Origin of the sequence: Vibrio ostreicida, from assembly GCF_013074385.2 — a bacterium.
Classification (GTDB): domain Bacteria; phylum Pseudomonadota; class Gammaproteobacteria; order Enterobacterales; family Vibrionaceae; genus Vibrio; species Vibrio ostreicida.
Window position 1 is genome coordinate 196,938 of sequence record NZ_JABEYA020000004.1, and the last position, 41,062, is coordinate 237,999.

The 41,062-nt window shown below is 46.9% G+C and carries 37 protein-coding genes and 2 pseudogenes (1 of these 39 running past the window's edge); 15 read left to right on the forward strand and 24 right to left on the reverse strand.

Going from position 1 to position 41,062, the window contains the following annotated elements:
• Nucleotides 1–621, reverse strand: partial view of an ATP-binding protein gene (locus tag HLM86_RS08950; protein WP_170882628.1) — the start only. It extends 1,317 nt beyond the left edge of the window; the window shows 621 of its 1,938 coding nt (coding positions 1–621); it begins with the start codon at nucleotides 619–621; its stop codon lies beyond the left edge, outside the window.
• 199 nt (nucleotides 622–820) lie between these two features.
• Here HLM86_RS08950 and HLM86_RS08955 point away from each other — a divergent pair, with 199 nt between their 5' ends.
• Nucleotides 821–1,753: an endonuclease/exonuclease/phosphatase family protein gene (locus HLM86_RS08955; RefSeq protein ID WP_076590161.1), complete on the forward strand. Its 933-nt coding sequence runs from the start codon at nucleotides 821–823 to the stop codon at nucleotides 1,751–1,753.
• Nucleotides 1,754–2,158: 405 nt separating this feature from the next.
• Here HLM86_RS08955 and HLM86_RS08960 read toward each other — a convergent pair whose 3' ends face one another.
• The 5 genes from HLM86_RS08960 to HLM86_RS08980 all read right to left on the reverse strand — a co-directional run bounded on the left by HLM86_RS08960 (nucleotide 2,159) and on the right by HLM86_RS08980 (nucleotide 7,363).
• Entirely contained in the window at nucleotides 2,159–3,574 is a 1,416-nt protein-coding gene (locus HLM86_RS08960; RefSeq protein ID WP_076590160.1) for a class II fumarate hydratase, read from the reverse strand.
• Between the two features lie 18 nt (nucleotides 3,575–3,592).
• On the reverse strand, nucleotides 3,593–3,973 hold the full coding sequence (locus tag HLM86_RS08965) for a hypothetical protein (RefSeq protein ID WP_076590159.1): 381 nt from the start codon (nucleotides 3,971–3,973) through the stop codon (nucleotides 3,593–3,595).
• Nucleotides 3,974–4,152: 179 nt separating this feature from the next.
• A complete protein-coding gene (gene yghU / locus HLM86_RS08970) occupies nucleotides 4,153–5,010 on the reverse strand; it encodes a glutathione-dependent disulfide-bond oxidoreductase (RefSeq protein ID WP_076590158.1) in 858 nt (285 codons plus the stop codon).
• 163 nt (nucleotides 5,011–5,173) lie between these two features.
• Nucleotides 5,174–5,833 carry an HAD family hydrolase gene (locus HLM86_RS08975; RefSeq protein WP_170882629.1) on the reverse strand — a complete coding sequence of 220 codons (660 nt, stop codon included), beginning with the start codon at nucleotides 5,831–5,833 and terminating at the stop codon, nucleotides 5,174–5,176.
• A 132-nt stretch (nucleotides 5,834–5,965) separates the two neighbouring features.
• Nucleotides 5,966–7,363, reverse strand: a complete 1,398-nt coding sequence (locus HLM86_RS08980; RefSeq protein WP_170882630.1) for an alpha-amylase family protein — start codon at nucleotides 7,361–7,363, stop codon at nucleotides 5,966–5,968.
• A 240-nt stretch (nucleotides 7,364–7,603) separates the two neighbouring features.
• Here HLM86_RS08980 and HLM86_RS20310 point away from each other — a divergent pair, with 240 nt between their 5' ends.
• The gene (locus HLM86_RS20310; protein ID WP_281249534.1) at nucleotides 7,604–7,735 is read left to right on the forward strand and encodes a hypothetical protein; all 132 of its coding nucleotides are present in this window, start codon (nucleotides 7,604–7,606) and stop codon (nucleotides 7,733–7,735) included.
• 233 nt (nucleotides 7,736–7,968) lie between these two features.
• On the opposite strand, the gene katG is transcribed toward HLM86_RS20310, so the two are convergent.
• From katG to HLM86_RS09000, 4 genes are all read right to left on the reverse strand, one after another.
• Nucleotides 7,969–10,146, reverse strand: a complete 2,178-nt coding sequence (gene katG / locus HLM86_RS08985) for a catalase/peroxidase HPI (RefSeq protein WP_076590155.1) — start codon at nucleotides 10,144–10,146, stop codon at nucleotides 7,969–7,971.
• A 305-nt stretch (nucleotides 10,147–10,451) separates the two neighbouring features.
• Entirely contained in the window at nucleotides 10,452–11,069 is a 618-nt protein-coding gene (locus HLM86_RS08990; RefSeq protein ID WP_076590154.1) for a glutathione S-transferase family protein, read from the reverse strand.
• Complete coding sequence (curA, locus tag HLM86_RS08995) at nucleotides 11,062–12,105, reverse strand: NADPH-dependent curcumin/dihydrocurcumin reductase (RefSeq protein ID WP_076590153.1); 1,044 nt, start codon at nucleotides 12,103–12,105, stop codon at nucleotides 11,062–11,064. The genes HLM86_RS08990 and curA overlap by 8 nt, the downstream gene beginning before the upstream one ends.
• A gap of 81 nt (nucleotides 12,106–12,186) precedes the next feature.
• Nucleotides 12,187–12,771, reverse strand: a complete 585-nt coding sequence (locus tag HLM86_RS09000; protein WP_076590152.1) for a TetR/AcrR family transcriptional regulator — start codon at nucleotides 12,769–12,771, stop codon at nucleotides 12,187–12,189.
• A gap of 227 nt (nucleotides 12,772–12,998) precedes the next feature.
• Here HLM86_RS09000 and HLM86_RS09005 point away from each other — a divergent pair, with 227 nt between their 5' ends.
• The gene (locus HLM86_RS09005; RefSeq protein ID WP_170882631.1) at nucleotides 12,999–13,796 is read left to right on the forward strand and encodes a substrate-binding periplasmic protein; all 798 of its coding nucleotides are present in this window, start codon (nucleotides 12,999–13,001) and stop codon (nucleotides 13,794–13,796) included.
• A gap of 9 nt (nucleotides 13,797–13,805) precedes the next feature.
• Here HLM86_RS09005 and HLM86_RS09010 read toward each other — a convergent pair.
• From HLM86_RS09010 to HLM86_RS09025, 4 genes and pseudogenes are all read right to left on the reverse strand, one after another.
• A pseudogene (locus HLM86_RS09010) lies at nucleotides 13,806–14,266 on the reverse strand (GNAT family N-acetyltransferase).
• On the reverse strand, nucleotides 14,263–14,583 hold the full coding sequence (gene yqfB / locus HLM86_RS09015) for a N(4)-acetylcytidine aminohydrolase (protein ID WP_076590150.1): 321 nt from the start codon (nucleotides 14,581–14,583) through the stop codon (nucleotides 14,263–14,265). Before yqfB ends, HLM86_RS09010 begins: the two are co-directional and overlap by 4 nt.
• A gap of 443 nt (nucleotides 14,584–15,026) precedes the next feature.
• A complete protein-coding gene (locus HLM86_RS09020; RefSeq protein WP_170882632.1) occupies nucleotides 15,027–16,193 on the reverse strand; it encodes a DEAD/DEAH box helicase in 1,167 nt (388 codons plus the stop codon).
• A gap of 88 nt (nucleotides 16,194–16,281) precedes the next feature.
• On the reverse strand, nucleotides 16,282–16,788 hold the full coding sequence (locus HLM86_RS09025) for an OsmC family protein (protein WP_170882633.1): 507 nt from the start codon (nucleotides 16,786–16,788) through the stop codon (nucleotides 16,282–16,284).
• Between the two features lie 214 nt (nucleotides 16,789–17,002).
• On the opposite strand from HLM86_RS09025, the gene HLM86_RS09030 reads away from it, so the two are divergent.
• Nucleotides 17,003–18,679 (forward strand): amidohydrolase, encoded by a 1,677-nt coding sequence (locus HLM86_RS09030; RefSeq protein ID WP_170882634.1) that lies wholly within the window; start codon nucleotides 17,003–17,005, stop codon nucleotides 18,677–18,679.
• Between the two features lie 36 nt (nucleotides 18,680–18,715).
• On the forward strand, nucleotides 18,716–19,120 hold the full coding sequence (locus tag HLM86_RS09035; RefSeq protein WP_245798251.1) for a hypothetical protein: 405 nt from the start codon (nucleotides 18,716–18,718) through the stop codon (nucleotides 19,118–19,120).
• On the opposite strand, the gene HLM86_RS09040 is transcribed toward HLM86_RS09035, so the two are convergent.
• From HLM86_RS09040 to HLM86_RS09050, 3 genes are all read right to left on the reverse strand, one after another.
• Entirely contained in the window at nucleotides 19,121–19,996 is an 876-nt protein-coding gene (locus tag HLM86_RS09040; RefSeq protein ID WP_076590145.1) for a LysR family transcriptional regulator, read from the reverse strand.
• A gap of 139 nt (nucleotides 19,997–20,135) precedes the next feature.
• Complete coding sequence (locus HLM86_RS09045; RefSeq protein ID WP_076590144.1) at nucleotides 20,136–20,846, reverse strand: substrate-binding periplasmic protein; 711 nt, start codon at nucleotides 20,844–20,846, stop codon at nucleotides 20,136–20,138.
• A 170-nt stretch (nucleotides 20,847–21,016) separates the two neighbouring features.
• Nucleotides 21,017–21,559: an outer membrane beta-barrel protein gene (locus tag HLM86_RS09050; protein ID WP_076590143.1), complete on the reverse strand. Its 543-nt coding sequence runs from the start codon at nucleotides 21,557–21,559 to the stop codon at nucleotides 21,017–21,019.
• A 380-nt stretch (nucleotides 21,560–21,939) separates the two neighbouring features.
• On the opposite strand from HLM86_RS09050, the pseudogene HLM86_RS09055 reads away from it, so the two are divergent.
• A pseudogene (locus HLM86_RS09055) lies at nucleotides 21,940–23,046 on the forward strand (HNH endonuclease signature motif containing protein); the annotation flags it as partial.
• A gap of 54 nt (nucleotides 23,047–23,100) precedes the next feature.
• Here the strand turns inward: HLM86_RS09055 and HLM86_RS09060 are convergent.
• From HLM86_RS09060 to HLM86_RS09075, 4 genes are all read right to left on the reverse strand, one after another.
• Nucleotides 23,101–23,853 carry a substrate-binding periplasmic protein gene (locus HLM86_RS09060; protein ID WP_076590141.1) on the reverse strand — a complete coding sequence of 251 codons (753 nt, stop codon included), beginning with the start codon at nucleotides 23,851–23,853 and terminating at the stop codon, nucleotides 23,101–23,103.
• Between the two features lie 118 nt (nucleotides 23,854–23,971).
• Nucleotides 23,972–25,651, reverse strand: coding sequence for an RluA family pseudouridine synthase (locus HLM86_RS09065; RefSeq protein WP_170882635.1), 1,680 nt, complete (start codon nucleotides 25,649–25,651; stop codon nucleotides 23,972–23,974).
• A gap of 130 nt (nucleotides 25,652–25,781) precedes the next feature.
• Entirely contained in the window at nucleotides 25,782–26,624 is an 843-nt protein-coding gene (gene fghA, locus HLM86_RS09070) for an S-formylglutathione hydrolase (RefSeq protein ID WP_076590139.1), read from the reverse strand.
• A 69-nt stretch (nucleotides 26,625–26,693) separates the two neighbouring features.
• Nucleotides 26,694–27,842: an S-(hydroxymethyl)glutathione dehydrogenase/class III alcohol dehydrogenase gene (locus HLM86_RS09075; protein ID WP_076590138.1), complete on the reverse strand. Its 1,149-nt coding sequence runs from the start codon at nucleotides 27,840–27,842 to the stop codon at nucleotides 26,694–26,696.
• Between the two features lie 193 nt (nucleotides 27,843–28,035).
• Here HLM86_RS09075 and HLM86_RS09080 point away from each other — a divergent pair, with 193 nt between their 5' ends.
• On the forward strand, nucleotides 28,036–28,905 hold the full coding sequence (locus tag HLM86_RS09080; protein ID WP_170882636.1) for a LysR family transcriptional regulator: 870 nt from the start codon (nucleotides 28,036–28,038) through the stop codon (nucleotides 28,903–28,905).
• On the opposite strand, the gene HLM86_RS09085 is transcribed toward HLM86_RS09080, so the two are convergent.
• Nucleotides 28,897–30,723 carry an MFS transporter gene (locus HLM86_RS09085; protein ID WP_170882637.1) on the reverse strand — a complete coding sequence of 609 codons (1,827 nt, stop codon included), beginning with the start codon at nucleotides 30,721–30,723 and terminating at the stop codon, nucleotides 28,897–28,899. The genes HLM86_RS09080 and HLM86_RS09085 overlap by 9 nt on opposite strands.
• A 304-nt stretch (nucleotides 30,724–31,027) precedes the next feature.
• Here HLM86_RS09085 and HLM86_RS09090 point away from each other — a divergent pair, with 304 nt between their 5' ends.
• A complete protein-coding gene (locus HLM86_RS09090; RefSeq protein WP_076590135.1) occupies nucleotides 31,028–32,140 on the forward strand; it encodes a DUF481 domain-containing protein in 1,113 nt (370 codons plus the stop codon).
• A 31-nt stretch (nucleotides 32,141–32,171) separates the two neighbouring features.
• Here the strand turns inward: HLM86_RS09090 and HLM86_RS09095 are convergent, their stop codons facing one another.
• Entirely contained in the window at nucleotides 32,172–32,942 is a 771-nt protein-coding gene (locus tag HLM86_RS09095) for a siderophore-interacting protein (protein WP_076590134.1), read from the reverse strand.
• A gap of 94 nt (nucleotides 32,943–33,036) precedes the next feature.
• A complete protein-coding gene (locus tag HLM86_RS09100) occupies nucleotides 33,037–33,618 on the reverse strand; it encodes a LysE family translocator (RefSeq protein ID WP_076590133.1) in 582 nt (193 codons plus the stop codon).
• A 153-nt stretch (nucleotides 33,619–33,771) separates the two neighbouring features.
• On the opposite strand from HLM86_RS09100, the gene HLM86_RS09105 reads away from it, so the two are divergent.
• The 7 genes from HLM86_RS09105 to rplT all read left to right on the forward strand — a co-directional run bounded on the left by HLM86_RS09105 (nucleotide 33,772) and on the right by rplT (nucleotide 40,904).
• A complete protein-coding gene (locus HLM86_RS09105; RefSeq protein ID WP_076590132.1) occupies nucleotides 33,772–34,212 on the forward strand; it encodes an Lrp/AsnC family transcriptional regulator in 441 nt (146 codons plus the stop codon).
• A 219-nt stretch (nucleotides 34,213–34,431) separates the two neighbouring features.
• Nucleotides 34,432–36,060 carry a methyl-accepting chemotaxis protein gene (locus HLM86_RS09110; protein ID WP_170882638.1) on the forward strand — a complete coding sequence of 543 codons (1,629 nt, stop codon included), beginning with the start codon at nucleotides 34,432–34,434 and terminating at the stop codon, nucleotides 36,058–36,060.
• Between the two features lie 246 nt (nucleotides 36,061–36,306).
• Complete coding sequence (locus HLM86_RS09115; RefSeq protein ID WP_076590130.1) at nucleotides 36,307–37,500, forward strand: hypothetical protein; 1,194 nt, start codon at nucleotides 36,307–36,309, stop codon at nucleotides 37,498–37,500.
• A gap of 227 nt (nucleotides 37,501–37,727) precedes the next feature.
• Entirely contained in the window at nucleotides 37,728–39,656 is a 1,929-nt protein-coding gene (thrS, locus tag HLM86_RS09120; protein WP_170882639.1) for a threonine--tRNA ligase, read from the forward strand.
• Between the two features lie 3 nt (nucleotides 39,657–39,659).
• On the forward strand, nucleotides 39,660–40,211 hold the full coding sequence (gene infC / locus HLM86_RS09125) for a translation initiation factor IF-3 (RefSeq protein WP_076590128.1): 552 nt from the start codon (nucleotides 39,660–39,662) through the stop codon (nucleotides 40,209–40,211).
• A 103-nt stretch (nucleotides 40,212–40,314) separates the two neighbouring features.
• Entirely contained in the window at nucleotides 40,315–40,509 is a 195-nt protein-coding gene (rpmI, locus tag HLM86_RS09130) for a 50S ribosomal protein L35 (protein ID WP_076590127.1), read from the forward strand.
• Nucleotides 40,510–40,550: 41 nt separating this feature from the next.
• Nucleotides 40,551–40,904, forward strand: coding sequence for a 50S ribosomal protein L20 (gene rplT / locus HLM86_RS09135; RefSeq protein ID WP_076590126.1), 354 nt, complete (start codon nucleotides 40,551–40,553; stop codon nucleotides 40,902–40,904).
• The last annotated feature ends 158 nt before the right edge of the window (nucleotides 40,905–41,062 follow it).

Sequence of the window (41,062 nt, forward strand, 5' to 3'; positions counted from 1 at the left end):
AGCACTGATTTCATCATGAAATAAACGTTTGGGCTGTGGAATTTTACTCGGGGTGGGGCCGTTATCAAAATTCGCCATCGCGCTGGAGAGTGTGGCAATCGGGCGCAGAATAAGTTGAAGAGTAACCAGCAGTAAACTGATGACGATGAAGAATGTTTGAGCAAAAGTTAACATGAGTGACAGTATAAACTGGTGCCACAGCTGCTCATATAAGGGGGTTAACTCGGTTTCTACCTTCAGCTGACCTAGAGTGTAGCTCTTGTTCCCAGCCTGATAGGTGAGATCCCATATGTTGATGACCTTACGGCCTAAAATATCAACCCCTAGATTTACAATGGTCTTTTCACTATCAATGATGGTGAGTTGGTCGACGGAATTCAGCTGATATATCCCATAGGCATGGGCAAGCAATTGCTTTGTATCCTCTTCCCACATGCTATTTTGGAGGTTGGCCAAGTAATTCTCCTCGATTTTGAGCATCTGTTTATCGAGGTTGTTGGTTTCTCGAGTGAAATCAAGGTAGAAACTGATGCCTGCACTGACAAAAGCCAGCGTAATACTGATCGCAAGGGTCACGATGACGAGCTGTTTGTCGATGCCTAAATGACGTTTAGTTTTCATAATTGTTATGCTACTGGTTACTTATTTAGAGCGTAGTAGAAAGTTCATGTTTTAGAAACTCTCGATTCTTGTCATATCGCAATCGCCAATTTAAACCGTATATTGTGCACAAAAAATCAATGGGTTGGTCTTGAAACCGTCCTATTTCTGTTGAGATGGTACATACTTAGACCAACATCCTCTATGAAAAGGAGTTTTGGTGAGGCGTTGGATAGTATGGTTTATCGTTTACAGCCCCGCGTTGATATGGGCTGGGCTGGCTCTAAACGAGTCAACTTGGTGGGTGGAAAGTATTGCAGCCTACCCCAGTGTATTTTTATTCATTTACGCCTTTTTTGCGTTTATGCTCGTTCTTATGCAGCGATGGGCGCCAAGTGCTATCTCTATTGTATTAGGGGGGGCTTTCATGTTGATGACACCCAAGGCGCATCAGCAGCTGGTGGCTGATTGCGATAATTCGGTGTCTGTGATTCAGTTTAATCTGTTTTATGACAATGCGGATGTTGCACCGTTTATTAATTACTTGATCTCCCAACCTGCAGATCTCATTGTCTTGCAGGAAGTCTTGCCAGAGATTAGTAAAAAGTTGCATGGGTTGAGTAATATTTACCCTTACATTTATAACGGTCAGGAAGACGTCGGCTATCCCTCAAGCCAAATGATTTTGAGCGTCTCACCGTTGAAAAATATGTCGGTTTTTGTGACACCGGATGAACAGCATATTATTCGGGGGACTTGGTCTCCGAATAAACAAGCCGCCGTTACCTTGATCGTAGCCCACCCACCTTCTCCTAGAACGGAAGTGTTATGGTATAGACGCAATGCCGTGATCAGAACGGTCGAATCCTTAATTGATTTGTACCCTAGTGATGAGGTATTGGTGGTCGGCGATTTTAACCTGTCTTCGGTCAGTTTGCGTTTTGCTAAAGTGTTGCCGACCTTTCAGAAAGCACCGGTGGCAAGTTGGCCCGATTGGGCTCAGGCGTTTGATACCCCGCCTTTCTCGATGATTGCGGTCGATCACCTCTGGTTACAGTCAGTGGGGGGCGGCCGAAAAATATGTCAAAGAAGCAGCGCATCGATACCTTCCGGTTCTGACCATTGGCTAGTGAAAACAACAATAGGCTATTAAATAAAGTGGCCAAGGGTGGGGGTAGTGGCAAAAAAAAACGCCCATCCAGTGGGCGAAAATGAAGTAAGTCATGGTTGTGTTCAAGTTCTAGCGAAGGAAGTCAGCACCTGACACAGTACTGATACTAGTACACCGGTGCGTATGTTCTAGTACTCGTTGCCGTCTTTGTCGGACGAACGCTCTATTTTCTATGCAATTATTGCAACGATTGAGGATTTAAGTAGGGTGTGTTGGCAACAGTATTGTCTTTTAAGAATGAGGGATCATAGGTTTACTGACCCAGTCCCGCGAGCGATACCAGACACACTCATATTGCACGGTATGGAGGTCATTAGAAAAATGGCGCCGACGGTCACGCCACTTTCTCGGTTGTCTTTGAAACTCAATTCTTTTACTTACCCGTGTTTAGTCTGCCAGACCGCCTTGAGTGAGAGTGGCGGGATCAAGCAGGCGTTCGAGAGTTGCTCGGTCAAGTTCCGTCGACTCCTCTGCCACGTCAATGATTGCTCGCCCTTCCCGATAAGCTTGTTTGGCCACCTCGGCGGCTTTAAGGTAACCAATCACTGGATTGAGCGCCGTCACGAGAATGGGGTTTTTGGCCAATGCCACTTGCACATTGTCTTCACGGACTGTGAAAGTGGCAATGGCTTTGTCGGCCAGCGCTATCGAGCTGTTGGCAAGCAGTGAAATACTCTCAAGTAGGTTGTGAGCAATCACGGGCAACATCACATTGAGTTGGAAGTTGCCTGACTGACCACCTAAAGTAATGGTCGTATCATTGCCGATGACTTGGGCCGCCGCCATCGCTGCGGCTTCGGGAATGACAGGGTTAACCTTTCCGGGCATAATCGATGACCCGGGTTGCAGGGCTTGCAACTCAATCTCGCCCAAGCCTGCGAGTGGCCCAGAGTTCATCCACCTTAGATCATTGGCGATCTTCATGATCGTGACAGCGGTGGTTTTTAACTGCCCAGAAAGCGCTACGATGGCATCTTGACTGCCGAGGTTATAGAAGAAGTTGCTGCTGGACGTAAATGTGCTGTGCGTCGCTTGTGATAAGTTGTCAGCAAAAGCCTTTGCAAAACGTGGGTCCGCATTGATGCCTGTGCCTACTGCGGTTCCGCCCTGAGCGAGTGCTTTGACATTCTTCATGCTCTGTTGCAGAGCTTCTTTCGCTTGTTCCAGTTGGTATTGCCAACCACCCAGTTCCTGATCAAAGGTCACGGGCATGGCATCCATTAGGTGGGTACGGCCGGTTTTTACGCTCGCTCCGACTTCCTGACGTTTGGTTTGCAAGCTGGCGATAAAATGATTCAGTGCTGGGATCAGCTGTTGTTCGACGTTGAGAGCAGCACTGATCTGAATCGCTGTTGGGACCACATCATTACTACTTTGTCCCATATTAACGTGATCGTTTGGACTAACATCCCCACCAAGAAGGCGGCTGGCTAGAGTCGCAATGACTTCATTGGCATTCATATTGGAGCTGGTCCCAGAACCTGTCTGAAAGACGTCAATGGGGAAGTGCTCTCTATGCTGACCATCGATGATAGATTGCGCTGCATCAGCAATGGCATTCGCAATATCACCTTCTATCAGACCAAGTTGAGCATGGGTAATTGCGGCGGTCTGCTTTATGTAGGCAAGCGCTTGAATGAAAGCCTGTGGCATGGTGTGACGACTGAACTGAAAATTATCGACAGCACGCTGAGTTTGCGCTTGGTATAAGGCATCGGTCGGCACCTTGACCTCACCCATGCTGTCTTTTTCGATACGGTATTGACCGTCTTTGGAGTCTGGCAATTGAGAAGTTAGCGTCATTGGAAATGTCCTTTATCATTAGTCGAGCGGTGTTCGTAACCGCTGCAATTGATGTTGTAGTTCAATAAATTTGATATCACCGTTTTCCCATTGGTCGTAGTAGCGCTTGAGGCTGAACAAAGGGGTGTGCACGGCGTCAAGGCAAACTCGTCTGAAGGTGCGACTCCTTAGGGCGTCTTGAATGGCATCGAGTAGGTGAAAATAGACCTGACGTAAATAAAATTCGCACAGTAGGGGGTTCTCATTCTCCTCACCGCGTTCATAAACGGATGACAACGTGAGCGCCCAGTGGATGTAATCGTGGATCACATCGGGTTCAAATCCACAGGGTGTATGCTGTTCAAGAAATCGATCCTGAGCTTTGAAATAGCCATTGTAGAGTGCTTGCTGGTTGTCCATTATTACCTCCAACCTTATTGTAATGATAATTATTATCGTTTTAAGGTCGAGAATCAAGCTTGTTTAGCCAATGGCTATCATAGGGTGCGCTAGCGCACAGTCGTTATTGGGAAAGACCAACGATGGTGGGGAGGAGTGACCCTCGATACGAATGCGAATAGAGGGTCAACGAGGGCGAGTTAGCGTTTTAATTTAAGTGCTTTGTCGATGTCTTGGGCGCTATGGCGTTCAGCGACTTGTTCCCACTCTTCTCCCCACGTACGGTTTACAATGCGTCCACGTTGGACTGCCGAACGGGCCTCGACGGCAAGTGCCCAGCGTTTTAGGTGCTGATAGCTGTCTACATCCAGAAATTCTTTGGCGTCGTAAATGTTTCCTAAAACCAGATTTCCGTACCAAGGCCATATTGCGATGTCAGCAATGCTGTATTCATCCCCAGCAAAAAACGCGTTATTGGCTAACTGCTTATCTAAGACGTCGAGTTGACGTTTGGTTTCCATAGCAAAACGATTGATAGGGTACTCAAACTTTTCAGGTGCGTAAGCATAAAAGTGACCAAAGCCGCCCCCCAGGTAGGGTGCTGATCCTTGCAGCCAGAAAAGCCAGTTCATGGCTTGCGTTTTTGCCGCGAACGCTTTGGGCAAGAAATGGCCAAACTTCTCAGCGAGGTACAATAAAATATTACCTGATTCAAACACATGGGTTGGCGTATTGTCCGAATGGTCGACTAAGGCTGGGATTTTTGAATTAGGGTTCACAGCAACAAACCCTGATCCAAACTGGTCTCCATCACCAATTTTAATCAGGTGAGCGTCATAGTCGGCTTGAGTGATACCTAGAGCGAGTAACTCCTCAAGCATAATGGTCACTTTTTGACCATTTGGCGTGCCCATGGAATAAAGCTGGATTGGGTGTGATCCGACCGGCAATACTTGCTCGTGACGTGCGCCAGAGTCGGGGCGATTGATGCTCGCCCATTGACCGCCATTTTCGTCATCCATTGTCCAAACTTTCGGTGGTATGTATTGATGCGTCATTGTCATTCCTTATCCAAAATGAAGTTAAGTACCTAGATGATATGGAGGGGGAGACTTGAGATAAAAACCCCCTATGATCAGATTATTAGAACCTTTGGTTATTGCAAATGGACAATGTTTATAAGGCTTGGCGAATGGGGGAGCGTAGGTCGCTAAATACGGGTTATAAACCCGTATGGTGTTGTTTGAGGTGATCGAGGACTGTATGCAGGGATGGAACAATTTGGTGGCCAAGTGCTTTTATTTGGCGACAGGGTTGGACCAAATCGGGGATCTGGAATGTGGTCATCTTAGCAGAAACGGCACTGCGAACCCCGTTATTTGAATCTTCGAGCGCGAGGCAGTTGACAGGGTTGATGTTTAACCGTTTTGCGGCAAGGAGGTAAATTTCAGGGTCTGGTTTTCCCTTGGTGACTTCACAACCACAGGTTAATTCATCAATATATTGGTCAAGCCCGGCGAGCCTTAGTTTTATCTGCGCGGTGGCGCGGTGTGTGGACGTCGCGACAGCAATAGGCAGCTGCTGCTGTTTTAACCAAGTCAGTAACTCGATAGCCCCTTGCTTTATGGGAATAGCTTGATGCTCAACAATGGCATCATAGTGTTTTTTCCAGTCAGCATGGAGTGCGTCTAGATCCTCGCCGTACACGGTTCTTAGTACCTCATCGATGCCCGCCGCATTGCGGCCAATCATAGACAGATAGGTTTGCTCAAAAAAGGGGAGGTTGAGATGAGTACAGGATTGTCTGAAAACTTGCATGCACACTCGCTCGGTGTCGAGCAAGAGGCCATCCATATCAAAGATAGCGGCGTGTATTTTCATAGAGCAACTCAAGTGATAACAGTATGGTGAGTATTTTTGCACATTTGTGACGTCGAGTAAAAGTCGCTATAAGATACCCTCAACGATAGGTCTGATCATCACCAGACCCTACAGATTAATCCGCTGTTTTTGTTAGAGCATCCACATTCTTGCGGTGCGTGCTGGAATACTCACGGTATGGTAGCGACTGCGGATGGTGGTAGACAGGCCGGTTAAGGTATCAGTATAAGGGACGTACCAGTTCAGTTCATAGTGATCTGTGTCGAGTGTCAATGAACGGGGTTCACCACATTTATTAATGGCAACCACCCCTTGCTTGCCGCGTTTAAACATCAGAGTACATTGATCGCTGTGAATCATGGTCATGGTGTGTCCTTGCATCCTATTGTGGAATCTAAGCATCTTAACCATGGTCGGGTTTTTCCAGACATCAGCCCAGCGCCCATTGTCCTGATCCTCATCATCAGGGAGCTCATCACTATAAATAAGCGGTGTACCCCCTTCTTTGCCGAGAATATAAGCATAAGCGAGATGTTCATCGATGGGGTCCATGATCTGATAACGAAATCCGTTGTTAGTGGGAATATCATGGGTAATGGTGAAGGTGATGGCACGTGCGTCTTCAAGTGCTTGCCCATAAGCTTTAGGGTCATGCAGTTGGTTTAAGCGACCGCCAAAAGAGAATGCGCTGCGGATAGAAGCAAACAGAGGAAAATCGTAAGCAGAGTGGTCGGTATTGTTTAAATAGGGCGCCAAAAAGGTGTCATATTCTGGGTTTCCAGCCCCGCCACCTGTGATAACTTCACCAAAAACCCGCATGCCTGAAAGGATGTTTGGTGTAAAGATTTGGTCTATCTGATACTGACTCATATGTTTGACCGCATCAACACGAAACCCCTTCACACCCATGGTTTTTAATGCACTCAGATAGGCTCTCTGTTGCGTGATGACCCATTGGTTTTCATCGAGATCAGGTAAGCCGGTATCACCATGATCACCACATAGCCGCCAATACTGAACGTGACCGGGATCTTGCCAGTTGGTAATGCAGCCAGAAGGGTGAAAGTCAGCAGAAGAAAACAAATCTTGGCTTGTGTCACCAAACAACGTTTGGTTTGCGTAGTAAGACGCGTTAGTCACATAGTCTGCAAGGACAAGGCTGCCTGGGTAATTGAGGTCACTGCGTTGCGTCGCTTCGTTAGCCATATGGTTAAGCACGACATCGGCATAGACATCGACACCATGCAAAGAGAGGGCAGAAATCATGGCGTCAAGATCCTGCTTGTTGCCAAGTGGAGAATCAATCACCCTGTAGTCTTGAGGCTGATAACGAGCCCACCATTTCGCTCCGCTTGACTTCATTGCGGGTGAAATCAGGACGCTTTTATAGCCCGAGGCCGCAATGTTGTGCGCCTGAGCGGTGATTTGCGAATACTTCCAGTTGAAGGCATGCAATATCGCCTCTGCATGGCTGTATTGAGGTAGGGTAACCGCGGCGATGACCGCGAAGACGGTCGTTATTTTTCTCATAGCACTTTCTCGTTAATGACAATCTTAACTAGATTATTGAGTGCGAATTTAATTAGTAGTAGCAGACTTAAAAGTCGCTACTGCAGTCACGTTATGTAGGGGGAGGAGTTAACAAAAATGCAACATGTTTGTGACTTTGTGACTTTGTGATGGTCGGGTTGATGTATGGTCTTTGTGCCTGATTTTTGAACATTCTGGTCTCAAATTAAGGGACCTTGAGAATATAGAAAGGGGCTAGGAATGAACAGGGGTGGACGTGTCATCGCTTTGCCTTTGTATTCTGATATTATCAATCGCCGACCGACAGCGATGAGCTTCGGTCGTATATCAGATCAACGATTATCGGTAGGCAGAGTGATCAGTAAAAAATGAACAGCTCTCTGGTGTCAAATAACTTAAAGAATTCGAAACGTTTCATCGCCAACTCTCCTCACTTAACGCATTGGGGTAAGGGGTTTTAATATGCACCCTGACTCTTAATTGGTTGTGCCTCTTAAATCTAGTTCAAGCTCACGATTTTTTCCATATTACCCAAGCTTTTCGTCATTAGTGTTCACGTTATCCATCTCCCCCACGCCGTGGCGGGGGAGAGTTTAGATCAACCGTCAGAGGTTTAAATCGAAGCGATCAGCGTCCATGATCTTGCACCAGACACTCACAAAATCGTTGATCAGCTTATCTTTACTGTCGTTCTGAGCGTAGACTTCTGCATAGGCCCTCAAGATTGAATTGGAACCAAAGACAAGGTCGACTCGTGTTGCGCTCCATTTCTCCTTTCCGTTGCTTCGTTCAATGATTGAATACGTGTTGCGGCCTGTGGGTTTCCATAAATAACGCATGTCGGTCAAATGAACAAAGAAATCATTCGTTAATACGCCGACTTGGTCAGTAAAGACGCCGTGGTGCGTTTGTGAATGATTGGTGCCCAAGACGCGCATACCGCCAATCAGTACGGTCATTTCTGGTGCGGTTAAGCCAAGTAACTGGGCCTGATTTAACATCAATTCTTCAGGACTGACGGCGTAGTGCTGTTTTTGCCAGTTACGAAAGGCGTCAGCGACAGGTTCTAGAACATCAAACGAAGCCACATCGGTTTGCTCGGCGTTCGCGTCCCCTCTTCCCGGTGAAAAGGGGACGGTGATGACTTTGCCTGCGGCTTTCGCTGCTTTTTCCACTCCGACATTGCCCGCGAGGACAATCGTATCAGCGAGGCTTATCCCGCAATCAGCAGCTATCGGTTCGAGGATCGCAAGCACCTTAGCGAGCCTGTCAGGTTCGTTACCCTGCCATTGATGCTGTGGTGCAAGGCGGATACGAGCACCGTTGGCACCGCCTCGTTTATCGGAATGGCGGTAGGTGCGTGCGCTATCCCATGCTGTTGAGACGAGTTCACTGACACTGAGTCCAGTATTGGCGATTTTTGCTTTGACCATGTTGATATCATAATCACGACGCCCCGTTGGAACTGGGTCCTGCCAGTTCAAATCTTCAGCTGGGACATCTGGGCCGAAGTAGCGTGATTTAGGGCCCATATCCCGGTGAGTCAGCTTAAACCATGCACGGGCAAACGTGTCTGAGAAGTAAGCTGGGTCGTTATAGAATCGTTCAGATATCTTACGGTACTCTGGGTCGAGCTTTAATGCCATATCGGCATCTGTCATCATAGGGTTATGACGAAGGCTAGGATCCTCTACATCAACGGGCTTATCTTCTGGTTTAATGTTGTCAGGTTCCCATTGCCAAGCGCCCGCCGGACTTTTCTGCAGTGACCAGTCATAGCTCAATAACAGATGAAAAAAGCCGTTGTCCCATTGTGTTGGGTGGGTTGTCCACGCGCCTTCAATGCCACTAGTGACGGTATCGCGACCCACACCACGAACGGTGTGATTGTTCCAGCCTAGGCCCTGTTCATCAAGGTCAGCGCGTTCAGGCTCAACGCCGATATTTGACGCGTCCCCATTCCCATGGGCTTTACCCACGGTATGTCCACCTGCGGTCAACGCAACAGTTTCTTCGTCGTTCATACCCATACGTTCAAATGTCACCCGCATGTCTTGGGCTGTTTTGAGTGGATCTGGGTTACCATCAACGCCTTCTGGATTGACATAAATTAACCCCATCATGACCGCCGCAAGGGGGTTCTCAAGATCGCGATCACCGGAGTAGCGGCTGTTTTTAGCGTCACTTTCTGCTAACCATTCTTGCTCAGCACCCCAATAAATATCCTTCTCTGGGTGCCAGATATCTTCACGACCAAAGGCAAAACCAAATGTTTTCAGGCCCATTGACTCATAAGCCATGTTACCCGCGAGGATCATGAGGTCCGCCCAACTTATTTGGTTGCCATATTTTTGTTTGATAGGCCAGAGTAAGCGTCGGGCTTTGTCCAAATTGGCATTATCTGGCCAAGAATTTAGGGGAGCAAATCGTTGGTTGCCGGTGTCGGCACCACCGCGACCATCACCGGTTCGGTAGGAGCCAGCCGAGTGCCAGGCCATGCGAATCATCAAACCACCATAATGCCCCCAGTCTGCGGGCCACCAATCCTGACTGGTGGTCATCAGTGTTATCATATCTTGTTTGAGAGCGGCGACATCGAGTTTCTTGAGTGCTTCTCGGTAGTTAAAATCGTCGCCCATCGGGTTCGATTTTTGATCATGTTGATGGAGAATATCGAGATTAAGGGCATTGGGCCACCAAGCGACATTGGACTGTTGTGATGACGTCGCACCGCCGTGCATCACAGGGCATTGACCGCCGGTGTTACTGTGTTTGTGTTCCATGATTTGCTCCTTGAGTGTCACTTTATTTAAGGTTGCCACTGAAATGCTTTGCCAGATGGCATCCCGTCAACCTGATTTTTTAATGTGAGTCAAAGACTTCTATTGTATCGAGTTCTGAGACCCTGTTAGGGACAGGCTATCTTTCTTGCATTGAGAATAGTCTCCGAAGGCGTATCAATAAAATGGGTTGTCGCTATTTTATTGATAGAGCCTGACTATCGTTGCTCGAAGAGAGCGGAGGAACGAAAAGAAGGATAAAGGAATAGAAGGTGAGCTACCCATGATAAGGTAGCTCAGTTGGAGGCTTAACCGTACTGGGCTTCAAGACGGTTGGCTTGTGCAAAACTTGGATGGCTTGCCAATTGAGAAGAATAGCGGTCAATATTGGGGTAGCGTTGACGTAACCCAAATTGAGTCAGAATATCGATGATGAAAGACATCATGATATCGGCCCCAGTCAGTTTGTCAGCGACGAGGTAGCGCTTGCCTTCAAGGCGTAAGTTGACGTAACTCATCACTTTGTCCAGTTCCAACTCGGCGTAGTCGGGCAAAAAGTTCATCGCAGCCCCATCTTTGGCCACAAACACTTTCAATAGAAGGGGGAGGGCGGCAGAGCTTTCGGCAAAATGCATCCACTGTAGATAATCTAGGTGCTCATCAGTGTCTTTGGCAGGCGCTAGGGTGTCGGCGGCGTACTTGTCGATCAGATACTCAGTCATGGCGCCAGACTCAGTAATGACTCGGCCTTGTTCTTCAATGACCGGCGACTTTCCAAGTGGGTGAATTGCCTTGAGCTCAGGCGGTGCAAGGAATGTTACGTTGTCGCGACGATATGAAACAATCGAATAGTCAACGCCTAACTCTTCGAGCAGCCAAATAATACGTTTTGAGCGAGATTGGTTGAGATGATGAAGTTTAATCATTGTTGACCTGCATAGGTTGATTGGTTTTTACGACTAACTTGCCAAAGTTTTGGCCTTCTAGTAAGCCCATAAAGGCGCTAGGGGCCGCCTCCAGACCTTCCACGAGATGTTCACGGTAGTGAATCTTTCCCTCTGCTAACCAATGACCCATATCGTTGGCAAATTCGTTATAACGATGGGCGTAGTCATCGAATATAATAAAGCCTTGCATCTTGATTCGCTTGACTAATAATTGGCCCATCAACAGAGACATGCGGTCAGGGCCTTGTGGCAGTTCTGTCGCATTGTATTGGGAAATCAGACCGCAAAGTGGAATACGCGCCCCTGTATTGAGCAAAGGCATTACCGAGTCAAAGACGTGTCCTCCGACGTTTTCAAAATAAATATCGATTCCCTGATCGCAGGCTGCCATAAGTTGTGCAGAGAAGTCTTTTGCTTTGTGATCAATACATTCATCAAAGCCGAGATGATCTTTGGCGTATCGGCACTTCTCTTCACCACCAGCGATACCAATCACACGGCACCCTTTGAGTTTGCCTATCTGGCCGACCATCGAGCCTACAGCGCCAGTCGCCGCGGCGACGACAAGCGTATCCCCTTGTGTTGGTCGACCAATATCCAGCAGGCCCATATAGGCAGTGAACCCGGGCATGCCCATCACGCCGAGTGCGTAAGAAGGGTCGGTAGGCTGTTGGCCCATGTTGATCAGTTCTTCGCCGTTGGAAATGCAATAGTCCTGCCAGCCAGTGTACGCTAGAACCCAATCACCTACTTGATAATTGGGATGTCGTGATTCCTCAACCTGACAGACTGTACCGCCAACCATCACCTCATTGATGGCGACAGGTTCTGCGTAAGATTTTGCGTCACTCATGCGCCCGCGCATGTAAGGGTCAAGGGATAAGTAGACACTTCTAAGTAAGACTTCCCCCTGATTTGGAACGGGTTTTTGGCTGGTTTCGAGACGGAAGTTTTCAGCATTAGGTGCTCCATTAGGGCGCGATGCTAGCACAATACGTCGATTTATATGGGTCATTGTGTCTCCTATTATTAGACCGGTCGTCTATATTAAAGGTAAGCCAAGCTCCCGTACTAACGTGAGCCGGGAACAATATTTTTACGGGTTTAAAATTACGTGAGTTGTTTCAAGACAGCGATGAAGATGAGACTGATCTTGCGCGAGTTTATTTAACAGGCTCGCCCCAAGCCATTGCTGATAAAGCTGGGCCGCGGTTGCTTCCGCCTGAGTAACACCAACGGAGCCGTCCGTTATTCCAGTGGCAATACATCGTGCAATGGCTTGAATAATTTGTTCGGCACCACTGGCTAGTGCCAACCGCATGGGTTCCGACAAATCAGAAACTTCGGCACTGAGCTTAACCACCATACAACGATTGGCGTTGCAAACGCCGCTATCGATTTCCAGCCAACGACCAAAATACCCCATTAGGCGTTGGTAGCCATTCCCTTCATCCGTCGCAAGTATCCCATGGATACGAGCAAGGTAAGTCTTAATGTAATCGTCGATCAGGGCTTCACCAAACCGCTCTTTGGACTTGAAGTAATGATAAAACGATCCCTTGGGGACATCGGCTGCTTTTAGGAGCTCGGACAAACCAACGGCGGTAAAACCTTTAGTGACCACGAGCTGGTAACCAACTTCGAGTATATGTTGGCGTGTATCTTGGATTTTGGTATTCATGGCCAAGACTATAAATCAAATTAGACCAGTCGTCTAGTGCTTGTTTCGCAACGACGACTTGTTATTTCCTGATGGCCTCCAAGGCAAATCTGTAAAAAATCGCACATTATTGGTGACAAATATTATTATTAAAAGTGATTGATCCTAAAAATGGGGTCGATTGTGAGTCGTGCTTTCCTTGAAAGAGAGCAAGATGGGTGGAAGGTTGGTGATCACATGGAGTCAGGATGAAAGGATTACGAATTGTTACACTGTTTGCTTTGATGCTTGGGTGGGAAGCTCGTGCGTCTGAACCTCTCCAGTTGGTGACGCTAGAATATCCACCCTATATTGAGGTGGAAGGGGGGCAAGTCAGTGGCGTGGCGACTGAAGTCGTGGCGTATATTTTCTATCACCTTGATGTGCCTGTCGAAATTACTGTGTTGCCTTGGGCTCGGGCGCTTAATATGGTGAAGCGCGGGCGAGCCGATGCCATTTTCACCGCGTTTAAAAACCCAGAACGGGAAACGTTTGCTGACTACAGCCAGAATGTTCTATTTTTGCAAAATATTAGCCTGATGTCCCTTGCTGAGAGAAATTACGACCCTGAAGAAGTGCTCGCGGGCGATGCCTCTTCAATCACGCTGTGCGTGGTTAACGGGGTCAGCTATGGCAAACGGATGGACAAAAAGATAGCAACGGGTGAGTTCAAGTTAGTCTTTCAGAAAAACAGCATGGCAGAGTGTGCACATTTGGTTCGGACCAAACGCGCTGATCTTTGGGTCAATAACGAATTTGGTGCGAGGAGCGTTTTAGTGACCGAGGGCCTAGAACAAGACATCAAGGTATTGACGCCCGCCATTGAAGCGACGCCCAGCTACATTGCCTTTTCTAAAGCTCGCCAGCACCAAGCCCTCGTTGCGAAGTTTGATAGCGTGTTGAGTGAAATGAAGCGGGACGGCCGTTATGAGTCGATGATTTATGACTATTTTGCACGAATGAGGGAAAGTCACAAAAATCAAGACATACCATTCGAAAGTCAGTAGATTTGATGCCTAGCTTGTTGCCAGTTGTTTTGCTGTCGGACACATTTGCATGTGGACAAAGTGACGATCATGGCCCGTTTTCTCAAATCCAAATCGCGTGTACAACCCTTCAACTTGGTTCCCCTGTAAATAGCTTAGCCTGATCGGTTTGTTTTTATCTCTGGCGATCGCGAAGCAGTGGTTGAGTATTTGGCTACCGATGCCGCGACCTTGGCAGTGTGGAAGTAAAAAAAACGGCCAAAATAAAAATAATCCCCTTTGTCCTGAAGTAAAAAACTGCCACTGGCTGTGCCGTCAATCTCAATGACATTGGGTTGGCCTTGCTGCCATTCATTGAGATGCCACTGCTTTTGCTGATTGTCATCCCACCCAAACACCGCCTCAATGGCGGATTTTTCTGCGTACTTTTTTAATTCAAACAGAAAGTTGAAGTCGTTGGGGCGGGCGGGGCGTATGTCGAACTGGGTCATGATGGAATCAGTTCATACGTGATCATGAATAGTGTATCGGTGTCAGGGTAGATATCGCGAATGAGCTGTTTGAGTTTGGGTAACTCAATATATTCTTGCTCCGCGTGAAATTGATTAATATCATCAAAATGAAGCGGTTCGACGGCGAGAATGTTGATATCGCATACTTTTTTTCTGGTTTCTAGGACAAGTACTTCAACCTGGCTGCCGGGTACATAATGAGACTCAGATTCATCGCGAATAGTAATGGTCTTTTTTCCTGATGCAATCAGCGGCGTTAGGAATTCAAAAAACGTGATGGTCGTCGGTATTGTCATGTCAGTGTTAGTCAGTCTGAACGTGGTTGAGACAGAGTGTAAACTAGAAGTCTGTATGAAACCACTTTATACGCTTATCTGCAAACGACATTATTACTGGCCTAGTCGCCAAACCAACCTAATGTTGAACATCATGGCCCTTGTTTTGAAAACGGTGTAATTGATTGGATTTGCCTAAGTTGGTTGATCGGCGATCCGAAACCGCATCGAGAACACCAGTGTGCCGAGATCTGTATTCTGGGAGGCCTCACCCTGTTTAAATGTGAGTAGCAAGGCCGATAAGGCGGCGAGAGGGTCCTTATCGGCTTGGCCTGAGAAACGTGGGCTGAGTTGTGTGGGTTGTCCTCATTTGTCTTGTCAAGACATGGCGCTGGTTCCTCACTGCTCCGTAAGTGACGAGGCAGAACACGCCACTTACGGAGCCAGTTTGAAAATCGATAGGGTTACTGTTGAAAATCACGATTCATAGGGACTGTTTTCTTTGGCTCAAACCCTTGGATTTCTCGACGTTCAATCATGTGGCCTAAACGGCTTTCAATCATACATAGGTTTTTGAAGTTATCTTTTGAAACGAATGAAATCGCTTCACCCTGTGCATCGGCCCGGCCAGTGCGGCCAATACGATGGACGTATTCATCGGCTGGAAAGGGCAAATCATAATTAATGACTCGGGTTAGGTCCTCGATATCAATGCCTCGGGCACCGACTCCAGTGGCAATGAGGTACTTTATACGGCCCGCCTTAAAGTCGGCGAGTAACTGGGTACGGACGGCCTGACTGCGGCCACTATGGAAGGCTTGAGCATCAATGCCGCGTTTTTCCAACTGCTGTACCAATTTGGCCGCACCGTGTTTGGTTTCGATAAAGATCAGCGCTTGCTCCCAGTTATTTTCCTTAATCAGATGACTAAGCAGGGCGGATTTTTTGTCCTTATCGACGGTAATTAACCATTGTTCAATGCTCTTTTTTGAGGCTTGGTTGGCCGCAATCGTGATTTCATAGGGATGATGGACGGCCGTTTTTGCTAAATCACGCACTTTGTTCGATAAGGTTGCAGAAAAGAGCAGATGCTGAATGTCAGTGGGCAATCGGTCGAGTATTTTGTTGATGTCTTCAATAAAGCCCATATCGAGCATGCGATCCGCTTCATCAAGCACCAGTACTTCAATCTCTTCAAAATAGATGGCGTGTTGCCCGTAGAGATCCAGCAGTCGCCCTGGCGTCGCCACGACAATATCCGCCCCTTGAATCAAGGCTTGTTTTTGTGCTTTGTCATCGACTCCGCCATAGAGAGCAAGCGAGGTCAGAGGCAGGTGTTGCCCATAATCACGGATTTTAGTTTCTACCTGTATCGCCAATTCTCGTGTTGGGGTCAAAATCAATCCACGGATCCGCTTTTTGCGCTGGGTTTGCCCTTGACTGAGTTTTTCTAATATCGGCAACACGAAGCTGGCTGTTTTTCCTGTTCCTGTCTGGGCTGCGGCAATCAGGTCCTGACCTTGCAAAATGGCAGGAATCGCTTGAGTTTGAATATGAGTGGGTTTGTCATAGCCAAGTTGGGTTATTGCGTCAGTGAGCGGTTGGCTTAAGCCGAGTTTCGAGAAAGGCATTATTAGGCTCTAAATTTTGGGTAGTGGAACGGGATTTCCCGCTTATCTACCATTAAGTCTAACATGATTGGCGTGGGTCGGGGCAAACTCATGGTTCAATTTTGTCAGGCGCGATGGTATTGGCCGCAAGAGCGGTGATTTCAATGGTGATATGGGTTGTGACGGAATTGGCGATAAAACAATGCTGATGGGCGAGGTCGTGCATTTTTGTGATCTGATGATGGTCAGGTTGGCGATCACCAGAGAAAATAATGTCAGGCCTTAAGGTGACGTTAGTCACACTTGTCCGGCCCTTGCTATCTTGCGCAAGCTGCCCTTGCGCTTTGTCTTCATAGCGGTCAATCACATAACGACGTTTCGCGGCGATGCCAAGAAATGTGAGCATATGACAGCTTGAAATGGCGGCAATAAAGGCTTCTTCAGGGTCAACGTTGTCGGCGATGGCGTAGGGCAGGGGGACGATGTGTGGTGACGCTGACGCTGGGACCGTGATACCGCCATCAAACTCCCAAATATGCCCACGGCTGTAGTGATTATCACTGAACACTTCTTGTGGGAGGCGAAGCCAACGAATCGTGGCGGTGTAGTCTGACATGGAAAGATCCTCTCTGTCGTTTAGTGTAGAGTCTTGGCGCTAAGGGCGAGCAGTAACGAGTCTGTATGAGTGGATAATAAGGCCCCACTCATGGGCTATCCGAAATCTCTGATAGTGACTATTTTCCACTGTTTCCAATCACTTGTTAGGCTGTATTTCCAGACTCACCCTATACTCTGACACGGTGGGGCAACAATCAAAAGGAAACAGGTCGATGAAACATGCTTACCCGCTCATTGTGCTGGCAAGTTTAGCCATGATTGCCGAGGCAAAACCTTCAAACTATGCGGATATGGTGCTCACCAATGCCACTATATACGGTAACCCAGCCGCTGACTCAATTGCCGTCGCGAAGGGGCGTATTATTTATGTGGGTATGGCCGCAGATGTAAAAAATTACTCAAATTCCATGACCGACGTTATTGACCTTGAAGGGGCGTATGTTGCGCCGGGCTTTATCGACAATCACAACCATGTTTTCGAAGCGGCATCGCAAGTGGGTGGCCAATGCGAGCTGAGTATGGATGAGGGAGTGGAAGGTCAGGTCGCTTACCTTAAAGCCTGCAAAAAAGAAGCCCGTCAAGGTGATTGGGTGATGGGATATGGGTTTTCAATCGAAGCCGTTTTGGCCGAAGAGAACAAAACCACGCCGCTGGAGGTGATTGATTCGGTATTCCCGGATCAACCAGTGATTATTATGGAGCAAACATCCCATTCAATGTGGGTGAACTCAGTGGCCTTAAAACAAGCAGGGATCAGTAAAACCTCTTCAGAGCCACAGGGTGGAAAGATACTCAAAGACCCCTATACCGGAGAGCTCAATGGTCTCTTGATGGATAACGCTGGTGATCTTGTTATGGAGATGGCTTGGAACAGCCTTGAAGAACAATTTGACCAAAGTTATGAAGGCTTGATGGCAGGCTTAGAGGAAGCAAGAGCGCATGGAATTACCACGATTGGTGATGGACGATTGTATTGGAAGAGAGGCTGGTATGACGTTTGGAAAGAAGCGGAAAAGCGGGGGGATTTAACAGCACGAGTTTCACTCAGACCATGGATCTACCCCACAGATGCGATGGCGCCTCAATTGTCCTTCCTCAAAGAGATATTTTCCACGGATACTTCGCGCTTATTGTTGGTGGATCAGGTGAAAATGTACAGTGATGGCATCTTAGTCAACGGAACAGCGAAAACGCTCGCGCCTTACTTGGAGACTTACCTCCCTGATGAACCTTATGGTATTAACTATATCCCACCGAAGGCGATGGAAAGCTGGCTGACCGCTCTGGATAGCATCGGTTATGGTGCCCATATTCATGCGATTGGTGATGGTGCGATTCGCGAATCACTTGATGCCATAGAAGCGATGAGAGAGCGGAGCGGAAATAAAGATTACACCTTAACACACGTCGAATTGGTCAATTCCGATGACCTCAAACGTTTCGTGAAATTGAATGTCAGTGCTGACTTTCAGGTAGGTTCGGACTACGTTGCTTATCATGATCACCAATGGGCGCAAGCGTTTTTGGGCGCGAAACGCACCCGTGCCTTGATGAACTTACGAAAGATGTTTAATACCGGGGCGAATGTTTCTTTGAGCAGTGATTGGAACGTGCATAACATTAATCCGCTGGTCGGGATCGCCAATAGTCTCATTATGGGCAAAACGGGATTACCGAGTGTTGAGTCCGCCATTGATGCTTATACCATTAACGCTGCTGTGAGTCTGGGGATGGATGAGGAAACCGGATCAATAGAGGTCGGGAAATCGGCGGATTTTGCGATCTTGTCTCAAGATATCACTCAGCTAACACCGGAAGCGATCAAAACGACCACACTCTGGATGACTATCCTCAAAGGGAAAGTCGTTTTTGATGTGGACAAGATTTAGCGGGCCTAGGCGAGCAGGGGTGGCAAGGTAGCAGCAATGAAAATAAAGTTTATGGTAGAAGTGGCCTTCAAACAGGTTTTCATCTTATTGGTTTTAGTGCCGATGTTGTATTGGTTGACGCTGGATGCGATGCAAGAGATGGATAAGAGTAATCAGTCGTCAATTCTCGCTGTGGTGGGTCTATTGATGGCCGCGGCGATTGTCGGGGTGTTTGAAGCGACTTACCAAAAAACCGATATTGACCGATGGAGCCATCGCTATTTGGCCCATATCACCAAGTTGATGTTATTGGTTGGTGTCTCTCAATTAATGATGTTGGCGGTGGTGACCATAGGCACAACAGACAGCATTCGTGACGACCCACTGCTGTGGGCATTGGTGCCTATTTATCTGGCGTTGTATGTGTACGACTGGTGGGATGCGTTACTGCTTTGTGATTAGTCAAGGCAGAAACTGGTGGTGTTGTTTCAGGGAAAGAAGGGTTTTTCTGCCAACCTCTGAAAGGGGGAAGCCTGCGCGCCAGCACAGCTCTACTCTGCGAGGGATATGGCTTTGCTCAAACTGGGTGTTAAGGTGTATTAATGCCCCACGATTTAATGCGTGTTCGATATTCGCAAGGGGCAAAAAGGCGAAACCGGCGCCTCTTTCAAGTAAGGTTATCAGCATGGTGAGATCGTCAATGATGGCATAATCAGGGCTATACCCTTCTCCTTGCTCTTCGCTTGGTTTGCCCCAAATGAGTTCCCTGTACTGACAAAGCGTATCGATCAGAATCGGCTGATGTGAAGCGAGTAAGAGCGACGGACTGCACACGATCCCTTCTCGATAATACCCCAGTTTGGCATACTCAATGTTGGTTTGATGGAGAGCGCCTGATTCATTTTGAATGATGAGGTCTGTGACTCCATTGACTAAATCATGACGGAGCTCCCTTTGCTCCCCGCGATAGATTTCGATACCGCTATGGTGAAATTGAAGGATATTCGATATTGGGGCCATTATTGCGCTTTCAGGAATGTAGTGCTCGATGCCAATCCGTAGAGCAATGGGCTCTCCTTGACTTAAAGCAGAGGCTTTATTGGTCAGCTTATCCAGTTGAGCTAAAGTATGGATGAGAGATGGCAGCAGTTGTTGTCCCTGCTTGCTAAGTTGGCTTTTATTACCGGTTCGGTCGAACAGTTTGACGCCGAGATCGACTTCAAGATCCGATATCCATTGACTCACCTGCGATTGTTTCTTACCCAAACTTCGCGCAGCCGCCGAAATAGACCCTTTTTCAATTGCAAGAAGTAGGGCTTTGAGGTGAAGCACATGCATTGTGTTGACTCTTGAGAGTGCGAGATACTGTCATTCTAATTCATCAATAACCGCATGCAAAAGGGTTTGTGAGTGTCCACCGAGCTGCGTTTACTGACCCCACTCGCCTGTGATACCCCTAATTCTCTTAGTGCGGCCACTAAGGTTTAGGTTGATACTGTTTGGTAATTGCTTGCTGTGTGCCATCGGCGATCAGTAAATCGAGCTGGTATTGAAGACGGTCAATGATCGGGTCTCTGACCGATGGGTTGCACGCCAATCCCATTTTTATCGCAAAGATATCCATCACTTTTTCGATGGGCTGGCCTGTTTCTACCATAGCCAGATATCGAGATTCAGCCATGGCCACCAAATCAACACGATTAGCTTTGAGTTTGAGCACGGACTTATCCGCATCGGAGGCCCTGTCTAAACGACTAAAACCGTTATTTTTGAGATAGACGCTTGCCACATCCTCGTTTTGAACCCCGATTCGAAGGTGCTTTGCTTCATTCAGTGATGACAATTGATAGGAGCGACTTTTCAACTTAACTAACACCGACATGTTGAGCGATAGAGGTTCGACCCATTTAAAAGATTGGCTTCGTTCAGGGGTATGGGAGGTGGTGAATACGCAAGTGTTTTTTTCGGTTAAGGCTTTGTGATAGGCTCTTGCCCATGGGTAGACTTTCATTTCAAACGCGACGCCGGCTCTCAGCATAATTCTCTCGACCTGCTCTGTGGCAATACCCTTAAGTATGCCCTCCTCGGTGTAGCTAAGCGGGGCATACTCTTCGGTATTAATGATCAATCGTTCTGCCATTGAAGAAGTGCAAAATGCGATTAAGAGCGCGTAACACAACAATTTCATTCATGTCCCCAACATACCCCACCAACTCATGTTATAGGCAGAACGGCCTGAATTCTCAAGTTTTATAATGATTGGGGACAAGGTCTTAATGGTACGATGCCTGTCTTAGCCTGCGAGACGTAAAAACAGGGCGGGGCTTGACGGCAAAAGAGGTCAGCAGAAAAGGTACGCTAAAACTTAAGGTTCAGCCCAGCAAAGAACACATCGGATTCGAAATTGTCGGCTAAGACAAATTTACGGTATTCGAGATTGAAGCCGACCGTGCTGAAGGCAACAACCTCAGCCCCAAGTCCATAATAGGGGTTAAAGCCCTTGTGAGACTCGGTTCTCTCTGCCTGACCTGTTGGGGTAAAGGTTTTCTCAACGTTTGAATAGTTGGCCCCACCCAGCGCATAGATATTGAAAAATGGAATAGGAGAAAGACTGGCTTTGAGACCGAGGTAACCTGTGGAGTACTTCACTTGCTGTTTGGTTTGGCCAAAGGCGGTGGAAATAATATCGTTAGTCATACCATCCACGGCAGCATAACCAAGCTCGGTAGCGAAATTAGGATGAAATTGGTAAGAATAATCAATTTTTCCCGCGAAGCCTGAGTCATCCCAATCATTTGGCCCTTCAGTGCCACCGTAGCCAATCCCAACACCAACTTGATGGTTTGCGGCGTAAGCGCTAGAAGAAATAAGGAATAGCAAGGGTAAGAAACGCATTTTCATAGTGTGCTCTGTTCAATAGTGAATAAGTGATCAATGTGCATGTATAACGGAAATCACCGTCATATGCATGAGTATTTTTGTCTATTTTTTGTCAGTGTGTTGCGCTCAAAAAGCGTCTTCCAAGCCGACAATGCTGATGTTGGATAGCGTCAGTAAGAAGGGGATGGATCTAGAAAAATGTATTAACTTTTTCTTAAGTTTTTTGTATTTATTGATATGGAGAATAAATTCGTGTTTATTTATTCAGTGAATGAGAGTGTCAGTCACATAACAATGATAACAAAGGACGTGAAATGAATGACCTACTGAATAAGCGTGTGTTAGTCGCGTTGTTTACTTGTATTCCCCTAGCGGCTTTGGCCGCAGAGAGAAATAATACCACCGCGCCACTGAATTGTTCTGAGAACACGTTGACCGTTGAAATATTAACAGACAACTATGGTAATGAAACCAGCTGGATATTGACCAACGGCAGTCAGCAAGCCGTTTCTTCTGGAATGGGTTACGCGAGCAACACCCGTTATATGAACAATGTGTGTGCCTCATCCGGCCGCTACGTCTTTGAAATTAATGACGCCTACGGTGATGGGCTCTGTTGTGATATGGGCAAGGGGGCTTATCAAGTCAGTAACAATGGTAAAGTATTGCTACAGGGAAGCACATTTGGTTACGTCTCGCGCCACGAATTCACTTTGAGCGGAGATGATCCGACGACGCCAAGTGGGTATTACCTACCTGCGCAAGGGCAACAAGGTTACGCTCTAAAAACGGCCTTATATAACATTATTAAAGACCATGATTCTCAAGGGTACTCTGCGTTGTGGAATCTGACCAAGTCCGCCGACATTGACCGTTACTACGAAAAAGACGGCACCATTTTGGACATCTACTCAGAGCGTATCAGTGGCCAAGAGGCGTTTAACTACACAAAAGTGTTAGACCAATGTGGCCAATATCGTCGTGAGGGAGAGTGTTATAATCGTGAACATTCCTTTCCCAAGAGCTGGTTTGGTGGAAAAATAGAGCCAATGAACTCAGATGGCCATCATATTTTTGCCACTGATGGGTATGTGAATGGCATGCGCGGTAATTGGCCGTATGGTGAAGTGGGTTCGACGACTTATGTGTCTTCAAATGGCTCGAAAGTGGGTCAAGCTGCGATTGGCCTAGGGTATTCTGGGAAAGTATTTGAGCCGATTGATGCTTATAAGGGCGATCTTGCTCGAGCTTATTTCTATATGGCGACCCGCTATGAAAATGGTATCGCTCACTGGGAAGCCAACTCTAGCAATGCCAATGCCGTTCTCAATGGCAATAATACGTCGGTATTTGAGCCTTGGGTACTGGCGATGCTCAAGCGTTGGCATGCCAATGATCCGGTCGACCAAAAGGAGCGGGATCGAAATAACGCTGTGTATCAGTTCCAGAAAAACCGTAATCCCTATATTGACCATCCGGAGTTTGTCAATAGGATTTGGGGCAACTGACATCAGTAAAGATCGGGTCAAGGTTATGAAGGGGTGGATACCACCCCAACTTACTTATTTTTTGTATTTTCCCTCAATAGACGCTTGGCGGTACGCATCCAGTTTTCCTTCTGCTTCCAGCTTGGCTAATCCACGATTAAAGGCATCGGTCAACTCTTGAGCACGTGGTGACTTTTTGGAAATAATCACGAAGTACTCGCGGGTTGTTAAGGTTTTTGGGTTGGGTTCCAATTTATCGGTGAGTTTTAAATTTGTGATGGTTTCCATGCCGACGTCCATATCTTCAAGGACGATATCCAGTCTACCCGCACTGAGCTTTTTGTAGTTGTTTTCCGCACTGGCAATACGCTGTATAGTTAACTTTCCGGAATTCTCTAATTGCTCTATTCCATAGGCGTATCCAGTCACGCCACCAATTTTAAACTGTGCCAGATCTTCTTCGCTACTCCAGGTGACTGGTCGCGCTTTTTGTTGAAACAATGCGGTGCTGAGTGTAATGACGGTGTTGGTGTAATGGAAAAACTGTTGTCGCTCGGGGTTTTTACTCCAGATAAGTGAGCCATCAAACTTACCCACTTTGGAATCTTCAAATCCGCGTTTCCACGGCATATACGTAAATTCGACCTGATAGCCTTCAGCTTCAAAGGCTTCTCTGACTATCTGGGTAATAAAACCGCCATTTTTGAGCGATTTTGATTGGTAGGGAGCCCATTCGCCATTGGCGAGTTTAACGGTGTTGGCCTGAGCGAAAGCGGCAAATACAAACGAAGCGGTAAAGCATAGCAAAGTGTGGATGAGTCTACGCATTATGTGTTCCTTTTACAGGCTGATGGATTCAGTAAAAGAATAGTCGTTGATAAAAAATATCACCACCCGTTATGACTTCTGAACGTCAGACACTCGGTGTACTCGGTGGCAAGACCAACTAAAAATCGACAGGTGCCTCGAAGACCAGTATGTGTTTACTGTAAGGGTGCTCAAACTCGAGTCGCTCGGCGTGTAAGTGCAACCTTTGGCCCCGTATGCCGTAAAGTCCATCACCCAGGATCGCGGTATTTAGCCCCAAGTGGTGGGCGCAGTGAACGCGTAGCTGGTGAGTACGTCCCGTTTTGGGATAGAGATACAACATGGATTGCCCTTGAACAGTGTCTATTTTCTCCCAATACGTCAGTGCGGGTTTCCCATGTTGGTCACACACCAGTTGACGCGGTCGATCGTCGGGGTCCCCGCGCATAGGCAGGTGAATATGACCACTGGCTTGCGTAATTTCGCCATCGAGTAAAGCCACATATCTTTTTTGGACCGAACGTGAAATAAACTGCTGCTGTAGGTGCTTGTTGGCGCTTCGGGTCAAGGCAAATATCAGCAAGCCGGATGTCGCCATATCAAGCCGATGCACAACAAATGGGCCTTCCGCTTCTGGGTAACGTTGTTGTAATCGAGTATAGGCAGAGTCTTTAATGGTCTTACCCGGAACGGAAAGGAGCCCAGCGGGCTTATTGACGACAACGATGGCGTGATCTTCAAAGACAATGTCCAGTTCTTTATCTAAGGCCCAACCTGATTCAAGAGGATTTTCATCCACAGCCATGCCTTTTAACATATGGCCAAGAATGGGTTGGCATTTACTATGACAAGAGGGATAAAACTGACCATGTTGGCGGATTTCTGATCTGGGTGAGCATCCCCACCAAAACTCGGCGAGCGCCAGCGGCTGAAAACCGTGTTTAAAAGCAAAATGGAGTAATTTTGGGGCCGCGCATTCACCGGCACCTGCTGGAGGAACTGGCGAGGTGGTGGATTTAAAAATAGCATTGAGAGACTGTTGTTCGCCAAGAATATTAAGGAATCGATACTGCTCAAACAGCTTGTGTTGCAATGTATTGGATAACGCTTTGCGTTGCCGCTTTAAACGTTCAATGTCGCCGCTAAGTTGGTCAAACTCTGTTTGTAATACACTCATTTTTGAGTCCCAATCCGACTTGAGGCTTTTTAGGGCATTTTTTTCTGCGACACTCTGTTGAGCGAGTTCGTCAAGTCGTGATTTGAGCGCAGCCTCGCTGAGTGTCAGTTTGGCTTGTTGACGTTGTGCTTTTCTTGAGGCACGCGCCAGAATGATGGCTTGACGTTGGACTTGCTCTTCGCTTTGGTACTGGTTTTTGTTGTGGTTGATCGCTTCCAACAACTCAGCAACTCTAGGGTTGGATTGATGCTGAGTGAGCATGCGGTTAACCGCATTAATATCGGCCAAATCCTGATGAAAAAAACTCTCCTCGGCCAGCATGTCAAACACCGGAGGCACAAAGTGTGGGAGTCGATTTTGGTCGGCAATTTTTCCCGAGAAGGCAGAAAAATAACCCACCTGCCCTTCAGGTGAACGGGCGACCAGTACCCCAAACATCTTGCCAATACCCTTTGAGTTCTTCTCTAGGCCAAAATCATGCTGCCAATCGTTTTGTGTGGTCAAATGCTGCTGCAGCTCTCTAGCGGCCAGTTCGCTTAATGGATGGGGCTGATAGAAAAACGGAAACGTAAAGCGGTCAGGGAGAGTGAATCCATCAATAGGCGCATTAAAAAGAGTAAACATAGGTTGAGGCTGATGCATGAGACTTGCCATAGAGACTAACACAGAGGCGGCGATTGTACCTATTTGCTAAACGATTGCCAGCCGAACTAGGCCGTTACAGGGGGCTTGAAGAGGCATTTGTGTTCTCAAATGCCCTATCTGGGTGGATTCAGAGGCTGAATAAGTGTTTGGCGTGGAATGCTAGGTGGTCATCAATGAAGCTAGAAATAAAGTAGTAGCTGTGGTCATACCCAGTTTGCATTCGAAATTCAACAGGTGAGCCGGTGTCTTTAGCGGCAGCAATCAGCGTATCAGGCTTTAACTGTTCATTTAAAAAACTATCGGCATTGCCTTGGTCGATCAAGATAGGCAGCGGTGATGGTGCTTGTTTTAGCAATTCGCAGCTGTCGTATTCTTTCCACGTTTCAAAATCACTGCCCAGATAGGCTGTGAAGGCTTTTTGTCCCCAAGGGCACTGCATTGGATTGCAAATCGGGCTGAATGCCGATATCGATTTATACGCAGACACATTTTTGAGACCGATCGTCATTGCCCCATGTCCGCCCATACTATGACCCGAAATCGATTTAATCTCTGACACTGGGAAATTTGCTTCGATGAGTGCGGGCAGCTCGTGAGTAATATAATCGTACATATGGTAATGACCAGACCATGGCGCTTGGGTCGCGTTGAGATAAAATCCGGCGCCTTGGCCGAGATCATAGCCCTCATCATCGGGGATATGATCACCTCTTGGGCTGGTATCGGGAACAATGATCGCGATGCCCAACTGAGCTGCTTTGTTCAATGCCCCGGCTTTTTGCATAAAATTTTCGTCGGTGCACGTTAACCCTGATAGCCAGTAGAGCGCAGGCACTGGCTGTTCACGGGTCGCGTTTGGCGGGAGAAAAAGGGCAAAACGCATAGTGCAGTTGAGTGTGGAAGAGTCGTGAGTGTATTGCTTATGCCAACCCCCCGCGACCTTGTTTTGGCTGATATTCGATAACGTCATTGTGATTCTCTTAGGTAAAATCGCCACACTATGACTTTGTGGCGATGTTCTAACGGCAAAAGGGAGGCGTTACTTATCCATATGGATAACAGTGCGGATACTCTTACCTTGGTGCATAAGGTCAAAGGCGTGGTTGAGCTCGTCGAGCCCCATCGTGTGGGTAATAAATTCCTGTAGACCAAATTCACCCGCTAAGTAACGTTCAACAATATCCGGCAGCTCGGAGCGACCTTTGACCCCGCCGAATGCGCTGCCACGCCAGACGCGACCAGTGACCAACTGAAATGGGCGAGTAGCGATTTCTTGACCAGCGCCAGCGACACCAATGATGACGGATTCCCCCCAGCCTTTGTGGCAGCATTCCAGCGCTTGACGCATTACGTTGACGTTACCAATACATTCGAAAGAGTAATCAACGCCGCCCTCAGTCATCTCGACGATGACATCTTGAATGGGTTTGTCGATCGTACTTGGGTTAATTAAGTCGGTTGCACCAAGTTGAGTGGCCAACTCAAATTTGCTGTCGTTGATATCAATGCCTATGATGCGGCTCGCCCCCGCCATACGGGCCCCGATAATCGCTGACAGACCAATCCCGCCAAGCCCAAAGATAGCCACTGTGTCGCCTTTTTTGACTTTTGCCGTATTGAGGACTGCCCCCATACCTGTTGTCACACCACACCCAAGCAGGCAAACTTCTTCAAGTGGGGCATCTTTATTGACTTTGGCCAGAGAAATGTCCGGTAGCACCGTATATTCAGAAAACGTAGAACATCCCATGTAGTGGAAAATAGGCTGACCATCTTTATAAAAGCGCGTCGTTCCATCCGGCATCAAACCTTTACCCTGAGTTTCTCTCACGGCCTGACACAGGTTGGTTTTGCCAGAGGTACAGAATTTACATTCACCACATTCGGCGGTATAGAGAGGAATGACATGATCCCCGACGTCGACGCTGGTAACGCCTTCACCAACCATCTCGACAATGCCGCCGCCCTCATGGCCAAGAATGGCAGGAAAGAGGCCCTCTGGATCATCTCCAGAGAGGGTGAAGGCATCAGTATGGCAGACCCCAGTGGCGACAATACGGACCAACACTTCGCCTTTTTTGGGAAGCTGAACATCGACCTGCTCCATTTTTAGAGGTTCGCCTGCAGCCCAAGCCACAGCGGCTTTGGATTGGATGAACTCTTGACCGGGTTTGATATCTAGCGCCATTGCAATTTCCTTTATTCTCATCTTCAGATTGACGTCGTAAGCGTAGACGAGGATTGTTCGTCGCGCGGAGTCGTTAAGTATCAGGCCATTTTACGCCTCTCGGCGTGTATGATAATCCCCAAAAATAGAAAATCATTTTTACATATATGTAATAATGTTAGACTCACCCCATGGCGATAAGCGGGGGATAAGTATGGCCAATTGGGATGGGGTAAGTGAATTTGTCGCAGTGGTTGAAACCCATTCTTTTACTGCCGCGGCGAGAAAGCTTAATACTTCGGTGGCCCAAATCAGTCGCCGCGTATCGGCTTTAGAAGAACGAATGGCGGTCAAGTTGCTCAATCGCACCACGCGTAAAGTATCCGTCACGGAAGTGGGGCAGGTTTATTACCAGCAGTGTAAGCATTTAGTTGAAGGCTTGGCGTTGGCGGAATTAGCGGTAACTGACATGCAATCTTCGCCAAGGGGACGGCTGAAAATCACGGCGCCAGTTACCTATGGGGAAACCCACTTAGCGCCTTTACTCCACCAATTTCTCGAGCGTTACCCGCAGGTTGATTTAGAGTTGAACCTCACCAACCAGAAGATAGATATTATTGATATGGGTATCGATGTGGCCATTCGTCTCGGTCGACTCGACGATTCCAGTTTAGTGGCGAAACGGTTATCAGAAAGACAGCTTTATGTGTGCGGAAGCCCTGACTATCTCGCGCGCTATGGCGAACCTCATACTCTGTCAGAGTTAGCTCATCATCAGTGTTTAGTTGGCTCTGTTGATTACTGGCGTTTTGATGAGAACCATCGTGAAATCTCTTTGAGAGTGAACGGACGAATTCATTGCAATTCAGGCTCTGCCTTGCTTGATGCGGCGAAACGAGGCCTTGGCTTGGTCCAGCTTCCAGATTATTACGTTAAGCAAGGCTTGAATTCTGGGCAACTGGTGGAAGTATTGTGCGATTACAGAGCCAGAAGAGAGGGTATTTGGGCACTGTATCCCCAGAATCGCCATTTATCGCCTAAAGTCCGATTGTTGATCGAATTTTTGGCAGAGCACCTAGGATGAATTTGAATCACATTCCGTGTCTTGAATCGACTGTTCAAAGATCTCAGTGATCTCTTCCACTTGTTCTGGAGCGGTTTCTGACACCGCATTGAGCCATTCTTCCGCTGATTCGGATAAATCATAGTCTTCTCTATCGGCGGGTCTTAGATTTGTACTGTTTTCAACCAAATTGGCGACCAACTCCTGACTGAATTCGACCAATTTGTCGGGATCATTCTCGACCAGAGTCTCGACCACTTTGGCTGGCGCACAGTCCATGGATTCGGATATAACGGCGAGAATTGACATGGCATTTTCAGGTTCCTTGTCCACCAGCCATTCGACCAGTTCTTCTATTTGATTATCGTCTGATTCTGCAAGCCGTCGGGCAATATCGATGGAAAGATCCGAGTTAGTCAATGTCAGTGCGCGGAAAAGCACAACAGTATCAATATTGTCAAGTTGTGCAGCTCGCTCTGCAATGGACACCGCCCACTGTGGTTGTTTTGTTGCCAACTGACGAATGAACTTTATCGCGTTGGCAGGCTGAGAAGTCGCCAGCGCTTCCACTTGGCCGAGCACTTCTTCGACATACGGAGAGTTTTCTTGATATTCGGTACGTGGATCCAGCTCGCCGTTTATGGTTGCTGGTGTGTGCATAACAAAGTTTTCCTGCTCTTCGACTGACAAAGCGTCTCTGACGGACATCCTGTAAATGGTAAAGACGACTAAACTCAAGCTCGTCAACATGAGGAAAATAAACACAGCGCTATTGTCATAATGTTCCATGAGGACTGACGCGGTGTAAGGGCCGGCGATCGAACCGATGGCGTAGAGGCACAGCAAGCCAGAAAGGACGGGGACAAGTTGACCTTTGACCGAGCGGTCAAAGGTTTCTGAAATACTTAAAGGGTAAAGACAAGCAATTAATCCGAGGGCGATCGCAACCAAAACCAATGGCATGGCGGCCATGGCCCACTCAATCGACACAGGCAATAAAAAGCTGACAACAGCGATGAAAAAACTGGTACCCAGAATGATTTTACGCCGTTCAAACCTATCGGATAAATAGCCTACCGGCCATTGAAGCAGAATGCCGCCCGTGGTGGCCGCGCCCATGAACAGAGAAAGCTGTAAACCGGTCATTCCTATGCCGGCTGCGTAAACAGGCATCATATTAGCGACGGTAGAGTAGAGGATCCCACATACCAGACAAGTGGCAAAACCCAGCGGGGATAAGCCATAGAGTGAACTCAACGAGATCGAGTCCGTGTGTTCGATCTGAGGTTCAAACTGTGACAAAAAGACGACGGGCGTCACAGAGATACTGAACAAAACCCCACACAATATAAAAAGCAATGTTTCGCCAGGTGGTGCCAGAACGAGGCCAAACTGGCCAAGAGTAATGGCGCTCAGAATCACAATCTGGTTTATGGCTAAAATTTTTCCGCGGTTGGACTCGCTTGACACACTGCTGTACCAAGTATCTAGCGTGGTGGTGGCACACGCGATGCAGAACCCCATAATGGTGCGCATCAGTGTCCAAAGCCAAACCTCAGAACTGAGCCCCATGATCAGAATGGCACTGGCGGCCAGACTGCCGCACATGGCAAACGTCCTGACCAGACCAATATTGCGCAGAATGCGTTTACCAGCAATGGCACCAACAAGAAACCCGACCGAATACATCGATAGGATAAACCCGATCAATTGGACGCTGACGTTCGCTTGGGCGAGGGATACGGGTAACAGAATACCGCTAAGGCCATGACTTATCATCAGCAGAAACGAGCTGATAAATAGAAGTGTGAGGGGTCTGAGCGTCGCTGCTACTGTCATACTAATTGATTTAAAAGCAAAAAAGGGGCATTGACAAGAAAAATGCTGATCACTTGTGATGTCTGTTAACCGATCGGCTTGGATGTCACCTTGTTGTGCGAGTGTGTCCCTGAGTGAGGGAGTGTGATTTTGGATGCTCCAGAGCTATGGAAACTAACCAAATTAATGTATGGGTTGTATTTCTTTTATCATCCAATGATTTTAGAGTTGAACATTGACATTGGTTTTTCTCACGACTGACAAAAGGGTAGTGCGGGTTGTTTATGTTATGTTCCGATTTTCCCAATCAACAGAAAAGGTAAAGATGAAACACTCACTGACGATTTTTTGTATTGTTGCTTTTTCGCTACCATCCGGCACGGTGTTGGCAAAAGAAAAAGCCGATCCACTCAAGAGCCAGACCGTGATCATTGGTGATAAGGATGATTGGGTACAGCTTAAATCTGGAGAAGTACTTAAAGGCGAGTTAAATGGCACGGTCAAGAAGGAATCTAACTCCTATGATCAAGAAATTGAGTTTGATAGTGATGATTTGGGCGATCAAGAAATTGAGCTAGAGGATATTTCTCTGCTTGAGACCGCAGGCTTTTTCACCATCAGAACCGCAAACGGCGATATTCATGACGGTTACCTATCGATTCGGGACAACCAACTTTATATGACAAAAAATGGTCTGGAAACGTCATTTCCTATCCATGATGTGGTATCGATTTATCGGGGAACAGAAAAAGACTCAGATTATTGGACTACAGAACTGTTTGTTGGTCTGGATATCAGTAAAGGCAACACTGAGGAATTTTCTCTACTAGGAGAAATCGAAGGGGAACGAAATACGGTGGACTCTCGCAGTAAGCTGTATGCTCGTCATGAGGTCTCCGAGTCCAACAGTGAAAAAACCGCTGAGAAAACTCAGGTAAGTGGGTCATACGATATTTATCTAAATAACCGACTTTTTTTCAGGCCAGTCAATTTGATGGTATTAAGTGATGAATTCCAGAATCTGGATTATCAAGTCAATGCGGCAATGCAGATCGGTTATTTCTTTATCGCTAACGCGGATGCTGAGTGGGATGTGTCGGTGGGTCCGGGTTTACAGTACAACAACTATACCACGGTGGAGCAAGGGGAAGAAACGCATACTAGCAGTACCACCTTGGCGCTTGAATCGAATTTTGAATATGAACTGACTAAAGATATTGATTTCAGCCATACCTATACTCTCAACTGGGCCAGTGATAATGCTGGTGGTATGCGCCACGAAAATGATCTTGGTTTCGATATTGATTTAGTCACGGATTTAGATTTGAGTATCAAAGCGATTTGGGAGCATGTGTCACAAACCAAAGCCGCCTCAAATGGGATTACCCCCGAGAAAGACGACTATAAACTGCACTTTGGCTTGAGTTACGAGATTTAGTGGCCCATGACATTAGGTGAGCCTTTGTAGTTTAGAGGCTCTCAAGCGCATCTTGCTTTTTTAATACCTTGTGTCCGTCTTCCGCAACGCCTTGCTTCCAGTAGCTGCTGATGTAGATATGGTGACGCTCGACGTCTTTTTCATTTCGAAAGTACTGGCGTAGCTGACGCATCGAATCAAATTCACATGCACACCATACTGATACTTCTCCCGCACGCCATGTTTGCTCACGTACAACATCAGGTAAGGACTGATGCATATCCAACCAAACCACTTTGACGTCTTCAGGCGGATCCAATGGCTGAATATCGGCAAGATCAGTGACCTGAATGACGATGTAACCTTGTGCATCTTTTGGTAAGTGTCGAATATGAGCACTCAATGCAGGCATGGCCGTCATGTCAGCGACCATAAAAAACCAATCAGCTTGAGTATTCAGAGTTGAAATCGCGCCGGGACCTGACAGGGCGATCTGGTCACCAACCTTAGCATTCATGGCCCAACGTGCGGCAAAACCACATTGCCGATCGTGCGTTAGGTGGCGGACAAAGTCGACTTCGATAGCACGGGACTCATGATCGAACCGACGGATTGTGTAAGTTCGCATCGTTGGCCGCGGTTGACCTTCAATCGATTCTTGTAACGGATGACCTTGTTGATCAAACAGAAGCTTGATGTAGCCCCCTTCGCAATCATGAGGAAATTCTGCTAATCCGTCCCCACTCAGCGTAATACGCTGCATGTTGGGCGTAATGGTTTGTGTGGATTGAACCGTGACTGTCTTGGGTGATGGTTTATTCATAGCTCTACTCGATAATTATTCTCTTTCGCATTTAGAATAACAGCAGTTAATCGCCCAAGATAGTCTCTTTGATCATCTTTACATTGGTGCTGGTTTACAGCATAGGGAGGGTTGAGGCAATCAGGAGTGCGGCCATCACAAGGTTGAAGCTTCGGGTTCGGACGTCGCTGGTTAGCCAGCGTTGTAATTCGCGGCCCACAAGGATCCAAGCACTCCCTGAGGGAAAATTGACCAAAAGAAAGATGGTTGCGATAAGGACAAGATCGCCCCAGCCGCCTTGGCTGTATAGTGTTACTGCGCTTATCGCCATCGACCAGCCTTTTGGATTGACCCACTGAAAGCTGGCAGCGCCAAGAAACGTCATTGGTTTAAAGTCTGGGCATTCGTTGGCTTTACCACTACAAGCAATTTTGATCGCGAGATAAAACAAATAAGCGAGGCTGGCGGCTTTGAGAAATTGATGTGCGCTTGGGTAGGTTTGAAAAATTCCGTTTAATCCAGCACCGACGAGTAAAAGCATAAATGCAAAACCAAATGCGACCCCAGACATATGGGGTAAAGTGCGTTTATAGCCGACATTTGCCCCCGATGTCATTAACATCAGGTTGTTGGGCCCGGGAGTAAAGGTCGAGACAAAGGCAAATAAAACGAGGGTAGTGAGGTGTTCAAATTCCATGGTGGGCTTCCTATATACTGGTTTGTCGGTTGGCCTGATGACCTTTATTGAGGGTTGAGTCGCTAATCAAGAGAGTCTATGGTAAGTGGGAAATGACGCAATTTTGTGGTTTTATTCGAACAAACCACCATTTATTAACAATTAGGCGGTGCTATGGATAAGTTTGACGAAAGAATATTGCTTGAGCTCAAAAGTGACGGGAAAATGGCCAATGTGGAACTTGCAGAGAGGATCGGTTTATCCGCGTCGGCGACATTACGGCGGGTACAAGAACTTGAACGGCGGGGAATGATTAAAGGCTACCGAGCCGTTCTGGATCGCACCCAGATGGGGGTAGGTTTTATCGCTTATGTGTCGGTTGGGTTGGTGAGTCATCGTCGGCAAGCCCAGCTCGAATTTGAACAGCACGTTAGGTTTGTTGATCAAGTGGTTGAATGCCACAATATCACTGGCGCAAACGAGTATCTGTTGCGGGTCGAGACTAAAGATCTAACCAGTTATAAACAATTTCATGCTGATGTGTTAGGTGAGTGTGCTCAGGTTAATGCGATTACCACTATGGTGGTGATGGACTCCCCTAAAGATCAAAGATAATTAAAGATACACAGGATTTTTGGATGTTGGATAGAATGGTTGCCTATATTCAGCCATCTACCCTCCAAAATGGGTGTTTGACGAATTTCCAATGAGCAGTCCTTCCCTTGTAAATAAACATAAATTAACTATAAATTCGTCCAAATTTTTTATTATTACAATAATTTCATCTATACAGAGTTAATATTATTTTTTTATCCCTCACAAGAGATCAAATCCGTGGCCCAGTTCTTAAATAACGTGTCTATTCGTACTCAGGTTCTCACCCCTGTCATATTGGCAGCGATTTTATTATTGCTCTCTTTTTGGGTGACCAATGGCAATTTGTCCAATGTGCAGAAAAACTCAGTAGTTAATACCGAATCTTTGGTTTTCTATAAAGATACCTTATCCAAAATTGACGATGAGGTGTACCCATTGCGTATGATCGGTATTGAGGCTATCTATAACCCGTCGCAACATCAAAACTATCAGGATCAAGTCGCAGAGAGGACGGCCCAAGTTGATAAGTATCTCACCATTATGATGGAGCGAAAAACGTTTGCCGATGAGATCGAGAAACTGCGTGACACGTTAGCGCGCTATTTGGCACTGTCAGATCAACTTGTCAGCGTCGCTAAGCAGCGTGAAAGTGGCACTATTGGCGAGCGACAGTACCAGACTTTCATTATTCAGTTCCGTGATACTGGCGACGAAATGACACAATTACTCAACGAAATGTCAAAAAAAATTGTTCACTTTTCAGAGATAGTGATTGCAGAGAATCAGACCAACTATCAAGAAGTGCAACGCCTGGCAATCATCAAGGTATTATCCTTGTTGGTCGCTTCTCTATTTGCGGCATGGTGGTTGTCGGGCATTATTGTGAAGCCGATATTGACGCTGCGTACTGTTATGAGCGATGTCGCGCAGGGCGATCTTAATGTGTCTTTGGACATTAAGGGGCGTAACGAAGTGTCGCAATTGAGTCAGGATGTCAACAAAACTGTCAACCAGTTGCATTCGACAGTCAAAGCGCTCACCCAGATAAGTGAAGAAGTGTCTCTCGCTTCCACACAATTGACTTCTGTCATGGACCAAACCGACAACAATGCGCAGTTAGAGTTGGCGGAGATTGAACATGTCGCGACCGCGATGGAGCAATTGACGAGTGCTTCTAACCATCTAAGTGGTAATGCTCAATTAGCGGATGCCACTGCTCGGCAAGCTGACCAATTGGCTCAGTCAGGGCTTAACGTGTTTCAACAAAGTCGCCAAGCGAATCAGCAGATGAGTGAGTCGATCAGCAGTGCCGCAGAAGTGATACTCATACTGAAAAAAGAGTCAGAGAACATTAATATTGTGGTGGAGGTGATAAGGAATGTTTCAGAGCAAACCAATTTATTGGCATTGAATGCCGCGATTGAAGCCGCGAGAGCCGGTGAACTTGGGCGAGGGTTTGCGGTGGTTGCAGATGAAGTTCGCATGTTGGCTAGACGTACTCAGGAATCGACCACTAAGATTCAAACCATCATGGAAGATGTCCAGCACCAATCTAATTTGGCAAACGAACGCATGCAGATAAGCCTTGATCTGTTAGCCAGTAGCAATAATCACTCACACCAAGTCAGTGAGGCATTGATGGGGATTACGGAATCGGTGTCCGATATCAATGATACCAACCTTCAAGTCGCAACCGCGACTGAGCAGCAGTCTCAGGTAACTCAGAATATTAACGATAACATCGCGACGATGTCGGCGCTGGTTCACGAAAATGTAGAAGCCATTAGCCAAAGTGCGAGTGCCAGTACGACGTTGTCAAAACTGGTGGAAAAGCAGAAAATCAAACTGGATTTCTTTAAACTTTAAACTTGTTGTCTATGCGCTTGATTTGCTTTCGAGTGAAAAAACGCCAACCTTGAATTATAATTATTAGATAAATAATTAATTATTTTTATATAAAATATTTATTGTTTAATGAGTTGAATTTTAAATATTGGATGGGCATGCGCAGGTCAAGGTGACGAGCCTTCAATACTCAGAAAAAATATCATTTTTTCTTGACCGAGAAAAACATCGCTCTAGTATTGGCGGTTAATTTTGGCGGGGCGGTAAATGAAGATGAAATATATATGGGTACTATTGTGGTCGCTATTTCTATCCGCTTGTGGGGGCGACGATGGTGATGGCGGTGGAGAAGCGGCTAAGCCGTCTAGCTCGTCCGCAACATTAATTTATCGTTCGTCAAATCAGGGACGCGCCCTCATCAATGTGAATGGACTCAGAGAAACTCGATTAACGGTTGAGAACACCAGTTCGGATCGGTTGGACATCACGGCAGAAACGTCAGGTTTGGCGGTTGGGTTTTCGGTGAGTAACAATCAATGTCAGGGAGCGGAACTCGCCACGTCGGATACATGCCAAATTACAGTCCAATATCTAAGAGATGAAAACTCTCAGGGCAGTATCACCGTCAGTGGTGTTGCTCAGAGTGATGGTCGTCGAACGGTTCTGGACTTGCCGGTCTTTGGTATTAAAGATCCCTTCGATGCGATTACCGATCAATACATCGGTCACATTAATACCAGCGATTTTTGTAACGCTATTGGCCTTTCTCTAATGGGTTGCGATTTATATAAGTTGGGTGAAGTGACGTCACCAGCTTCAGGTGCTTGGCACTCAGGGGCGAGCGCCTACACCTTTGCGTTTAACGGGCCATTGGTACAGACTTACTATCCTGATCCATTTCTTTTTATGACGCCTTTGGTTACGCGGCGTTCCTGTGCTGCTGGAGAGTTTTATTATGTCGCCCAGTATGGCTCTACGACCTCAGGGGCAATTAATCCCAGCAACTCTCAAGATAATGTCTTTATCAAATATCATCCACTGATGTCGGACGGCGAAACCAATGGAGTGACTGGGCACACGGTCAACTTTTCTGGTCGGCTAAATCTCACCACCAGTGAGAATAGCCAGTTCATGGACCACATTGTTCAGTCAGCGCATGACAGTATTTGGTCTGGGCCGAGTAACGTGCCAGAGTTGCAGCAATTGCTCAATACCAATACTAACGCTTACGTTACCTCATCTTTTCAAAATACCAGTAGTGGCCAGACGGTATACGCCGTCAATAGCCTCCTCAATAGGGACTATCTGCGAGCTTTGCTTGTGTATTTGCAAAGCAACCCCAGCCCACATGAAATTGATAACTCTGTGGATGCCCCTGACCTGCAAGAGCCTGTTTTTCAGGACAGTGTGCGTCAGTACCGCCAAACGGTCGCTCAGCATTGCCTGACAGGGTTCAATTGAATCCTGTCAATGGCGCTTTTGGGTGACGCTCAGTTGTCGGTGTCTTTTTTGGTCAGAATGTTTTAGTATGCTCCCTTGGTTCATTGAGAGGTTCATCTGTATTTGTTCCTAAAAGTGTTCCAAGATGTATATCTACGTTTTTCTATTATTTAACCCACTGTTATATAAAGAAAATTTTTAAAATCAAGTGTTGCTTAGTGTGCAACACCACTGTGAAGGACAGTTCAATGCCTACTATTACTCTTCCTGACGGCAGTCAACGTCAATTTGATAACCCAGTTTCGACGCTTGAAGTGGCTCAATCTATTGGTCCGGGCCTTGCGAAAGCGACCCTTGCAGGTCGTGTTGACGGTAACCGTGTGGATGCCTGTGATCCTATCGAGCAGGACGCAAGTCTTGAAATCATCACCGCTAAAGACGATGTTGACGGTCTGGAAATTGTGCGTCACTCATGTGCTCACTTGCTGGGACATGCGATCAAGCAGCTCTTTCCCGAAGCAAAAATGGCGATTGGTCCAACCATCGATAGTGGTTTTTATTACGATATCGATCTGGAGCACTCTCTGACGCAAGACGATCTTGATAAGATCGAAAAGCGCATGAAAGAGTTGGCTAAGACCAAATATCAGGTGATCAAGAAAAAGGTCAGCTGGCAGGAAGCACGCGATGTATTTGCCGCGCGTGGAGAAACCTATAAGATTGAAATTCTGGATGAGAATGTGTCGCGCGACGACCGTCCAGGCTTATATCATCATGAAGAATATATCGATATGTGTCGTGGCCCTCACGTCCCACATATGGGTTTTTGTCAGAATTTTACCTTGTTGAATGTGGCCGGTGCTTATTGGCGTGGTAACAGTGACAACAAGATGCTGCAACGTATTTACGGTACGGCTTTTCATGACAAAAAGGCGCTCAAAGCGCACCTGACACGTTTAGAAGAAGCGGCGAAGCGTGACCATCGTAAGATAGGGAAACAGCTCGACTTGTTCCACATGCAACAAGAAGCGCCGGGTATGGTATTCTGGCACCACAATGGCTGGTCTATTTTCCGTGATCTTGAGGTGTTTATTCGTGAAAAACTGACGGAGTATCAATATCAAGAAGTGAAAGGTCCTCTGATCATGGACCGTGTATTGTGGGAACGTTCAGGACACTGGGACAAATACTCAGACGCCATGTTCACCACCGCATCTGAAAACCGTGACTATGCGCTCAAGCCAATGAACTGCCCAGGGCATGTTCAAATCTTTAATCAAGGCTTAAAGTCTTATCGTGATTTACCATTGCGTATGGCGGAATTTGGCTCATGTCATCGTAACGAGCCTTCTGGCGCACTTCATGGTATAATGCGCGTTCGTGGATTTACCCAAGATGATGCACACGTTTTCTGTACGGAAAGTCAAATCCAAGAAGAAGTCACCAACTGTATCAAAATGGTGTACGACACGTATCAAACCTTTGGTTTCGATAATATTGTTGTTAAACTGTCGACTCGACCTGAAAAGCGTGTTGGTTCGGATGAAATCTGGGATCAGTCAGAAGAGGCATTACAGCAATCTCTCGAAGCCATGGACATCCAGTACGAACTTCAAGAAGGCGAAGGCGCGTTTTACGGCCCTAAGATTGAATTTACCTTACACGACTGCTTAGATCGCGCTTGGCAATGCGGTACGGTTCAGTTGGACTTCAATTTACCTGGTCGTCTCGGTGCGACTTACGTTGATGAAAATAATGAACGCCAAGTGCCGGTGATGATTCACCGAGCAATTTTGGGGTCACTAGAAAGATTTATCGGTATTCTGATTGAAGAATACTTTGGGTTCTTCCCGACTTGGCTGTCACCGGAACAAGCAGTAATCATGAATATTACTGATAAACAGTCCGATTACGCACAGGAAGTTGCCCAAAAACTACAAAAATGTGGAATTAGAGCCAAAGCGGACTTGAGAAATGAGAAGATTGGCTTTAAAATCCGCGAACATACTTTGAAGCGTGTACCGTATATGCTTGTTTGTGGCGACCAAGAGATGGAAGCTGGAGAAATAGCAGTACGTACCCGTAAAGGTAAAGATCTCGGCAAATTTAAATTGGATGACTTTATTTCATATATCCAAGACGAGATCGCTACCCGTAAGCTCAATCTGGAGGAATAAGCTATTAAAGGCGGAAGACGCGGCCAACAGCCGGTAAAACAAAACCCGCACCGTTTGAACGGTGAAATTCGTGGCGTACGTGAAGTTCGTTTAACTGGTGCTGACGGTGAATCAGTTGGTGTTGTATCGATTCAGGAAGCAGTCACTGCTGCTGAAGACGCAGGTATGGATCTTGTCGAGATCAGCCCTAACGCGGAGCCACCAGTCTGTCGTGTGATGGACTACGGTAAATTCCTCTTTGAGAAGAGCAAGTCTGCTAAAGAGCAGAAGAAGAAGCAAAAACAGGTTCAGATTAAGGAAATAAAATTCCGTCCTGGAACTGATATTGGAGACTATCAGGTAAAACTACGCAACCTGACGCGTTTCCTTGAAGAAGGCAACAAAGTGAAGGTTACAATTCGCTTCCGTGGCCGAGAGATGGCACACCAAGACATCGGTGTTGACGTTCTTCATCGTCTGAAAGAAGACACTGTTGAATTAGCAGTAGTGGAATCTTTCCCTAAGAAGATTGAAGGTCGTCAGATGATCATGGTGCTAGCCCCTAAAAAGAAGTAATTAACGGCTAACAAGCAATCAAACCCTGCCGTTGAAAGGTGGTAGGGCTTGGTTCGCCCTAATTACATGTTTATTAAACTACTACAATGCGGAGTTATTCATCATGCCTAAGATGAAAACCAACAAAGGTGCTGCTAAGCGTTTCAAGAAAACTGCTGGTGGTATTAAGTTCAAGCACGCTACAAAACGTCACATCTTGACTAAGCGTACTACTAAGAACAAGCGTCAACTACGTCCAAACGCAATCCTTCCTAAATGTGAAGTGGCTGCTGTTGTTCGTATGTTGCCATACGCTTAATTCTTTTTAGTTTATTTATCGTTTAGTTTAGGAGAAGCATAATGCCTCGCGTAAAACGTGGTGTACAAGCTCGTGCACGTCATAAGAAAGTTCTAAAACAAGCTAAAGGTTACTACGGAGCACGTTCACGTGTTTACCGTGTAGCTTTCCAAGCAGTCACCAAAGCTGGTCAATACGCTTACCGTGACCGTCGCAACAAGAAACGTCAATTCCGTCAACTATGGATTGCACGTATCAATGCGGCATCTCGCCAGAATGGTCTATCTTACAGCCGTTTAATCAACGGTCTTAAGAAAGCATCTATCGAGATCGACCGTAAGATCCTTGCGGACATCGCGGTATTCGACAAATCTGCATTTGCAGTGCTTGTTGAAAAAGCGAAAGCTGCTCTTTAATTAGCAGTTTAGGATAAAGAAAAGGAGAGCTTAGGCTCTAATGCCGATCAGTTAAGGCATTAATCGGCAGATCAATTGAACGATCCTCCCAATATGTAAAAATCCGATAGACCCTGTTTATCGGATTTTTTTATGCACGTTTCTCAAGCTCTCGACAT

Excerpts from the sequence above, each read along its gene's own strand:
- katG (WP_076590155.1), bottom strand. The coding sequence starts at position 10,146 with ATGGAACACAAACACAGTAACACCGGCGGTCAATGCCCTGTGATGCAC.
- HLM86_RS08975 (WP_170882629.1), bottom strand. The coding sequence starts at position 5,833 with ATGAAAATACACGCCGCTATCTTTGATATGGATGGCCTCTTGCTCGAC.
- HLM86_RS09040 (WP_076590145.1), bottom strand. The coding sequence starts at position 19,996 with ATGCATGTGCTTCACCTCAAAGCCCTACTTCTTGCAATTGAAAAAGGG.
- HLM86_RS09030 (WP_170882634.1), top strand. The coding sequence starts at position 17,003 with ATGAAACATGCTTACCCGCTCATTGTGCTGGCAAGTTTAGCCATGATT.
- rpmI (WP_076590127.1), top strand. The coding sequence starts at position 40,315 with ATGCCTAAGATGAAAACCAACAAAGGTGCTGCTAAGCGTTTCAAGAAA.
- HLM86_RS09005 (WP_170882631.1), top strand. The coding sequence starts at position 12,999 with ATGAAAGGATTACGAATTGTTACACTGTTTGCTTTGATGCTTGGGTGG.
- HLM86_RS09090 (WP_076590135.1), top strand. The coding sequence starts at position 31,028 with ATGAAACACTCACTGACGATTTTTTGTATTGTTGCTTTTTCGCTACCA.
- fghA (WP_076590139.1), bottom strand. The coding sequence starts at position 26,624 with ATGACGTTATCGAATATCAGCCAAAACAAGGTCGCGGGGGGTTGGCAT.
- HLM86_RS09045 (WP_076590144.1), bottom strand. The coding sequence starts at position 20,846 with ATGAAATTGTTGTGTTACGCGCTCTTAATCGCATTTTGCACTTCTTCA.
- HLM86_RS09095 (WP_076590134.1), bottom strand. The coding sequence starts at position 32,942 with ATGAATAAACCATCACCCAAGACAGTCACGGTTCAATCCACACAAACC.
- HLM86_RS09050 (WP_076590143.1), bottom strand. The coding sequence starts at position 21,559 with ATGAAAATGCGTTTCTTACCCTTGCTATTCCTTATTTCTTCTAGCGCT.
- HLM86_RS08980 (WP_170882630.1), bottom strand. The coding sequence starts at position 7,363 with ATGAGAAAAATAACGACCGTCTTCGCGGTCATCGCCGCGGTTACCCTA.
- curA (WP_076590153.1), bottom strand. The coding sequence starts at position 12,105 with ATGACCCATATAAATCGACGTATTGTGCTAGCATCGCGCCCTAATGGA.
- HLM86_RS09000 (WP_076590152.1), bottom strand. The coding sequence starts at position 12,771 with ATGAATACCAAAATCCAAGATACACGCCAACATATACTCGAAGTTGGT.
- HLM86_RS09065 (WP_170882635.1), bottom strand. The coding sequence starts at position 25,651 with ATGCATCAGCCTCAACCTATGTTTACTCTTTTTAATGCGCCTATTGAT.
- HLM86_RS09020 (WP_170882632.1), bottom strand. The coding sequence starts at position 16,193 with ATGCCTTTCTCGAAACTCGGCTTAAGCCAACCGCTCACTGACGCAATA.
- yghU (WP_076590158.1), bottom strand. The coding sequence starts at position 5,010 with ATGACGCATCAATACATACCACCGAAAGTTTGGACAATGGATGACGAA.
- HLM86_RS08960 (WP_076590160.1), bottom strand. The coding sequence starts at position 3,574 with ATGACGCTAACTTCTCAATTGCCAGACTCCAAAGACGGTCAATACCGT.
- HLM86_RS08965 (WP_076590159.1), bottom strand. The coding sequence starts at position 3,973 with ATGGACAACCAGCAAGCACTCTACAATGGCTATTTCAAAGCTCAGGAT.
- HLM86_RS09080 (WP_170882636.1), top strand. The coding sequence starts at position 28,036 with ATGGCCAATTGGGATGGGGTAAGTGAATTTGTCGCAGTGGTTGAAACC.
- thrS (WP_170882639.1), top strand. The coding sequence starts at position 37,728 with ATGCCTACTATTACTCTTCCTGACGGCAGTCAACGTCAATTTGATAAC.
- HLM86_RS09060 (WP_076590141.1), bottom strand. The coding sequence starts at position 23,853 with ATGCGTAGACTCATCCACACTTTGCTATGCTTTACCGCTTCGTTTGTA.
- HLM86_RS09035 (WP_245798251.1), top strand. The coding sequence starts at position 18,716 with ATGAAAATAAAGTTTATGGTAGAAGTGGCCTTCAAACAGGTTTTCATC.
- HLM86_RS09075 (WP_076590138.1), bottom strand. The coding sequence starts at position 27,842 with ATGGCGCTAGATATCAAACCCGGTCAAGAGTTCATCCAATCCAAAGCC.
- HLM86_RS09100 (WP_076590133.1), bottom strand. The coding sequence starts at position 33,618 with ATGGAATTTGAACACCTCACTACCCTCGTTTTATTTGCCTTTGTCTCG.
- HLM86_RS09115 (WP_076590130.1), top strand. The coding sequence starts at position 36,307 with ATGAAGATGAAATATATATGGGTACTATTGTGGTCGCTATTTCTATCC.
- yqfB (WP_076590150.1), bottom strand. The coding sequence starts at position 14,583 with ATGACAATACCGACGACCATCACGTTTTTTGAATTCCTAACGCCGCTG.
- rplT (WP_076590126.1), top strand. The coding sequence starts at position 40,551 with ATGCCTCGCGTAAAACGTGGTGTACAAGCTCGTGCACGTCATAAGAAA.
- HLM86_RS09085 (WP_170882637.1), bottom strand. The coding sequence starts at position 30,723 with ATGACAGTAGCAGCGACGCTCAGACCCCTCACACTTCTATTTATCAGC.
- HLM86_RS09105 (WP_076590132.1), top strand. The coding sequence starts at position 33,772 with ATGGATAAGTTTGACGAAAGAATATTGCTTGAGCTCAAAAGTGACGGG.
- HLM86_RS08990 (WP_076590154.1), bottom strand. The coding sequence starts at position 11,069 with ATGATTAAACTTCATCATCTCAACCAATCTCGCTCAAAACGTATTATT.
- HLM86_RS20310 (WP_281249534.1), top strand. The coding sequence starts at position 7,604 with ATGAACAGGGGTGGACGTGTCATCGCTTTGCCTTTGTATTCTGATATT.
- HLM86_RS09025 (WP_170882633.1), bottom strand. The coding sequence starts at position 16,788 with ATGTCAGACTACACCGCCACGATTCGTTGGCTTCGCCTCCCACAAGAA.